52 protein-coding genes, 3 tRNA genes and 2 pseudogenes are annotated in these 50,206 nt (G+C 51.1%); 28 read left to right on the forward strand and 29 right to left on the reverse strand.

Annotated features, from left to right (window positions below):
* The 4 genes and pseudogenes from PPL9_RS34240 to PPL9_RS15260 all read right to left on the reverse strand — a co-directional run.
* Positions 1–163 (reverse strand): annotated as a pseudogene (locus PPL9_RS34240) (HlyD family secretion protein); the annotation flags it as partial.
* Positions 156–584 (reverse strand): hypothetical protein, encoded by a 429-nt coding sequence (locus tag PPL9_RS15250; protein ID WP_208980968.1) that lies wholly within the window; start codon positions 582–584, stop codon positions 156–158. The pseudogene PPL9_RS34240 and the gene PPL9_RS15250, both read right to left, overlap by 8 nt.
* 117 nt (positions 585–701) lie before the next feature.
* Entirely contained in the window at positions 702–1,196 is a 495-nt protein-coding gene (locus PPL9_RS15255) for a GAF domain-containing protein (protein ID WP_208986350.1), read from the reverse strand.
* A gap of 91 nt (positions 1,197–1,287) precedes the next feature.
* Entirely contained in the window at positions 1,288–1,620 is a 333-nt protein-coding gene (locus PPL9_RS15260; RefSeq protein WP_057463494.1) for a metalloregulator ArsR/SmtB family transcription factor, read from the reverse strand.
* Positions 1,621–1,733: 113 nt separating this feature from the next.
* Between PPL9_RS15260 and PPL9_RS15265 the strand changes: the two genes are divergently transcribed.
* Positions 1,734–2,648, forward strand: coding sequence for a permease (locus tag PPL9_RS15265; RefSeq protein WP_057463495.1), 915 nt, complete (start codon positions 1,734–1,736; stop codon positions 2,646–2,648).
* A 77-nt stretch (positions 2,649–2,725) separates the two neighbouring features.
* Here the strand turns inward: PPL9_RS15265 and recQ are convergent, their stop codons facing one another.
* Positions 2,726–4,552 (reverse strand): DNA helicase RecQ, encoded by a 1,827-nt coding sequence (recQ, locus tag PPL9_RS15270; protein ID WP_208989393.1) that lies wholly within the window; start codon positions 4,550–4,552, stop codon positions 2,726–2,728.
* 113 nt (positions 4,553–4,665) lie between these two features.
* Positions 4,666–5,136 (reverse strand): DM13 domain-containing protein, encoded by a 471-nt coding sequence (locus tag PPL9_RS15275; protein ID WP_057463497.1) that lies wholly within the window; start codon positions 5,134–5,136, stop codon positions 4,666–4,668.
* Between the two features lie 370 nt (positions 5,137–5,506).
* On the opposite strand from PPL9_RS15275, the gene PPL9_RS15280 reads away from it, so the two are divergent.
* The 4 genes from PPL9_RS15280 (at position 5,507) to PPL9_RS15295 (ending at position 9,651) form a co-directional block, all read left to right on the forward strand.
* Positions 5,507–5,875: a group 1 truncated hemoglobin gene (locus PPL9_RS15280; protein WP_057463498.1), complete on the forward strand. Its 369-nt coding sequence runs from the start codon at positions 5,507–5,509 to the stop codon at positions 5,873–5,875.
* Between the two features lie 183 nt (positions 5,876–6,058).
* Positions 6,059–6,916 (forward strand): CPBP family intramembrane glutamic endopeptidase, encoded by an 858-nt coding sequence (locus tag PPL9_RS15285; RefSeq protein WP_057463499.1) that lies wholly within the window; start codon positions 6,059–6,061, stop codon positions 6,914–6,916.
* 109 nt (positions 6,917–7,025) lie between these two features.
* On the forward strand, positions 7,026–8,306 hold the full coding sequence (locus tag PPL9_RS15290; protein ID WP_057463500.1) for an MFS transporter: 1,281 nt from the start codon (positions 7,026–7,028) through the stop codon (positions 8,304–8,306).
* Between the two features lie 232 nt (positions 8,307–8,538).
* Complete coding sequence (locus PPL9_RS15295; protein WP_057463501.1) at positions 8,539–9,651, forward strand: cystathionine gamma-lyase; 1,113 nt, start codon at positions 8,539–8,541, stop codon at positions 9,649–9,651.
* Between the two features lie 127 nt (positions 9,652–9,778).
* Here the strand turns inward: PPL9_RS15295 and PPL9_RS15300 are convergent, their stop codons facing one another.
* From PPL9_RS15300 to PPL9_RS15310, 3 genes are all read right to left on the reverse strand, one after another.
* Positions 9,779–11,077: an ImmA/IrrE family metallo-endopeptidase gene (locus PPL9_RS15300; RefSeq protein WP_057463502.1), complete on the reverse strand. Its 1,299-nt coding sequence runs from the start codon at positions 11,075–11,077 to the stop codon at positions 9,779–9,781.
* Between the two features lie 87 nt (positions 11,078–11,164).
* Entirely contained in the window at positions 11,165–11,569 is a 405-nt protein-coding gene (locus PPL9_RS15305) for a DUF2794 domain-containing protein (protein ID WP_057463503.1), read from the reverse strand.
* A gap of 470 nt (positions 11,570–12,039) precedes the next feature.
* Complete coding sequence (locus tag PPL9_RS15310) at positions 12,040–12,636, reverse strand: hypothetical protein (protein WP_057463504.1); 597 nt, start codon at positions 12,634–12,636, stop codon at positions 12,040–12,042.
* Between the two features lie 135 nt (positions 12,637–12,771).
* On the opposite strand from PPL9_RS15310, the gene ppa reads away from it, so the two are divergent.
* Positions 12,772–13,308, forward strand: coding sequence for an inorganic diphosphatase (gene ppa / locus PPL9_RS15315; RefSeq protein ID WP_057463505.1), 537 nt, complete (start codon positions 12,772–12,774; stop codon positions 13,306–13,308).
* Positions 13,309–13,394: 86 nt separating this feature from the next.
* Here the strand turns inward: ppa and PPL9_RS15320 are convergent, their stop codons facing one another.
* Positions 13,395–13,922, reverse strand: a complete 528-nt coding sequence (locus PPL9_RS15320; RefSeq protein ID WP_057463506.1) for a disulfide bond formation protein B — start codon at positions 13,920–13,922, stop codon at positions 13,395–13,397.
* Positions 13,923–14,035: 113 nt separating this feature from the next.
* Positions 14,036–14,614, reverse strand: a complete 579-nt coding sequence (locus PPL9_RS15325) for a VTT domain-containing protein (RefSeq protein WP_057463507.1) — start codon at positions 14,612–14,614, stop codon at positions 14,036–14,038.
* A gap of 263 nt (positions 14,615–14,877) precedes the next feature.
* Here PPL9_RS15325 and PPL9_RS15330 point away from each other — a divergent pair.
* Positions 14,878–14,962: transfer RNA gene (locus PPL9_RS15330), tRNA-Leu, on the forward strand.
* A 70-nt stretch (positions 14,963–15,032) separates the two neighbouring features.
* Here the strand turns inward: PPL9_RS15330 and PPL9_RS15335 are convergent.
* Positions 15,033–15,956, reverse strand: coding sequence for a site-specific tyrosine recombinase XerD (locus tag PPL9_RS15335; protein WP_057463508.1), 924 nt, complete (start codon positions 15,954–15,956; stop codon positions 15,033–15,035).
* Positions 15,957–15,963: 7 nt separating this feature from the next.
* Positions 15,964–16,104 (reverse strand): hypothetical protein, encoded by a 141-nt coding sequence (locus PPL9_RS32805; RefSeq protein WP_167550253.1) that lies wholly within the window; start codon positions 16,102–16,104, stop codon positions 15,964–15,966.
* Between the two features lie 299 nt (positions 16,105–16,403).
* Between PPL9_RS32805 and PPL9_RS15340 the strand changes: the two genes are divergently transcribed.
* From PPL9_RS15340 to PPL9_RS15350, 3 genes are read left to right on the forward strand one after another with little or no spacing between them, the layout of a single operon-like run.
* Positions 16,404–17,027, forward strand: coding sequence for a shikimate kinase (locus PPL9_RS15340; RefSeq protein WP_057463564.1), 624 nt, complete (start codon positions 16,404–16,406; stop codon positions 17,025–17,027).
* Positions 17,024–18,148 (forward strand): 3-dehydroquinate synthase, encoded by a 1,125-nt coding sequence (gene aroB / locus PPL9_RS15345; protein WP_057463509.1) that lies wholly within the window; start codon positions 17,024–17,026, stop codon positions 18,146–18,148. The genes PPL9_RS15340 and aroB overlap by 4 nt, the downstream gene beginning before the upstream one ends.
* Positions 18,145–19,443, forward strand: a complete 1,299-nt coding sequence (locus tag PPL9_RS15350; RefSeq protein WP_057463510.1) for an HlyC/CorC family transporter — start codon at positions 18,145–18,147, stop codon at positions 19,441–19,443. The genes aroB and PPL9_RS15350 overlap by 4 nt, the downstream gene beginning before the upstream one ends.
* Positions 19,444–19,625: 182 nt before the next feature.
* On the opposite strand, the gene PPL9_RS15355 is transcribed toward PPL9_RS15350, so the two are convergent.
* Entirely contained in the window at positions 19,626–19,889 is a 264-nt protein-coding gene (locus tag PPL9_RS15355; RefSeq protein WP_057463511.1) for a BolA family protein, read from the reverse strand.
* A 131-nt stretch (positions 19,890–20,020) separates the two neighbouring features.
* Here PPL9_RS15355 and PPL9_RS15360 point away from each other — a divergent pair, with 131 nt between their 5' ends.
* The 4 genes from PPL9_RS15360 to PPL9_RS15375 all read left to right on the forward strand — a co-directional run bounded on the left by PPL9_RS15360 (position 20,021) and on the right by PPL9_RS15375 (position 24,731).
* Positions 20,021–20,641, forward strand: a complete 621-nt coding sequence (locus PPL9_RS15360; RefSeq protein ID WP_057463512.1) for a DnaJ domain-containing protein — start codon at positions 20,021–20,023, stop codon at positions 20,639–20,641.
* 85 nt (positions 20,642–20,726) lie between these two features.
* On the forward strand, positions 20,727–21,713 hold the full coding sequence (cobS, locus tag PPL9_RS15365; RefSeq protein WP_057463513.1) for a cobaltochelatase subunit CobS: 987 nt from the start codon (positions 20,727–20,729) through the stop codon (positions 21,711–21,713).
* 10 nt (positions 21,714–21,723) lie between these two features.
* Complete coding sequence (gene cobT / locus PPL9_RS15370; RefSeq protein WP_057463514.1) at positions 21,724–23,613, forward strand: cobaltochelatase subunit CobT; 1,890 nt, start codon at positions 21,724–21,726, stop codon at positions 23,611–23,613.
* Entirely contained in the window at positions 23,610–24,731 is a 1,122-nt protein-coding gene (locus PPL9_RS15375; protein WP_057463515.1) for an esterase-like activity of phytase family protein, read from the forward strand. Before cobT ends, PPL9_RS15375 begins: the two co-directional genes overlap by 4 nt.
* 104 nt (positions 24,732–24,835) lie before the next feature.
* Here PPL9_RS15375 and PPL9_RS15380 read toward each other — a convergent pair whose 3' ends face one another.
* On the reverse strand, positions 24,836–25,438 hold the full coding sequence (locus PPL9_RS15380) for a VUT family protein (protein WP_057463516.1): 603 nt from the start codon (positions 25,436–25,438) through the stop codon (positions 24,836–24,838).
* A gap of 69 nt (positions 25,439–25,507) precedes the next feature.
* Positions 25,508–25,795, reverse strand: a complete 288-nt coding sequence (rpmB, locus tag PPL9_RS15385) for a 50S ribosomal protein L28 (protein WP_057463517.1) — start codon at positions 25,793–25,795, stop codon at positions 25,508–25,510.
* A 340-nt stretch (positions 25,796–26,135) separates the two neighbouring features.
* Between rpmB and PPL9_RS15390 the strand changes: the two genes are divergently transcribed.
* From PPL9_RS15390 to PPL9_RS15405, 4 genes are all read left to right on the forward strand, one after another.
* Positions 26,136–26,999, forward strand: coding sequence for a DUF3108 domain-containing protein (locus tag PPL9_RS15390; protein WP_082596891.1), 864 nt, complete (start codon positions 26,136–26,138; stop codon positions 26,997–26,999).
* Between the two features lie 177 nt (positions 27,000–27,176).
* Entirely contained in the window at positions 27,177–28,133 is a 957-nt protein-coding gene (locus PPL9_RS15395; RefSeq protein ID WP_057463518.1) for an acetyl-CoA carboxylase carboxyltransferase subunit alpha, read from the forward strand.
* A gap of 242 nt (positions 28,134–28,375) precedes the next feature.
* On the forward strand, positions 28,376–29,545 hold the full coding sequence (locus PPL9_RS15400; RefSeq protein WP_057463519.1) for a murein L,D-transpeptidase family protein: 1,170 nt from the start codon (positions 28,376–28,378) through the stop codon (positions 29,543–29,545).
* A 74-nt stretch (positions 29,546–29,619) separates the two neighbouring features.
* On the forward strand, positions 29,620–30,444 hold the full coding sequence (locus PPL9_RS15405) for an FkbM family methyltransferase (protein ID WP_057463520.1): 825 nt from the start codon (positions 29,620–29,622) through the stop codon (positions 30,442–30,444).
* Here PPL9_RS15405 and PPL9_RS15410 read toward each other — a convergent pair.
* Genes PPL9_RS15410 through ispG form a run of 3 tightly spaced genes read right to left on the reverse strand, consistent with a single transcriptional unit; the run spans position 30,441 to position 33,369 of the window.
* Positions 30,441–31,187, reverse strand: a complete 747-nt coding sequence (locus PPL9_RS15410; RefSeq protein WP_082596892.1) for a DUF429 domain-containing protein — start codon at positions 31,185–31,187, stop codon at positions 30,441–30,443. The two genes, PPL9_RS15405 and PPL9_RS15410, sit on opposite strands and share 4 nt — an antisense overlap.
* Positions 31,180–32,097 carry a pyridoxal kinase gene (gene pdxY / locus PPL9_RS15415; protein WP_082596893.1) on the reverse strand — a complete coding sequence of 306 codons (918 nt, stop codon included), beginning with the start codon at positions 32,095–32,097 and terminating at the stop codon, positions 31,180–31,182. Before pdxY ends, PPL9_RS15410 begins: the two co-directional genes overlap by 8 nt.
* Positions 32,098–33,369 (reverse strand): flavodoxin-dependent (E)-4-hydroxy-3-methylbut-2-enyl-diphosphate synthase, encoded by a 1,272-nt coding sequence (gene ispG / locus PPL9_RS15420; RefSeq protein WP_208989394.1) that lies wholly within the window; start codon positions 33,367–33,369, stop codon positions 32,098–32,100.
* Between the two features lie 377 nt (positions 33,370–33,746).
* On the opposite strand from ispG, the gene PPL9_RS15425 reads away from it, so the two are divergent.
* Positions 33,747–34,529: a 3-hydroxybutyrate dehydrogenase gene (locus PPL9_RS15425; protein WP_057463524.1), complete on the forward strand. Its 783-nt coding sequence runs from the start codon at positions 33,747–33,749 to the stop codon at positions 34,527–34,529.
* A 53-nt stretch (positions 34,530–34,582) separates the two neighbouring features.
* Positions 34,583–35,623 (forward strand): patatin-like phospholipase family protein, encoded by a 1,041-nt coding sequence (locus tag PPL9_RS15430; RefSeq protein WP_057463525.1) that lies wholly within the window; start codon positions 34,583–34,585, stop codon positions 35,621–35,623.
* 571 nt (positions 35,624–36,194) lie between these two features.
* On the opposite strand, the gene PPL9_RS15435 is transcribed toward PPL9_RS15430, so the two are convergent.
* A complete protein-coding gene (locus PPL9_RS15435) occupies positions 36,195–36,629 on the reverse strand; it encodes a L,D-transpeptidase (protein WP_057463526.1) in 435 nt (144 codons plus the stop codon).
* A 312-nt stretch (positions 36,630–36,941) separates the two neighbouring features.
* Complete coding sequence (locus PPL9_RS15440; RefSeq protein ID WP_057463527.1) at positions 36,942–37,724, reverse strand: MipA/OmpV family protein; 783 nt, start codon at positions 37,722–37,724, stop codon at positions 36,942–36,944.
* 444 nt (positions 37,725–38,168) lie between these two features.
* On the opposite strand from PPL9_RS15440, the gene PPL9_RS15445 reads away from it, so the two are divergent.
* The gene (locus tag PPL9_RS15445) at positions 38,169–39,584 is read left to right on the forward strand and encodes an L-serine ammonia-lyase (RefSeq protein ID WP_057463528.1); all 1,416 of its coding nucleotides are present in this window, start codon (positions 38,169–38,171) and stop codon (positions 39,582–39,584) included.
* Positions 39,585–39,588: 4 nt separating this feature from the next.
* On the opposite strand, the gene mnmD is transcribed toward PPL9_RS15445, so the two are convergent.
* Positions 39,589–40,290: a tRNA (5-methylaminomethyl-2-thiouridine)(34)-methyltransferase MnmD gene (mnmD, locus tag PPL9_RS15450; RefSeq protein WP_057463529.1), complete on the reverse strand. Its 702-nt coding sequence runs from the start codon at positions 40,288–40,290 to the stop codon at positions 39,589–39,591.
* A 69-nt stretch (positions 40,291–40,359) separates the two neighbouring features.
* Here mnmD and PPL9_RS15455 point away from each other — a divergent pair, with 69 nt between their 5' ends.
* From PPL9_RS15455 to PPL9_RS15465, 3 genes are all read left to right on the forward strand, one after another.
* Positions 40,360–41,478: an FAD-dependent oxidoreductase gene (locus PPL9_RS15455; protein WP_057463530.1), complete on the forward strand. Its 1,119-nt coding sequence runs from the start codon at positions 40,360–40,362 to the stop codon at positions 41,476–41,478.
* Positions 41,479–41,723: 245 nt separating this feature from the next.
* Positions 41,724–42,014, forward strand: a complete 291-nt coding sequence (locus PPL9_RS15460) for a YggT family protein (RefSeq protein ID WP_057463531.1) — start codon at positions 41,724–41,726, stop codon at positions 42,012–42,014.
* 3 nt (positions 42,015–42,017) lie between these two features.
* Positions 42,018–42,338, forward strand: a complete 321-nt coding sequence (locus tag PPL9_RS15465; protein ID WP_057463532.1) for a DUF167 family protein — start codon at positions 42,018–42,020, stop codon at positions 42,336–42,338.
* Between the two features lie 66 nt (positions 42,339–42,404).
* On the opposite strand, the gene PPL9_RS15470 is transcribed toward PPL9_RS15465, so the two are convergent.
* The 5 genes from PPL9_RS15470 to PPL9_RS15490 form a co-directional block, all read right to left on the reverse strand.
* Positions 42,405–42,596, reverse strand: coding sequence for a Trm112 family protein (locus tag PPL9_RS15470; RefSeq protein WP_057463533.1), 192 nt, complete (start codon positions 42,594–42,596; stop codon positions 42,405–42,407).
* A 32-nt stretch (positions 42,597–42,628) separates the two neighbouring features.
* A complete protein-coding gene (locus PPL9_RS15475; RefSeq protein ID WP_057463534.1) occupies positions 42,629–43,309 on the reverse strand; it encodes an LON peptidase substrate-binding domain-containing protein in 681 nt (226 codons plus the stop codon).
* Positions 43,310–43,352: 43 nt separating this feature from the next.
* A complete protein-coding gene (trxA, locus tag PPL9_RS15480) occupies positions 43,353–44,351 on the reverse strand; it encodes a thioredoxin (protein WP_057463535.1) in 999 nt (332 codons plus the stop codon).
* 120 nt (positions 44,352–44,471) lie between these two features.
* The gene (locus tag PPL9_RS15485; protein ID WP_057463536.1) at positions 44,472–44,999 is read right to left on the reverse strand and encodes a prolyl-tRNA synthetase associated domain-containing protein; all 528 of its coding nucleotides are present in this window, start codon (positions 44,997–44,999) and stop codon (positions 44,472–44,474) included.
* Between the two features lie 141 nt (positions 45,000–45,140).
* The gene (locus tag PPL9_RS15490; protein ID WP_244273399.1) at positions 45,141–46,160 is read right to left on the reverse strand and encodes a cytochrome-c peroxidase; all 1,020 of its coding nucleotides are present in this window, start codon (positions 46,158–46,160) and stop codon (positions 45,141–45,143) included.
* An 820-nt stretch (positions 46,161–46,980) separates the two neighbouring features.
* Here PPL9_RS15490 and PPL9_RS15500 point away from each other — a divergent pair.
* Together PPL9_RS15500 and PPL9_RS15505 are read left to right on the forward strand one after the other, a co-directional pair.
* Positions 46,981–47,055, forward strand: a tRNA-Gly gene (locus PPL9_RS15500).
* 49 nt (positions 47,056–47,104) lie between these two features.
* A tRNA-Gly gene (locus PPL9_RS15505) sits at positions 47,105–47,179 on the forward strand.
* A gap of 75 nt (positions 47,180–47,254) precedes the next feature.
* Here PPL9_RS15505 and PPL9_RS15510 read toward each other — a convergent pair.
* Entirely contained in the window at positions 47,255–48,367 is a 1,113-nt protein-coding gene (locus PPL9_RS15510) for an NAD(P)/FAD-dependent oxidoreductase (RefSeq protein WP_057463567.1), read from the reverse strand.
* A gap of 102 nt (positions 48,368–48,469) precedes the next feature.
* On the opposite strand from PPL9_RS15510, the gene PPL9_RS15515 reads away from it, so the two are divergent.
* Positions 48,470–48,949, forward strand: coding sequence for a YchJ family metal-binding protein (locus tag PPL9_RS15515; protein WP_208989395.1), 480 nt, complete (start codon positions 48,470–48,472; stop codon positions 48,947–48,949).
* Positions 48,950–49,510: 561 nt separating this feature from the next.
* The gene (locus PPL9_RS15520) at positions 49,511–49,939 is read left to right on the forward strand and encodes a hypothetical protein (RefSeq protein ID WP_057463540.1); all 429 of its coding nucleotides are present in this window, start codon (positions 49,511–49,513) and stop codon (positions 49,937–49,939) included.
* Positions 49,940–50,016: 77 nt separating this feature from the next.
* Here PPL9_RS15520 and PPL9_RS33355 read toward each other — a convergent pair.
* A pseudogene (locus PPL9_RS33355) lies at positions 50,017–50,206 on the reverse strand (RNA methyltransferase); the annotation flags it as partial.

Here is a 50,206-nt window from a genome sequence, read left to right on the forward strand (position 1 = left end):
TCAGCGCAATGGTCAGCATCAGCGCCCCGGTAATCCCCCAGCGCAGTTCATACCACACCGTAAAAAACGTAATCTCGTGCCCGATCCGCTTACCCTGCTTATAGCGACGAAACAGATAGTCCGGCAGGATCGTCACAAGCGAGCAAAGAAGAAACTCAATCATTCTGTTTCTTCCCCTTTATCGTCTTGCGCAAAGAGTTGGCGATGGTGTTAAGCGGTGTCTCATAATCCGGCAGGTTAATCGCAGCCAGCAACAGCGCTGCAATCCAGAAGTAGTTGTTGTGCGTAAACAACGCCAACACCGCCAGTAAGGCCACGATCTGCATATGCGACCGCCCATACTTGTGTGCCATCTTCTCTGGCAGGGCATGCAGGGAAAAGTAAAAGACACCCGCCAGCAACACCGCACCAATGGCGATGAAGATGGTGACCACCATCAAAACATCTGTACTGCCCGGTGCAGTGATGAAGATAGGAAGATGCCCAGCGAATTGCTCATGTTCGCCACCAGAAGCCATAGCCTGTACCGCTCGTCTCTCAGGGGTTGCATGGTGCCAGCGCAGAACGCGGACGGAATGGAGCATCTTTCATGCCCCATTCATGGTTACCCTGAGAGAAACAAATCGGGAGAAACTCGGCGAAAATGGAAGGTTTCGAGCCTTAAGGTAAAGGCCCACTAAGCGAAAACAGATGAATTGAAATCAAACCGCAGCCAGCTCTTCCCGCGCCTTCAAAAAGAGTGGCGCCAGCGCCTGCGACAACGCAAAGCTCTTCTCCGCATCTGCTTCCGTGTAGGCATGGTCCGCATCCAGCAGATTCACCGTGCCAATCACCTCGCCTGACACCACAACGGGCAAGTTCAACGTTGCGCCAAGCCCCATGGCCGCGATCTTCTCATGGTCGGGAAAGTAGTCCTTCACATCTTCAATGGTGTACCCAAGAAACGGCTTCTGCTGCACAAGCACGCGCTCATACCAGCCACCTTCTTTTTCAATCGGCTTGGTGCCAGAGGTGCCATAAGAGCCTTCCGCGCTGGAAAACAACCGCACCACATGGCTCCCGTCAGGATGCGTCACCGTAAGCGTAAACAGCTTGTATCCGGGAAACTTGGAGAACAACACGCCCGCTTTCTGCGCCGCTTCCTGCAAGCTGGAACTCTCCGTTACAGCCTGCACAAACTCAATCTGATCAACCACTTCAAATACCTGCAAATGTGAAATGCAGATACTGTAACTCCTCCGTGCTGACCATCAAGTCAGAGAAACTCAACTAAGCCTCCTTCAAAGATCAGCCACGCTTCAGCTCTTTGAGATCATTGTCGTCCGTATAGAACTTGTCGTCGATACAGCACTCGGCTCGCAAAAACTGCAAAACTTCATCCAACTGCTCAAACTGAGCAACACAGTAAAGCACCCGCCCCTCGCGCCGCTGTTTGATCAAGCCTGCAGAGGCCAAACCAGACAGATGATGCGACAGTGTTGAGCCTGGAATCTCCAGTTCTTCCTGCAATGTACCCACCGCCAGGCCTTTATAGCCAGCTTTCACAAGCCGCTTATAAATTGCAAGACGCGTTACATGTCCAAGTTCTTTCAAGGCCTTAGCAGTTTTTTCGATATCCATTTCATTCACCAGAATTTTCTATATTTCGACATTACTAGAAATATCTTGACATGAAAACCTATTATTCTATTATTTTGACAAATCCGGAAATATCGTAATAAGGATCATACCCAATGTCACTGTCCTCTGAAATGCTCATAAGCAGCCTGGAAATGTTCGCAGTGCTTGCTGTGGAACTGACGATCCTCTTTCTGGCGATCAGTTACTTCGTCGGCATCTTGCAGGAATACATTCCGCCAAGCCGCGTGCAGAAGATCCTCAGCAGTCAAAACGGCAAAGGCTATGTCACAGCAGCAGCGCTTGGCGTCATCACCCCATTCTGCTCCTGCTCCACCATCCCGTTCCTGAAAGGCCTGCTCCGTGCCCGTGCTGGCTTTGGCACCATGATGGTGTTCCTGTTTGCCAGCCCACTGCTTAACCCGATTATCATCGGCTTGTTCGCGGTGACTTTCGGTCTGGGTGTCACAGTGTTCTACTTCACCATCGCATTGGCGGTCTCCATCATCGCAGGTTACACGCTTGAAAAGCTTGGCTTCGAGAGGTTTGTGAAGCCAGAAGCCTACGCGGCCCCATCCACCTCTTCATGCAGCAGCAGCTGCGGCGGAAGCGCGCCAGTTCAAAACAAGTGGGCAAGGGTATGGAACTCAACATGGGCAGACTTCAAAAAAGTCCTGCCATACCTGATCGGCGGCATCGCCATCGGCTCAATGATTTATGGCTTCATACCAACAGATCTGGTGTCCTCATGGGCAGGTGAAAACAATCCACTCGCAATCCCTGTGGCCGCCATTATCGGCATCCCGCTCTACATCAGAGCAGAAGCCGTGATCCCGCTCACCGCAGCACTTGCAGGCAAAGGCATGGGACTGGGTGCAATCATGGCCCTCATCATCGGCAGCGCAGGTGCCAGCCTGACAGAGGTAATCTTGCTGAAATCCCTCTTCAAAAACCAGATGATCGCCGCCTTCCTCGTCGTCATCCTCGGAATGGCCGTCAGCGCAGGCGTACTCTATTCGCTGATCTTTTGACCCTAGAAACCTCAAAAACCCTGCAACTCACGCAGATCAGACCCTACTAACAATTAGGTTAGTGGGGTTTGTTTTTTCTAATCGCGGATGATCTCCAGGAAGTCAGGGCCAAACCGTTCCAGTTTGGACTCACCAACACCAGAAATCTCCAGCATCTCTTCAAGCCGCTGAGGACGTTCAACGGCCATTTCAATCAGGGTCTTATCGTTGAAGATCACATATGGCGGCACGTTTCGCTCTCGCGCCAGTTCCATCCGCCGCGCTCGAAGTTTCTCAAACAGCTCTTGGTCCGCGATATCTTCAATCTGAGCCCTAGCTGGCGTCTTAGTCCGGCGCTCCATCTTCGCAGAGTTGGCAAGCTGATCCACCTTCAGCTCAATAGTCCGGCGTTCCTTCAAGAACTCCATGCCCAGAGCCGTCATCTTCAAAGCTCCATGAGCATCATGATCAGCGTAGATCAAACCAGCAGCCAGCAGCTGCCGAGCAATCGCGTTCCACTTGATCTTGTCGAACTCACCACCAATGTTGAACGTCGACAACTGGTCATGCCCACGTGAGATGATCCGCTCACTCGCATTACCAAGCAGAACATCAATCACGTAGTTCGCCCCAAAGCTCTGCCCCGTGCGCAAGATGCAAGAGAGCAGCTTCTGCGCGGCAATGGTGCCGTCCATAGTCTTCGGCGGGTTCAAGCAGGTATCGCAGTTGCCACACGGTTCGCACTCATCCCCGAAGTAGCGCAGCAGAACAGAGCGCCGACAGGTCGCTGTCTCACAGTAAGCGAGGAAAGACCGCAGCTTCTGCCGCTCAATCTGTTTCTGGCTCTCTGGCGCTTCACTTCGGTCAATCATCTGGTTCAGGAACACAACATCCTGCATGCCATAGACCAGCCACGCCTCAGACGGCAGGCCATCACGCCCAGCGCGGCCCGTCTCCTGATAATAAGCCTCAATGTTCTTGGGAAGATCCAAATGCGCCACAAACCGCACGTTGGGCTTATCAATGCCCATCCCAAACGCGACAGTGGCCACCATGATCATGCCTTCTTCCTTGATGAAGCGATCCTGATTGGCCTCACGTACGGAACTATCGAAACCCGCATGATAAGGCAGCGCATCAAAGCCCTCATCAACCAGCCAAGCAGCCGTCTCCTCCACCTTCTTGCGCGACAGGCAGTAGATGATGCCACTTTCGCCAGCTGGCCGATCTTTCAGGAAACGCCGCAACTGCTGCTTCGGATTACTCTTGATGCCCACGGTGTAGGTGATGTTAGGCCGGTCAAACCCGGAGGAAATCAGGCGCGGTAGATCGAGACGCTCTTGAATGTCCTTCCGCGTCGGTTCATCCGCCGTTGCGGTCACTGCCAAACAAGGCACACCCTCAAGCTTCGCCCGTACATTGGTCAGCTCTCGGTACTCAGGGCGGAAGTCATGGCCCCATTGGCTGATACAGTGCGCTTCATCAATCGCCAGCAGCGCGATCAGCCCACGCTGGTTCAGCTCTTCCAGCAAACCAACAAACTCAGGCCGCACCAACCGTTCCGGCGCCACATACAGCAGATCTAGCTCCCCAGCCCGTAAATCCCGATAAGCAGCCTGAATGTCCTCACGAGAAAGCGCGGAGTTGATAGACGTCGCCCGCACGCCAAGCTCTCGCAATGTCGCAATCTGATCCTGCATCAATGCAATCAGCGGAGAAACAACAATGCCCACCCCACGACGACACAAGGCAGGCACCTGATAACACAGCGACTTACCCGCCCCCGTCGGCATCACCACACAGCAGCTCTCACCAGCCATTACGCTATCAATCACAACCTGCTGATTGCCACGAAACGCGTCATAGCCAAATACTTTTTTCAGAACATCATGTGGCGAGGCAACAATATCTTGCGTGAGTGTCATGAGCAGCAGCACTTACCTAAAGGGATTTGAAGGGCGTTTCCTAACGTCTACCCGTCTGCCCCAAGTGCGCAAGGTTTATCTGCCACTCGGGCACATAAACTTCGAGCAGCCGATCACCGATACTGCGCAGCAGAAATAAACTCGCCAAAGGTTTCACACCACACCAGCACGGTGTTGTAGGTCTCAATATCAACGCCCTCAGGCACATTCAGCAGGAAACCGTCGAAGGTTTTGACGTCGCCGATCAGGACCGAGTTGTCTTTAATCGGCAGGAACTCATCTTCGTGTTCAACGAACTCGGTGGTGAGGTAAACCTTATAATCCGGCCCCGGTGCAAGACGACCCTGATGAACGATCATCTCTGGAGAGATACTCACCTTGCCCTCACCCCAATGCAGGAAGTCACTGCCACGCTGGTCGCGGCTGAACTCCGCAGTGTACTGCGCGTTTTGAGCTTTCTGCTCCAGTACGGCCGTCTCAGGAGAATCCGGTGCAGTCAGGATAGGCAGGAAGTAGATCCCAAGCGCAAAGCCAACAACAAGCACTATGGTGTGCGAAACGAGCAATGCAACAAAACGGATCATAGGAGTTCTCTCGGTTTACAAGGTCAAAATCATTATGATCATAAAAGCGATCACATCAAAGTGTCTAGCAACCACGTATGAGGATGGCAACAAAGCTACCTCATTGTAATCAATCCCAAAATCTCAAAACACTGTGAAATACCGTGAAGAGCCCACTGTTTCCTAATCGGTGCTCATATCACCTCAAAACACCCTTCTTTCACACACAAAACATCTTTATTTTCAATAGGTTAACACTATCTACTCTAACCAAATGAGTGACCTTAGCCTGTTTATCCATGAAATATGCAGACTTAACATTCATCAAGTAGATTTACCTAAATGCTGTTTAGCCTCAGCCCTTTAACCCCCAGGACAAAAGGTCTGAATTATGAGCGAAAAAACTTTATACGAACGCCTCGGCGGCTATGACGCGATTTCTGCAGTCGTCAACAACCTCCTCCCACGCCTACAGAGCGATGAGCTGCTCGGACGCTTCTGGCAGAACCGCGGTGATGATGGGATCGCCAGAGAAAAGCAGCTCCTGATTGATTATCTGGCAAACAGCGCCGGCGGACCTTTGTATTACACAGGCCGCGACATGGTGATCACACACACTGGCATGGGCATCACCGAAGCAGATTGGGACGTATTTTTAGCCCACCTGAAAGCCACTCTGGAAGCTTTCAGCCTGCCAGAAACTGAGTTCAACGACACCGTTGGTTTCGTCAGCAGCCTGAAAGAGGAAATTCTGGTTTAACTCCCTGATTATTTTCCAGAGCATTTAAACGCGCATCCCCCGGTATCTGGCCGCTTAGTTCAGGCCGGGTGATGCTTCCTTCCGCGCAACCCAACCATTGCACATTTGACTTAGCGGCAGCTTTACCTCACAGTTTCAGAGAGTTCATTTTTCTGCCCATTGCGACACCCACAAAGTTTCATCATGCCGCTTTCATTGAGTGCCTATCTTAGTCTCGGGTTAGCTATTGCAAGCGTCCCGCTCATCACACAGCGATGGGTGCCGCTCACCTTATTCGCTCTCTCGCTGGTCCTTGCAGTCACCGCAGGCGTATTGAATGCAACCGGACTCCTGCTCGTTCTCAGCTGGGCTGTGGTCTGTGCGGTCCTCTTCCAGCAAAAGCACCCTGTCTGGCTTTATTACGTGATGGTTGGTCTGCTGTTACTGGCAGGGCATCTGGTGATGACGCATGAAGCTCCCGGCTTTCACAATCTTCAGGTCCTGTCTGGTGCAAAAACCAGCCCGGATGCTGTGCCATACTCGCTTTACCTCAATTTCGATAAGGCAGCTCTGGGCTTCCTGCTGTTTCTTTTCGCGGCACCCCGCATCCGCACAGCCAAAGACTGGCTCCGCAGCCTGCGTATAACACTGCTGTTCTTCATTCCGGCAGCGGCAGTCTTGATCGGCGCAACCTACGCCGCAGGGCTGGTGGTGTTCGACCCAAAACTGGTGCCCTTCTTACCAATCTGGATCTTTGCGAACCTGCTGTTCACCTGCGTGGCAGAAGAGGTCTTCTTTCGCCAGTTCATCATGGGCCAGCTGATGGAAAAGCTCGGTCGCAGTTTTTGGGCAGGCACCGCGGCACTCGTGATCTCCTCACTCCACTTCGCCTACTACCATCTGGATGGAGGCCTGCCTTATGCAGCCTTTGCCTTCGTCGCCGGGCTGTTCTACGGCGCCACCTTCTGGAAATCAGGTCGTGTAGAAGCCGCCATAGGCGTTCACTTCCTCGTTAACCTCACCCATATCCTCTTCTTCACCTACCCCATGTTGGCGAAGTAAGGCAGGCAACCATCCACGATACCTTTTCCGTAAGAGAATGCTGCTAATCATTGCTCTGTAACGTGCTCGCACTTCAAGGCCTCGAGCTCTCGGAACAAAGGGTGGCTGAATGTCCAGATCGCAAACGAGGCTAACACCACGTTCAATCATCGCTGCAACGAGTGGAAACGTTCTGGAATGGTACGACTTCACCGTTTACAGCTTCCTCACAGCGACAATTGCCACCCAGTTTTTCCCGCTAGAAAACAGAGTAGCTTCACTGCTTTCCGCATTCGCTGTGCTGGCTGTCGGATATGCAGCGCGCCCTATCGGCAGTGTAATCTTTGGCCATATTGGAGACCGTGTGGGCCGAAAGACGGCCATGATGATCTCCGTCCTGCTGATGGGCGGAGGCTCTCTCGCGATTGCCGTGCTACCCACATATGATCAAATTGAGATCGCCGCAGCCATACTTCTGGTCTTGGTGAGGATTGTTCAGGGCATTGCCGTGGCCGGAGAATACACAGCCTCTGGCGTCCTCCTGGTGGAACAAGCAGAGCCGGAACGCCGGGCATTAACAGGAGCATGGATTGCATGCGCCATGATATCCGGCTGCCTCGTCGGCTCGGCTGTTCCAGCCGGCATCAGCCTCCTTCTTTCTGCCGAACAGATGGCGGATTGGGGATGGCGTCTGGCTTTTGGTTTCGGCACGCTGGTCGCAATTTTCAGCGCAGTCATCAGGCGAAACATCACCGATACAGTGCTGGACGAAGACCCAGCAGATAACTCATCACCTGTCTGGCAAAGCCTGCGGGATCATTCTGGTTTGATCGGGCAAATGATTTTGCTGCTCATTCCAACCGCTGTGATTTACTTTGTAATTTACGTCTATGCAGTCTCGTATTTAAGCGCGGAGCCAGGCTTTGGCGCATCCACGGCTCTCAATGTCACAACACTCAACCTGATTGTCATGGCTCTGTTTATTCCGGTTTGCGGACTAGCTGCGGACCGGTTTGGGTTACGGCCAGCTTTTCTCGCTGGGGCATTGGCAACCTTCATCCTCGCAGGCCCCTGCTGGTGGCTTATGCTCCAGGAGGACATCACATCCGTTTTTCTTGGGCAGTTCGGTCTCACCTTAACAAGCACAGTCGGGTGGGCGCTCTCCATCACAGCCCTCACCCTAATGGCACCGGACCACCTGCGCTGCAGCGTTGTCGCGCTCGGATACAATCTAAGCATGGCCCTCTTCGGCGGCACCACCCCAATCGTCGCCACATATCTGGTAACCCAGACCGGCAAGGACTACGCCCCCGTCTACTACATCCTCATTGCAGTCCTCATCTCCCTCCCAATCATCTGGCGTCTGCCCAAACTGATCGCCACAACACGGCTGCAAAACGCTTTGGCATAACGTTCAGCACCTCGTGTTTAAGCGAGCCCTCTAATGCAAAAAGTAATGTGTTAAGCTGAAAATACGCTGCTCATCAAAAGGATACTTTCTCCTATTTGATAGGAAGATAGACATCTCCGTTACGCGTACATTACCATCACTGTAATGACCGTTGAGCCCCCCTCATAAAGGCCAGCATAAACAACATCTCAGTGCGGAGCGCGCGCTGATACGATCCAATGGGAGATTCCGCATGACACAACGCACTTCACCAAACATGGGCGAGTTCCTGCATCTACGTGGTCAGAACCTGTCTAAGGGTGAACCGATTGCGTTACCTCTGGTACAAAGCTCAATGTACCATCTTCCAGGGTTACCGGAGGATTTCCCAAACTATGGTCGTGTCAGCAACCCGACATGGACCCAGCTTGAACATGCGCTCGCTCATCTCGAAGCAGCGCCTTGCCTTTGCTTTCCGTCCGGAATGGCTGCAATTTCTGCGGCTCTTTTCGCAACGCTCAAAGCGGGAGATCGGCTACTGGTCCCGGCAGATGGGTATTATGTAACCCGCATCCTCTCCAGCCAGTTTCTGGCTAAGTTCGGCGTTGAAGTCGTTGAGCGCGACACCGCTGAGTTTACCACGGGCGGCTTTGATGGCTTTAACGTTGTGTTTCTGGAAACACCCTCAAATCCGGGCCTCGACCTGCTGGATCTAACAGCAATTGCGTCTGCTGTACGCGCCGCAGGTGGTATCACAATTTGCGACAACACAACCCTGACACCACTTGGTCAGCGTCCATTAGATTTTGGTGTAGACCTTGTCGTCTCCTCAGACACTAAATCCATGGCAGGCCATTCCGACGCCCTGATGGGTCATGTCGCCAGCCGAAACGCTGAGATCCTAAAGGCTGTTGAAGAGTGGCGAAAGTTTTCCGGCTGCATCCCCGGCCCGCAAGAAGCATGGCTGTTGCATCGAGGCCTCGAGACGCTGGATGTGCGCTATGATCGGATGTGTACGTCTGCAGCTCTGCTCGCAGAGCGTTTTGCAAATCATCCAGCCATAAAGTCTATTCGTTTTCCGGGTTTGGAAACGGACCCAGCCCACGCATTGGCCAAAGCACAGCAAACACGGTTTGGGTTCCTGATCTCCCTCACGCTTGAAACAGAAGCCCAGGCTGAACAGTTCATCAATTCATGCACCCTCTTGCGCCCTGCCACCTCATTTGGCGGCGTTCACAGCTCAGCAGAACGCCGCGCCCGCTGGGGAGACGCAGTAGATCCCGCCTTCATCCGCTTATCCGTGGGATGTGAGCCGGTGGAAGAGCTTTGGCAGGCCTTTTCAGAAGCCCTGGAGCAGGTCTCTTAAGAGACAACTGAAATGAGGCTGGTACCCATCACGGATAAGCCTTTTGCTGTCCAAATGTCATCTATCCTTCGCTGTCAAACGAGTAGCCGAAAACGGCAGCGAAGGAACCTCCAAAAGGTCTCTTGCTCTAGGCATCGCATCCGTTAGAAGTCAGGTAACTCGAAATCCTAGTGCTCTCCGGATTTGTCCTTCTATCCGCCAGCATACCTAGCTTCTTAAATCGAATTTCGATGGCACTTTTTGAAACCTCAAAATACGCTTCTAAACCCGATAAGAGCAGCAAATAATCCCGCAGATTTGTTGGCTGATCGTCTACATAAATGTAGCCGTGCCCCCTGTCTCTTATATCGATATGTCGTCGTAGTTCTTCAGTTTTAGTTTTAAATTCACTCTCTGGAAGAAGTAGTTCTGCTGCAAACTTGTTTGCCTGAAATTCAAGTCGTTCGTAGCGAAAACTATCATCTGACACTTTATCTAGTAGTAGATCGTTAGCGATGATGCTTTCTGAGCGGAGAAAACGACCATGGTCCAAACAGAAATGTCCTAGCTCATGGCCGATAGTAAATCGTTTCTGTCTTTCATTCTCATGAAAGTTGATCTCAATTGTTTTTCGGTCGAAGTTCGCAGAGCCTAAGATCGGACTGCCGGTCTCATCTCTTATATTTCGTTCAGTAAGTGAAAGATCGATGGATAACCTTTCGCAAATTTTGGCGAGGTCAACCGCTCCTCCCACATGCTCACACCGCTCCAAAACAGCCTTGGTAGAAGCCTTAATTGCTTCATCAGAGAGGTAAGGAACCGATATCCCCGAATTAGCAATTACGTGATCACCATCAACTTCTTGATCGGAGTCTAAGAAACTCAGAAGTTGGCTGAATGAACTAAAATACTTTCCGTCGTGATATGCTGAAAATTTCAAAGACTTAGTGTGACGTGCATCTTTGAAGATTTGTGACTTTAAATAACTTTTGTCGGTCCAAGAACGTCCTTTACGATCAGCAACAATTTCAATCCCATGCTTATCGTACTTTGCGATCCCCATTTTCCGTTTTCTGGCGATCTTTTCTGCTCCCGATTGCAAGCGAGACGATGAAACGAGAATTCCTTTAGCTGAATGCCCAAACACAGTTGATAACTTATCTGAGAAGTCTCTAACATAAAGCTCTGGGACAGAGCTTTTATAGTTTTTGCATTCAAAAACTATATACATGTGCGGCTCAACTCTTCCCTCTCCACGAAGCTCTATAACAACGTCAAACTCGACATCTTCTCCGCGATCACTACACGGATAAGACTTCTTTTTGAAAATCTCACAAAGCTCGGGATGGTTTAAACCATAAACCAACTCCCTCTTATCTTTCTGGTCAAGAAGATACCGATAGAAATCGTCTTCGAGTTTGTCGCCTTTTTCTACAGAACTCGTCATCTGCCACCTACTCTAAGCAATTTATGTGAGCAATATTTCAATTGCGGATGGTTCGAGCAAGTTCAGTTTTTCAAAACTTTGCGATCCTCACTCCACCACGCGCAGGTGCTTCTTCTTCTCAAGCACCTTCAGCACGTTGGCTAGGTCGTGGCCGCGTTTGAGGATCATGCCGCCGGTGCCAACGACGCAGTAGGCGCCTTGTTTACGGGCAAGCTTGGGGTCTTTTTCAATACGGTAGAGCGGCATTTCGCTGGCACGGCGGAAAATGGCAAAAATCGCCTTGTCTGTTCCGTGGCCGATGGCGTAATCACGCCACTCGCCGCTGGCAACCATGCGTCCGTACAGCCTGAGGATCTGATCGAGTTCCGTTCGATGAAAAGCAACTATCGGTTTCGGGAGGTTCGGTTTTTGTTGAACGGCTGCGCTGTTGGCGCCACCATCAAGAGAGCGAACGCTCCCGGACACTATTGCAATATCATCCCCTTCACTCATGAAGGCCTCCTGCGTTCAGATCCTGTGGTTGGGCATCCCGGAGAAAGCAGAATATCGGCTCTCGCATCGTGGATGCGCCGAGGCAATCTGGTTGAGCACGCAGCGTGAATTTGAAAATCCGCAACGCACGCTAAACCATCGGCAACCCCATTTTACCACATAATCCGTCCATCCTGCGGCAAAGCCTGAAAGAACGCAAGAGAACCTCCTTTTGCTGCCCGGCAAAGGACCCTTGAGAATTCAGAGTACACGCTAAAATTGTCACAGTAGTTTCTCTATTTCGCCCCAATTGGGTCATTGAGGAGCCACGAATGCCAGCCAAATTATCGTTGTTGCCCAAGCAGGTTCGGTTCTGTGGAGCTGTGGTGAAGACTCTCACCCCTACCCCCCGTTGACCCACTCGTCACAGTGCTGAAGGAGAACCGAACCGCTTCCCCCTACAACTTATCGCTGCGATAAACCGTTGGCTCTTAATCAGTGAGACCAAGGGACAGGCCACCACCCCCAAGTAGTTTCGGTTGGCTGGTACAATCCCATATTCCGGCCAAAAGCCCCGCAGCATCCCGCGCCAGCTTATTGGCATTCTTGGTCGCACGCGCATCCACGTAGCCGATGTGACAGGTCTTACCCTGTCCCAGCTGAGTGATCACCAGCACCTGCCCGCGATAATACCCATCAGCATCCGCTTTCACATCCCCAGCAACATCAGCAGGCATACCTATAGCCCATCGCAAGATGGTCGCTATTGGCTCACCATCCTTCAGTACCCACTCAATCGTCGTGTCAAGTGAACTCCAAGAGCCCAAACTTTGACTAACGGCTGGCTCCTCCTCCGCCATGTCGCCAAAACTAACGAAGTATTTCAGATCATGTACAGCCACATATACCGGTATATCCTTGTACCCTCGACATTTCCATGCAAGAGAGCCGAAGCTAGATTCCCCAATGCGCGCAATTACGCAGGTCTCCTTTAAGTCCAGCTTGGAATAAACACTCTCAGCCGAAGCCTGACTGCACATAAAAATTCCGGTCATGGCAACAATGAGGAACTGAAGATTCTTCAACATTAAGCACCCACTTATCCCAGAGTTATTCGTCAGGAATTACTTGAACGAATTACGCAAGCTCGACTGCGAAATATATCTTGCAACAGGCCGATGCCCCTGTAATACAGGCAGCAAATGAAATTGGAGTATACATAAATGCGTATCGATCGTATTCCTGTCGGTAAGAACCCACCTGAGGACGTCAATGTCATTATTGAAGTTCCAGTTGGCGGTGAGCCGATCAAATACGAGATGGAAAAAGAATCCGGCGCAATGTACGTCGATCGCTTCCTCTACACCCCTATGCGTTACCCAGGCAACTACGGCTTCGTTCCACACACCCTCTGCGGTGATGGCGATCCAATCGACGTAGTTGTTGTGAACCAGCGCCCAATCGTTCCAGGCGCCGTCATGAGCTGCCGTCCGATCGGCGTTCTGGTCATGGAAGACGAGTCCGGTCAGGATGAGAAAATCATTGCCGTCCCAAGCAGCAAGCTGACCCGTCGTTACGAATCCGTACACAACATCGAAGACCTGCCTGAAATCACCATCAAGCAGATTGAGCACTTCTTCGAGCACTACAAAGATCTTGAGCCAAACAAATGGGTGAAGATCACCGGCATTCACGGTGCGGACGAAGCAAAGCGTCTCATCGTAGAAAGCATCGAACGTTACAACAAAGAAGAAGGCTAACCCCTTCTCTTTGTGACTGACACAAAAAAGCCCGGAGCTGCGTAGAGCCCCGGGCTTTTTTCATATCAAAACAAAGCGCTGAAACCTCAGCTCTTGCGAGGAAGCACCAGACCGCACAGCGTAATGAAGACCATCACTGTGGCATAAATCGCATTCAATCCGGCAAACGAAAGACCAAAGATGCGGAACTGTGCAACGGAGCAGCTCACAACCTTGGTTGTCGCAAGGCTCTGCAGCATGTTGGAAGCAGATCCCAGCTCCATGCTGCCACCAGCGGCACAATCATTCGGCCCAAGCCAGAGTTCCCACTCTGCGCCAGCCTGATAGATGCCAACACCGCCGCCATACAGAAAACCACCAGCCGCACCCAGCAGTGCCAGCACAGAAACCCAGCGCAGCTTCTCGGTCCGGGTAAAGATCAGCGCCAGAATACCCAGCACCAGACCAGCGTAGTACGGATTACGCTGAATGAGACACAGCGGGCATGGCTTGAAACCACCAATAAGCTCAAAACCCCAAGCGGTTGCCAACGCTGTGGCACTACCCAGTGTCACCAGCGCAGCACCAGAGGTGAGCGGATCTTTCAGAAGCAGCGCAAAAAAGCGTCCTAGCATTTCCAGTTAACCTCTCCTGCGCATTCCCGAGGCTCCAAACCAGCACTCCAAAGAACACGCGCCACAAAACAGATTAAAGCAACTGTCCCATTCTCAAAGAAACGACAGCCGCTTTAAAGAAACTTGATCAGAGCGAAACCACCAACCAGCAGCACCACAAACACAGTGAACACCAGCCCCAGCCGCTTTTCGATGAAATCCCGAATTGCTGGTCCAAACAGGTACAAAAGCCCTGCGACCGCAAAAAACCGAATTCCACGAGAGACGATGCTCGCCGCAATGAATACTGGGAGATTCAGAGCAAAAACACCACTCGCAATAGTTATTACTTTGTACGGAAATGGCGTCAAACCAGCGATAAACACAAACCACCAGCCCCAGTCCTCAAAGATTTGCTTAAACTGGTCAAACTTATCCATGTAACCGTAAAACGCGAGGATCGGTTTCGCCACTTCCTCAAACAAGACGGCACCAATGAGATACCCCAGCAAACCACCCAGAACAGAAGCCACAGTACACAGCGCGGCATAAAACCAGGATCGCTGACGTTTGCTCACACACATCGGGATGAGAAGCAGGTCAGGCGGAAGCGGAAAGACAGAGCTTTCCACAAAGGCGACAGCGCTCAGCGCATGGGGTGCACGTGGTCCCGCAGCAAGGGAAAGTGTCCAGTCATAAAGGCGACGCAACATAAGTCAGCGATGCTCCAAACAATCATTCATTCAAGCAAAGAATATGGTTCATTTCGCAATGCGGTAACATTCAATAACAGCCCCACGCTGGAGTCCTACCTCAATCATCAGCAGCAATCACAGGATTATGGCCGGAAATATGACCTCACCACCCTTATCCCCCGTAAATATATATAAGTATAGGCTGACAAATGCTGTGGTTAGCTGAATCAAAATATTGACGTCGCACCCCATCTCGATATATTCCGCCCTTACCAACCGTTGCCCCCGTGGCGGAACTGGTAGACGCGCCGGATTCAAAATCCGGTTTCTTCGGAAGTGCCAGTTCGAGTCTGGCCGGGGGCACCACTCTTCTCTTCCCCAAAATTTAAGCGCTTTTATCCAACGCCACACATGCGTCTTGAGCTCTCTGCGAAGCTCACGCCAGCGGGTGATGGTCTTCTACCAGCTTCTGCAGGCGCTCTTCCAACACGTGGGTATAAATCTGCGTTGTTGAGATGTCCGCATGCCCAAGCAGTTGTTGCACCACGCGCAGGTCAGCGCCGTTCTGCAACAGGTGCGAGGCGAAGGCATGGCGGAGCACGTGCGGAGAAACCTTGTTGCGGTCAATATCCGCTTCCAACGCAAGCGCTTTCAAGTCCCGCCCAAATGCCTGACGCGTAAAGTGCCCGCTCTCACCGTGAGAGGGAAACAGCCAAACACTGTCCGCATAAGCCCCTAAAGATGCACGCAGCCGCACATACTCAACCATGGCCTTCTGTGAGCGGGGAGACAGCGGAACAGCCCGTTCCTTACCGCCCTTTCCTTTCACGGTGATAAGACGGCTGTCACGAATAGCCGCTGACACTGGTAGGGAAACAAGTTCGGAAACACGCAGACCCGTCGCATAAAGCACTTCCAGCAATGTATAGACACGCGCAGCTCTGATCTGCTTTGCATCACTATCATGCGTGATAGTAGCCAACTGCTCTGCTTTGCCGATCAACCGATCCACCTCTTCCTCACTCAACACACCGGGAAGAGTTGAGGCTTTACGCGGAGAAGCAACGGTTCGGGTTGGATCATCATCACGAATATCCTCGGCATAACAGAACTGGTAGAACTGCCGAAGAGCCGAAAGACGCCGCGCCTGAGAGGAGGCCGCAAACCCGCGGTCAGTAAGGTCAGAGAGGTAGGCACGGACATCCGTGACCTGCACAGCAAGCAGATCCACACCTTGCGTACTCAGGAAACTATCAAAATCTTCCAGGTCAGTTCGGTAGCTTTCCAACGTATTGAACGCACTGACGCGCTCAACGCTTAACATTTCAAAAAAGCGTTCAGTCTCAAGAGTTCGACGCATAAAAAGCCTATTCGAAGCCTTCCTTTTGGATTTCGACGATAATTTCACGTGGCTCCGGCTCAACGTAGCTGACAAGCAGATACATGCTCAGCACAGCGCCAGTAACGATCAAACCTATGATAGACAGCAATCGCATCAATGTTGGCATGGCAGAACCGGATGCTCCCGTATAAATCTGGATACCCCTAAATCACCCGCAGATGGTGGGGTGTAGCAGTATACTTCACAATCAAAAATAGACCGTTTCACTGTGAAGGTTCAACCCGAAGGCACCCAGTGTACCGCGTATTTTGCGATATCCTCCAGGCCTGTGAAGGGGCACCTACGGTTTCTGTAGAAAATTAGCAGTTAAATGCTGGCAAACACTCTTGGTCTAGAACCTTGACAGGACAAGGTGTGATAATGTCAAAGCGTAAGTAAGAGTAGATGAATCGGCGAGGGCGTGGCGTGACTGCAAACGACACAAAGTCAGACAAAAAACGTCAACGACAGCAAGATATTTTGAAGCGCCTCGGCACTAAGCCAATTGTACTTGTTGGCATTATGGGCTGTGGCAAATCCACAGTAGGTCGCCGTTTGGCTCAATATCTCGCTCTCAATTTTATTGATGCAGACTCAGAGATTGAAAAAGCAGCAGATCGTTCTATCTCAGAGATATTCGCTGAACACGGTGAAAGCTATTTCCGGCAAGGTGAAAAGCGTGTCATTGCACGCCTGTTAGACGAAGGACCACAAGTCCTCGCAACAGGTGGCGGTGCCTTCATCAATGAAGAGACACGCTCCCGCATCAAGGAAAAGGGCATCTCCATCTGGATGAAGGCTGAGCTGTCTGTCATCATGACCCGCGTGCGCAAGCGCCCTACCCGGCCATTGCTGCAAACTGCGGATCCTGAGGCAACCATGCAAAAGCTGATGGATGAGCGCTATCCGATCTATGAAGAAGCGGACATGGCAATCTGGTCGCGTGATGTGACCCATGAAGCAGTTATGGAAGAAATCCTGATCGCTCTGGAAAAAGGACTACCGCCTCTCTCTGATGAGGCATCTGAAAATAACGAGGTTGGAAAGTGACAGAAGAAAATAACGCCACGCTCGTCAATGTTGACCTGGGCGACCGTAGCTATCCAATCCTCATTGGCCGCAACCTGATCAAACGCGCTGGAGAAGAAGTCTCCACCCGCCTCCCAGGTGCCAAAACAGTCATCATCACAGATGAGACCGTCAAGAAACTCCACTTGAAGGCACTGGAAGAAAGTTTCCAGTCCGCAGGTGTTGAGTTCAGCACACTTGTCGTGCCTGCAGGCGAAAAAACCAAACGGTTCGAAATCTTCGAGCGCCTCTGCGATGATATTCTCGCCCTGCGCCTCGAGCGCGGCGATGCTGTTGTCGCCTTAGGTGGCGGCGTTGTTGGCGATCTTTCCGGTTTCGTCTCCGGTGTCGTTCGCCGTGGCATGAAGTTCGTTCAGATCCCGACCACCCTGCTCGCTCAGGTCGACAGCTCTGTCGGCGGCAAAACCGGCATCAACTCCCGCCATGGCAAAAACCTGCTCGGTGTGTTTCATCAGCCTGCTTTGGTACTGGCAGATACATCCGTTCTGGATACGCTCAGCCCGCGTGATTTCCGCGCTGGCTATGCAGAAGTTGCCAAATACGGCCTGATCAATGATCCGGACTTCTTCGAATGGCTGGAAGCCAATTGGGAAGGTATCTTCGCTGGCGGGCCTGAACGAGAACACGCAGTCGCCCATTCCTGTCGCGCCAAAGCAGCTGTTGTTGCTGCAGACGAGCTGGAATCAGGCAACCGCGCACTGCTCAATCTCGGTCACACCTTCGGCCATTCGCTGGAAGGTGCTGTTGCCTATGAGACTGAACGACTGGTGCACGGAGAAGGCGTTTCCATCGGCATGGTATTAGCCCATGAGTTTTCTGAGCAACTTGGCCTGTGCCCGGCGGAAGACACCAAACGTGTCATCACGCATTTGGAAGCCGTCGGCCTGCCAACGCGTATTGATCAGATCCCCGGTCAGCTGCCACCAATCGACACTTTTATGGACTTGATTGCACAGGACAAAAAAGTAAGTCGTGGTCAGCTCACTTTTATCCTTACAAAAGGCATCGGCACTTCCTATGTCGATAAAACTGTAAGCGCGGAACCCCTCCGCGCGTTTCTTGAGGAGAAACTCGGCAAATGACGGACTACGCTTTCTGGGCTTCCGTTGTCGCTATTGTAATTTTGCTCGTTCTTTCGGGCTTTTTTTCCGGGTCGGAGACTGCCCTGACAGCAGCATCACGCGCCCGTATGCATGCGCTGGTCAAATCCGGTAATAAAAGAGCGCTTATTGTTGCAAGACTGATCGAGTTCAGAGAGCGCCTCATCGGCGCACTGCTGCTCGGCAACAACCTTGTCAACATTCTGGCCTCTGCACTCGCAACATCCTTGTTCCTGAAGCTCTTCGGAGACGCAGGCGTCGCCTACGCAACGCTGGTCATGACTCTTCTGGTCCTGATCTTCTCTGAAGTGCTGCCAAAAACATGGGCGATCGCAAACGCAGAAAAATTCGCACTCAGCGTTGCACCTGTTGTTCGCGTGCTGGTGATTGTCTTTGGACCGATCGTTGCCGCCATCGAGGTAATTGTACGCCTCGTCCTGCGCATCTTCGGCATTCGCATTGATGATTCCACAGCCGTCCTGTCAGCACACGAAGAGCTGCGCGGCACACTGGACCTTCAGCATAAAGAAGGCGGTCTGATCAAAGCGGATAAAGACCGTATTGGCGGCCTGCTGGATCTGGTTGAGCTTGAAGTGTCTGACGTGATGGTTCATCGCACCAAGCTGTTCGCACTCAATGCCGACCTGCCACCGGAAGAGCTGGTGGAAGAAGTGCTGGCCAGCCCGTTCACCCGTATTCCGCTATGGCGTGATGATCCCGACAATATGGTCGGCCTGCTCCACGCCAAGGATGTTCTGCGCGCAATCGCAAACCTCAAAGGCGATATGGAGAAGTTCGAGCTGGATAAGGTTATGAGCCCGCTTTGGTTCGTACCGGACACCACCAGCCTTCAGAACCAGCTCAACGCCTTCCTGAAGCGCAAAACCCACTTTGCTCTCGTGGTAGACGAGTACGGCGAAGTGATGGGCCTCGTCACGCTGGAAGACATTCTGGAAGAGATCGTCGGTGAGATCGCAGACGAACACGACATCGAACTGCCCGGCCTCAAACCACAGGCAGACGGTTCCGTGATCGTCGAAGGCTCAGTTCCGATTCGCGACCTCAACAGAGCGACCGATTGGAACCTGCCAGACGACGAAGCGACAACCATCGCCGGTCTCGTTATTCACGAAGCAAAAATGATCCCCGAGGAACGTCAGATCTTCACCTTCCACGGATTCCGCTTCACAGTCCTGAGCCGGGAAAAGAACCGCATCACGCGCTTGCGCATGATGGCGCTCAGCCCGCTTCAGGATGCGAAAAAAGCCAGCAAATAAAAATGGGCCCAGCCGGGCCCATTTCCTTTTCTGCAGTCCCTTAAAGAACGCAAAATTATCGGAAAACGCTCAAATCAACGCACATAACAACGCAAACGGGTAAAACACGAGCGCCTGCAACGTACTAGCCATTTGCCGCATTGATTTAGCTGTGCCAATGTACCAATTACTGTAAGAACCAATTACGTGTGAGATTTGGCTTCAATGGCAAGCGCGTGAATGCCTCCGGCGATCTCTTCAGCCACGCATTCGTTTACTGCACGATGCATAGCGACGCGGGACATACCCTCAAAGGCTGTGGATATGATCTTGATCCGGAAGTGGGTTTGCCCACCCTCGCGCCAGCCGCCGTGACCGCGGTGACTCTCGGATTCGTCGGTGACTTCAAGAAGCTGCGGCTTAAACGCGGCTTCCAGTTTAGTGATCATGATGTCTCTTGTGCTCATGTTTTCTATATCTCTCACGTAGGAAACCGTCGTCAAGGCCTTGCCTAACAGGGTCACTTTTTTCTATTTATGTCGGCTACCTGCTTTATGGCAGGTGCTAACCCAATCGCAAGGCAACTGAAAACCGAAAAATGAAGCAAGCATCCTCCATTTTCGACAGCATTCGCGTAAAACCCGGCAAAGAACGCACCACAAGCTCAAAAGGCCCAAAGTGCGAATGGGACGGTTGCGACCAGCCCGGCACCCATAAAGCACCGAAAGGTCGCGATCGGGAAGGCCAGTACTTTCATTTTTGCGTAGACCACGTAAAGGCCTACAACAAATCGTATAATTATTTTTCCGGCATGGACGATGACAGTGTTCGCAGCTACCAGCGCGATAGCATGACAGGACATCGCCCCACCTGGAAAATGGGCGTAAACTCGCAGGCAGACGCCGCGAATGCCCGCGATGGAAGCCGTACAAACATCGGTGGCGAAGACGTCAACGACCCGCACAACATCTTCGCTGGCGCCACCGGAGCACGCAGCCAACCTCAGGAACCGCAACGTAAGGTGCTGGCACTTGAGAAAAGGTCATTTGAAACATTGAACCTTCGGGTAACCGCCCGTGGCGCCGAGATAAAAACTCGCTATAAAGAGCTGGTAAAGATTCATCACCCTGATGCCAATGGTGGCGACCGCTCTTCGGAAGACCGCTTGCGCGAGATTATTCAGGCCTACAACGTGCTCAAGAAATCCGGTTATTGCTAGGTCATACGTTTGACCAGTTCCTGGATCTCTTAGAATTTTTTAGATTTTCATTACCCCGATTTCGACGTGGGGCCGCGGAGGAAAAATGATAGATACGATGCAAACCGCTCAAACCCTACCGACCGAAACAATTTCTGTACGTGAAGTATTTGGCATCGACAGCGACATGGAAGTGCAAGCCTTCGCTGAAGCAAACGAACATGTTCCTGATATCGATCCAGACTATCTGTTTGATCGCGCAACAACTCTCGCAATCCTGGCAGGTTTCGCAAAGAACCGCCGTGTGATGGTCTCCGGCTACCACGGGACAGGTAAATCAACTCACATCGAGCAAGTCGCAGCCCGCCTGAACTGGCCTTGTGTGCGCGTAAACCTCGACAGCCACATCTCTCGTATCGACCTTGTTGGTAAAGATGCAATTGTTGTGAAAGACGGCCACACCGTCACCGAGTTCAAGGACGGCATCCTTCCTTGGGCCCTTCAAAACAATGTCGCGCTTGTCTTCGATGAGTACGACGCAGGCCGTCCAGACGTGATGTTCGTGATCCAGCGTGTTCTTGAGGTTTCCGGGCGCTTGACCCTCCTCGATCAGAACCGCGTGATCAATCCACACCCGGCATTCCGCCTGTTCGCAACCGCGAACACCGTCGGTCTTGGCGATACATCCGGCCTCTACCATGGTACGCAGCAGATCAACCAGGGCCAGATGGACCGCTGGTCTATCGTCACCACGCTGAACTATCTGCCTCATGACAATGAGGTCGAGATCGTTCTGGCGAAGTCTCCACACTACAGTGGCGCAGAAGGTCGCTCTATCGTCTCCAAGATGGTTCGTGTCGCAGACATGACCCGTAGCGCTTTCATGAACGGCGAGCTCTCCACTGTGATGAGCCCACGTACGGTGATCACATGGTCAGAAAACGCTGAAATCTTTGGCGATATCGGTTTCTCATTCCGCCTGACCTTCCTGAACAAGTGTGACGATACCGAGCAAGCGCTGGTCTCTGAGTTCTACCAGCGTTGTTTCGGGGAAGACCTTCCTGAATCAGCGGCAAACATCGTCATGAGTTAAGGGCAGTTACATGGCAGGTACTAGCAACTCCTCAGCCAAGAACAAACCTGCCAGCCAGCCATTCAAGCAAGCGATGGGCTCTACAGTCAGAGCCATCGCCGGCGAGCCTGAGCTGGAGGTTGTTTTTTCACCGGATAAACCGGGAATGACCAGCGGACGCATCCGTCTGCCGGAACCTTCCCGCACGATGACAAAGGAAGAAGTCGCCGTTACTCGCGGTTTGGGTGACTCCATGGCTCTGCGCCTTGCTTGTCATGATCCAGCTGTTCACACCAAGCACATTCCTCAAGGCGAAAACGCACGCGCTATCTTCAACTCGGTCGAACAAGCCCGCGTTGAAGCTCTCGGTGCCGTCCGTATGCCAGGCGCTGGCGACAACATCGACGCCATGCTTGAGGATCGTTACTTCAAAGCCAACTTCGCAGAAGTCACCACCAAAGACGAAGCTCCGATGCAGGATGCCATCGCTTTGTTAGTACGCGAACGTCTGACGGGCCGCGAGATCCCCAAAAGTGCACAGCGCATGGTGGACCTCTGGAGACCCTTCGTTGAAGAAAAAGCTGATCATGATCTGAACAAACTCGTCACCCGTATGGATGACCAGATCGCGTTCGCCAAGCAGATGCGTGATCTTCTCACCTCACTCGATATGGCTGATGAGCTGGGAGAAGAACCAGAGGACGACGACGAGAACAACGACGAAAGCCAGCAGGACCAGGATGATCGCTCTGATAACTCTGGTGACATGCAGGAAGATCAGGGTGAGCAAGAAGGCGCTCCTGAAGAGATGGAACTTTCCGGCGAAGAGCAGGAAAGCGGCGAAACCGAAGGCGTCGACAGCGAGATGCAGGATATGTCCGAAGAGGATATGTCCGATCAGGCTGAAGAGCCGGGCGAACAGGAACGCCGGGATCATCCCTTCAGCAATCAGCCGTCTGCTGATGCCTATCACATCTTCACACAAGCTTTCGACGAGATCATTGCAGCAGAAGACCTCTGCGATCAGGAAGAGCTGGATCGTCTCCGCGGCTTCCTCGATAAGCAGCTGGCCTCTCTGTCTGGTGCGGTGTCCCGACTAGCCAACCGCCTGCAGCGAAAGCTGATGGCGCAGCAAAGCCGGTCATGGGACTTCGATCTGGAAGAAGGCATCATCGATAGTGCCCGCCTCCATCGCGTGGTCATAGATCCACTGCAGCCGCTTGCGTTCAAATGGGAAAACGACACCGAATTCCGCGATACCGTAGTCACTCTGGTGATCGACAATTCCGGCTCCATGCGCGGTCGTCCGATCACCGTGGCAGCCACATGTGCCGACATTCTGGCACGTACACTTGAGCGTTGCGGCGTGAAGGTGGAGATCCTCGGATTTACCACCAAAGCGTGGAAAGGCGGCCAATCTCGTGAAGCTTGGCTCAAGGATGGCAAACCGTCTAATCCGGGACGTTTGAACGATCTACGCCACATCATCTACAAATCCGCAGATGCCCCTTGGCGCCGCGCCAAACGCAATCTCGGCCTGATGATGCGCGAAGGCTTGCTTAAGGAAAACATCGACGGAGAGGCTTTAGACTGGGCACACAAGCGTTTGCTTGCACGTCCGGAACGCCGCCGCATCCTGATGATGATCTCCGATGGTGCGCCGGTAGATGACTGCACACTTTCAGTGAACCCAGGCAATTATCTGGAGAAACATCTGCGCAGCGTGATTGCTGAGATCGAAAACAGATCGCCGGTCGAGCTGATCGCAATTGGTATCGGCCACGACGTGACCCGCTACTATAAACGTGCAGTGACAATCGTGGATGCAGAAGAACTGGCTGGCGCGATGACTGATCAGCTTGCTGATTTGTTTGATGAAAACAGCGGTCAGGATCGCGGTAGACGTCACGGACGCCGATGAAATTAACACGACGCATTTTGCTAACAGGAGCAGCGGCAGCGGTAACAACCGCAGTCGCTGCTTCTTTGCCTTTCAGCGAGAGCACCGCACAGCAGAGCGGCTTTCAGCCAATGAAAGTCCGCTCCAAGGAAATCAACCGCTTCAAGTTCTCTGGTACCCGAGCAGAGCAATACGGCCCCCTCATGTTTCTTGGCGGCCTGGAACTAAGCAGCTCAAACGGTCGCTTCGGCGGCTATTCCGGCTTGCTGACGCTCAACAGTGGCTCAGACATCATTGCTGTCTCAGATCGCGGCCACTGGCTGCGCGGCGAACTATCCCAGACCAGCCGAGGAAAGCCTCTCAAGCTGCTGGGCGCGGAAACCGCAACCCTGCTGGATAGCAAGGGCAGAAATCTCAAACGCACCTACAGGGCCGACACAGAAGGTCTGAGCATTGGCGGCTCAGCCAACACACCTCGCATTTTCGTCAGCCATGAAGGAAAAGGCGGGATCATGACATACCCGCTTAACCTGAAAACAGGCGAAGAACGCGCCAAGCACCTGTTGATTCCCAAAGAGATCAGAGGCTTGGCAAAGAACAAGAGCCTTGAATCTGTTGCCGTTGCCCCTCCCAATTCTCCACTCTCCGGCGCGATCATAACGATCGCCGAACGCGGGAAGTCTCTGAAGCACAACAGGCCAGCGTGGATCATCGGCGGCCCGCGCCCGGGGAAATTCTGGATAGGAAAACAAGGCAACTACGATGTTACGGATGCTGCCTTCCTTCCCAATGGCGATCTCTTGATCCTGGAGCGTTTGTTCAACCTCTCAGAAGGCCTTGGGATGCGCATCAGGCAGTTGGATGGCTCCAACCTGCGGCCAGACCATCTCCATACAGGCAAAACGCTCCTGACCGCTGATTTCAGTTATCAGATTGATAATATGGAAGCTCTGAGCGTTCACATGAACGCTTTTGGAGAGACAGTCCTGTCCCTCATGTCAGATGATAACCGCTCATTCCTACAGCGCACCTTGCTGCTGCGCTTTATCCTGACGGACAACGAACCTTTCAGAGAGCCATTCGTTCGCGCACCCAAAGAGGCAAAGATCGTCCCAGCGCCAAAACCGAAGCCTCGGTAAACGACAACTGTCTTTGTGAGCTGCACCCACATTCAGTCTCAAAAACAAAAAAAGGCACCGGAACCAAATCCGATGCCTTTTAAAATTCTTTTCAAACGAACAGATTATCCGCGCTGCGAAGCAGGTACCGCGCCGATTACTCCCAATGCGATGCGGTATGGAACAAGCATGCTCATCGCAACGATGATCTTTACGCTGAAGTCACCAATCGCCCAGGAAACCCAACGAGGAACTTCCAGAGCAAACACACCAAACAATGGTGCAACTTCTACCGCAAACGCATCGTGATAACCCAAGAACGCAAACTGTGTAGCAAAAGCAAGGCTAAAGAACAGCGCGGTATCGAGCATGGTGCCGAGTGTAGAAGAGACGACAGGCGCCTTCCACCAACGACCATCACGAAGACGATGGAACACAGTCACGTCCAACAACTGAGCAATCAGGAATGCACTTCCTGACGCAATTGCGATGCGTGGTGTTGCCAAAACAATAGAAAGAGCAACTGCAACAGCAAAGCCAGCGTACACGACTTTGCGTGCAGCAGCAGGACCAAACTGTCGGTTAATCAAATCAGTTACAAGGAATGCCACTGGATAAGTGAATGCACCCCAAGTAAGCAGGTCTGCCAGATTAACAGCCCCGAACATTCCCTGAACAGGGAATTGAACAAGGTAATTCGAAGCAACGACCACTGTGGTCATTGCCATAATAGCAAGAGCCAGTGGTCGAGCGGTATTCGACTTAGTCACGTTCAATCCCTTTCAAGAATGATGTGATTAAGCAGCTGCCTGACGACGCTTGATTTCGGTCTTCAGCAAACGCGCTTTAGGAGAAAGCTCAGCTTCAACTGCTTTCGCCAAGAATGCGTCCAAACCACCGCGGTGCTCAACAGAACGCAGAGCGTGTGCAGAGATACGCAGTTTGTAAGTTTCGCCGAGAGTCTCACTCATCAGGGAAACATTGCAAAGGTTTGGCAAGAACCGACGACGGCTCCTGTTTTTTGCGTGAGACACGTTGTTGCCGGTCATCACGTCTTTACCGGTAAGTTCGCAGCGGCGTGCCATGAGGGTCACCCTTTATAATTTGTAGGCGCCCTCATTTTTGGGCGCATTCTGTTAAAACCGGCAGGTCGCGGACACCACGGTCACGCGGAACCACCTCCGGCCCTGTACGGAAAAGTTGGCTTGCTATAATTAGTACAGCAGAATTCGTCAAGGCTTTGCTGCCTATTTGCCTGTTCGAAGCCCATTTTTCAATCAAAACTCGAACAAACTCACATCTCTTAACCACCGTGTTACCATGTTTAGGTAGTTTCATATTTCAATGAGTTTGAATTTTTTGTTCAGTTTCCTGAGTTCTCAGGCTGTCAGGCGCGAATGTCTGCGGCTGCGGAGGTACAGTATCGTGCGAGTAACAGTTTCTAAGGTTTGCAATTTTCTTGGCAAATCGAGCGTAATAGCCGTCGCAGCACTTTCATTTAGCACGCTATCCACAGCTGCTCTGGGGAAAACAGAGCGCCTAGGCGGTGTCTACAATATTTCTTATGCAGGCTTCACTGTGGCAAAAGGCTCCTTATCGCTTATCCTCAGAGAGAACGCCTATTCCGCAAAAGTGGGTATGGAGCCAGCTGGCATTGGAACCCTCTTCTCCACAGGCAAAGGCGGCGCACACGCGACCGGGTGGATGAAAGGCGCAAAAGTCCTTCCAAGCACCTACACCATGGCCTCGCGTGCATCCAACCGAGACTTCTATGTCAATCTAGGTCAGGGGTCTGGCCATGTCCGCACAACCCAGGTCACTCCAAAATACAAACCGTCCAAGACCCGCGTTAAGGTCACTGGCAAGCACAAGCTCAATGCGATGGACCCGTTAAGTGCAGCGATTGTACGCGCACCGTCCCGCTCAAAAGTGCTTGATCCATCAGTATGTAATCGCAAACTTCCAATCTACGATGGCTGGGCGCGCTTCAATATCAATATGAAGTTCAAAGAAGTGCGTGAAGTCTCAGGCAAAGGCTACAACGGTCCGGTTGTCGTCTGTTCCGCACGCTGGGAGCCTGTTGCTGGACATCGTCCAGAGAAAAAGGCTGTTCAGTATCTGGCCAAAAACGCAAACATTGAAACATGGCTCGCACCGATCGGAAACACCCGTATTCTTATTCCTTACAAGGTCTCCATTCCGACATCGACAGGTACACTTGTCCTGGAAGCAGCAGAACTCAATATGCCGCAAACGTCAGGACTTCGCAAAAAAACAGCTTCCAGATAGGATTTGCACTTTAATCCCAAACCTTCTTGTCTGAAGGGGTTCAAACACCCACATTTGTGATGCAAAGCCTTGACAGATGACCCAGCTGTCGCCAGTGTCGCGCCAAAATTATAGCGCGGTCCAACGCCTTTTAGTCGGCGGGTCAAGCCCGCTGATTGTTACGAGTGAATATCCAATATGCGCAGTTACCTCGAATTCGAAAAACCAGTTGCTGACCTTGAAGGTAAAGTACAGGAATTGAAAATCCTGGCTGAAGGTGGGGAAGCGGTTGATGTGGAAGACGAGATTGCCCGTCTTCAGGAAAAAGCAGATCAAGCACTCAGCGACATTTATTCTCGCTTGACGCCTTGGCAGAAAACTCTGGTGGCTCGCCATCCAGACCGTCCGCATTCACTGGACTACATCAATACCCTGATCTCAGATTTCACGCCTCTTGCCGGTGATCGCAAATTCTCCGAGGATTGTGCCATTATCGCAGGCTTTGGTCGTTTTCGTGGACAATCAGTCGCTATTCTTGGTCAGGAAAAAGGTAACAACACCGAAAGCCGCCTGAAGCATAACTTCGGCATGGCACGTCCGGAAGGTTATCGTAAAGCCGTCCGCATCATGGAACTGGCAAACCGTTTCAACATCCCTGTTGTCTCTTTCGTGGACACAGCAGGTGCGTACCCGGGGATCGGCGCTGAGGAGCGCGGTCAGGCAGAAGCGATCGCACGCTCAACTGACATGTGCCTCGGCCTTGGCGTTCCAAACATCTCCATCGTCATTGGTGAAGGTGGCTCAGGCGGTGCGATTGCAATTGCAACCACCAACCACGTAGCAATGATGGAACACTCCATCTATTCCGTGATCTCACCGGAAGCAGGCGCATCCATTTTGTGGCGCGACAGCACCCGCGCGCAAGACGCGGCAACCAACATGAAGATCACTGCAGAAGACCTTTCCAGCTTCCGCGTCATTGATGAGATCATCAAAGAGCCAATCGGTGGTGCTCACCGCGGAAAAGAGATCGTAATTGATCGCGCTGGCAACTCGATTGAAACCGCTCTGAGTAAGATGGCTGGTCTGTCTGCAGACGAGCTCAAGAAGCAGCGTCGCGAGAAATTCTTACGCATAGGTCGTGAACTCGGCTGATTCGAACCTAGGATTTATTGTGGGTATCCACTAAATTTTTTATAAAAGGCATCAGAAGTATATCTGATGCCTTTTTTGTTTGATCCAATCAAACTCGGGGGAAAGTGCATCTTGGGGAATACCCCACAATCTCAGAGAGAATGATCTGTGGTAAGATTCGATCAACCTTAACCCAGATAGTCTTAGTATCGAGTCGAGATTGGGGTTCGGGCAAACTAGCCCCAGCATGGTGGGTCAAGCACATGATTAGAGTGTTTCAGGGAGAGACTGGCAAGAACGTAAAGCGTGCTGCTGCGCTTGCGCTGGCTTTAACGCTAGCCGCTTGTCAGGGAACAGAGTTTGGCGCTGAGAAGCATCAGCAACCTGTAAGCAAAAGCCTTTCCAACAGAATGAAATCCAAGGACATGGAGCTCAAGTCTCCAATCATGGTTCGTCTGTTCAAGCAAGAGTCTGAATTGGAGATCTGGAAACAGACCAAATCAGGCCAGTATGCTTTGCTGGAAACCTATGAGATATGCAAATGGTCTGGCAAACTCGGCCCGAAGTTTAAGGAAGGCGACCGGCAGGCACCAGAAGGCTTCTACGAAGTCACACCGGGCCTGATGAACCCGTTCTCCTCTTACTATCTCGCATTCAACCTTGGTTTCCCGAACAAGTTTGACCGCGCGCATGACCGCACAGGCTCAAACTTGATGGTCCATGGTGCCTGCTCTTCTCGCGGGTGTTATGCCATGACGGACGAGCAGATCGCAGATATCTACTCTCTTGGTCGCGATAGCTTCCTTGGCGGACAGAGAAAGTTTCAGGTTCAGGCCTTCCCATTCCGCATGACACCGGACAACATGGCCAAGAACGCAAGTTCCGAGCATTATGAGTTCTGGCGCATGCTGAAGCGTGGCTATGACCACTTTGAAGTCACCAAACGCCCACCATCCATTGAAGTCTGTGAAAAAGAATATGTCTTCAATGCGAAGGCAGGCACACGCGGAACCAAATTCAATGCACGCGGCGCTTGCCCTGCCTACACAGTGCCTGAGCACATCGCGGTGGCAGTAGCAGAAAAGCAAACCCGGGATGCACGAGAGACCGCTGAGATCCAGATCGCTATGGAAAGCAGTAAACGCCGCAAAGAAAAGATTGCAGCGTTCTTTGGTGGCACCTCAACAACTGACGTCGCAAAAGCAGAAGCACCAAACGCAACGCCTGTGAATGTAGAAGCTGCAAAAGTTTTGGCGCTGGCATCTGAGGAACCATCCCCAGCACCGCAAAAAGCCTCTGAATCAGAACGTGCTTTCAGCTACTTCACATCCCTGTTCTCTAACAGTCGTGTTGGTGAAGAGAAGAAGGTCGTTGCAGAGGTCGTAAATCCATACCCAGCCGCCCCTGCACCACGCATCAAACCGCAATTGTGACGTTGTGTTAATCGAAACCTAGCCTGACTTATGTACGCTGGTCTCAATGAAGATCAACAAGTCAGGTTAGGCAAATGCCAGGCTCAAAAACCTTCTTTGGAAAGTACCACAGCAAAGAGTACATCAACGAACGCCGCCACTTACGTGGGCTCCTTGGCTATTACATAAAGTACATTCCAATGTCCTGGGGTGTGCGACTAGGCCTCTCCTCCGGCATTCTGACGAGGTATGGTGTTGAACTCACACCCAATGTCTTCGACGCCACATTCCGCATGTGCTGCGAAGGTGGTTACGGGACATTCCTCACCAGCTATCTTGTCGACTATGAAAAACCTTTCATCATGCTGGATATCGGCGCAAATCAAGGCCTCTTCAGCCTGCTTGCAGCTCAAAACACAAACTGCCAGCAAGTCATAGCTTTCGAGCCTGTTGCCAGTACATTCCAATTACTGAAACAAAACATTGAGCTAAACCTTGCTACCTCTCGCATAAAGGCAGTGCAGGCAGCAGTCTCCGACCACACTGGCCAAGCTAAGATATTCCTCAGCAAAACCCATAGCGGCGGCGCATCCCTCAGCCAGAACACCGTGCATTCTGACGAAAAAACCGAAGAAATTCAAACCATCTCTGCCCAGCAGTTAGACGAGATGATCACCGATGAAATCGACATCGTGGTCAAACTCAATGCTGAAGGGCATGAAGAAACCGTGATTAAAGAGCTCATCAAGACAAGCTTCTTTCCTCGGGTTCAATCAATTTTCTATGAGAGAGATGTCAGATGGTCTGATCCAAACATGCTCAAAAACCTTCTGGAGGAGCAAGGCTTCAAAAGCTTCAGGAGAGTTGGTCATGAACCACGTTTGGACGTACTGGCAAGCCGTGAACCTGACGACATCTAAGCCCAGATTGCCATGCGCAGACCGCGTTCATCTCGCCCGAAGTCAGCTGGAAATGGCTCTGCATGGCCATACAGCAACCGCTCAGCAATAACTGCATTCACAGCAGCATCCATCAGATCATCCCGAGCAGCACCTTTAAGCGGTTTTTGGTCCAGAAAGTTCGCTACATAGCCAAACTGCACAAGCAAATCTCTCCGCGCATCCAAGCCCGCAGGATAGCTGCTTCCCTTGACCTTCTTAGGAATAGCAATGGGCTCCTGCCCGTTTAAGCGCCAGAATGCCACCTGAGGATGAACTTCATACACCCGTGCTTCCAACTCAGGAGTCATGAGCTGATCAATCTCTCGAATTTTTGGGAAGATATGGAACGCTTGCTTGGATACTTTTTTGGGTGGTGTTGAATGCGCCAGTGCAGCAGAGCAAGCCTCGCGATAATCCTCACAATAGATCGCAGCCCGCGCGGGAATGGAAAACACCGTTGATTGCCTCATACCTAAAAGAGGACGAACCGCTTTCTCAGGCCCACGACCATTGCTGCCAATCTTCTCCGGCAGCCCGATCGGCATATCGACCGCAATCTTATGCGGCTCATGCTCAGAGGCCAGCAAATCTGCAAAATGAGGAAAGATCTGCACTTCAGGTGCACGAGTTGAGCCAACCCAGCGGAAAACAGCAACCCAACCTGTCTTGCAACCGTCAACCCCAGCCACACAGACGGGATCAACTGCCACCGCTTCAGGCACGCTCAGGCGCCTCTACCACGCGGCGAGTGTTCACAAGCGCCATCGGTTGGATAAGCGGATCTTGGTGCTCAGCATAAAGCAAATCATCAGAACCAACTTTGACAGAGCGCGCGACCAACTCAAACGTTGAAGCTGTCGCTTTCTTCAATGCCTCTTCATCACTCTGCCCACTCAGACTGCGAGCCAGATAAAGCGCTGCCAACAAGTCACCAGTGCCATGCGGTGCGCCCTGCACTTCCGCATGTTCAATCGCAAGGCTACCACGCGGCCCAACCAGCAAATTGGAAATGGAATTACGCCGGATTGCTGGCGACGATGTAATGATCGTCCGCTCCACTTGCAGCGTCCGCGCTGCCGCAACAGCTTCATTTTCCATTTCAGTACCAAACCCGCTGAGCCAAGCGAGCTCAAAACGGTTTGGCGTAATCACGTCAGCAAGCGGTAACAGTTGGTCACGAATAGCTTCAGCAATCGGCTCAGCAACATAAAGGCCACCTTTGTCACCAATTACCGGATCGCACAGATAGACCGCATCATCATTGCGAGCCTTCACTTCCTGCACAATCTTCGCAACATCAGAAACCTGAGCCGCATTTGCCATGTAGCCAGAGATAACCCCCTTCACAGTGCTCAAACGATCACTAGCGCAAATCTGTTCAACGATATGCTCGAAAGCTTCCTCACTGGCCGAAATACGTTCACCAGCACCTTGTCCCGGATGCCATGGCAGAACAATCGTAGGCAGCATCCAGACATTAAAGCCCATGCGCTCCAGTGCAAAAACAGCACTGCGCATGCCAACACATCCGCTGACAACCTGTGAAGAGATCACCAGAACCGAAGGCTTTTCCTTCGGAGCGCTTTCTCTGATTTTGTGTTCTACTTTTTTGACAAACCGCTCAAGCGACATCTAGGAAATCTCGTGTTCAGATGAAACGCCAGTACCAAAACGTTTCTCGATATAATCCAGAACCATCGCCTTAAACTCATCAGCAATGTTCGGCCCACGCAGAGTAACAGTTTTAGCACCATCAACAAACACAGGTGCAGCAGGTGTTTCACCAGTACCAGGCAGAGATATACCGATGTCAGCATGCTTGGATTCACCAGGACCGTTCACGATGCAGCCCATGACAGCAACGTTGAGTTCTTCAACACCCGGATATTGCTCACGCCACTTCGGCATACTCTCGCGGATATGCGCCTGAATGTCCTGAGCCAGTTCCTGAAAGACTGTGGAGGTCGTACGTCCACACCCCGGACACGCAGCAACAATCGGCACAAAACTGCGAAAACCCATTGTCTGCAACAGTTCCTGAGAAACCTGCACTTCACGCGTACGGTCCCCACCCGGTTCAGGAGTCAGCGAAATACGAATGGTATCGCCGATGCCCTGCTGAAGCAGAATGCCCATGGAAGCAGAGGACGCCACGATGCCCTTTGTGCCCATACCAGCTTCAGTCAAACCAAGGTGAAGGGCATAATCGCAACGCTGTGCCAGATCCGTATAAACGGCAATCAAATCCTGAACCTGTGAGACTTTCGCAGACAAAATGATTTTGTCGCGACCAAGCCCCAATTCCTCAGCACGCTGAGCAGACAACAAACCAGACTGGCAAATCGCTTCGCGCATCACTTGTTGCGCGGTCAGCAGAGAGCCTTCCTCCTGATTTTTATCCATCAGGTGTGTCAGCAGTTCCTGATCAAGCGATCCCCAGTTCACACCGATGCGCACGGGTTTCTCGTGCTTCATCGCCATTTCGATGATCTGGCCAAACTGCTTGTCTTTTTTGGTCTTAAACCCAACATTGCCCGGATTAATCCGGTACTTATCAAGCGCTTCAGCACAATCAGGATGATCTGCCAGCAGCTTGTGTCCGATGTAGTGAAAATCTCCGACCAGCGGAACATTGACCCCAATCCGGTCCAGACGCTCTTTGATACGCGGAACTGCTGCAGCAGCTTCATCACGATCAACGGTAATACGAACCAGCTCGGACCCGGCACGCGCCAGAGCAGAAACCTGCGCAACGGTGGCATCTACATCGGCGGTATCGGTATTTGTCATAGACTGAACAACAACAGGCGCATCACCGCCAACAATAACCCCACCAACATCTACAGCCACAGAACGACGGCGCGGAAACGGGGAAGAAATATAGGTTTGGTTCTTGTCAGTCATGATCATTCCATTGGGATAAATCTTTATGCAAGCAAGTGCAGCATGCAGCCCACGCTGTCAACTTTTTAGCGCACGCTCAATTCAGTTTGATGTCATCTCAAGATGCCATCACGCACCCCAAGATTTCACAGTAAACCTCTCCTCAGATTGATGCTAGGTCCACTCCATCATCAGCCTACTGAAAATAGCCAGCGACTTTTGACGCAATGCACTCATCTCTAACCTTCCATTAAGGACAAAAGACAGATCGGTGGTCAGTTTTGACCTTTTTGCACTGCACGCTAAACAACTATGCTTTTTGCTAATGCAACCAGATTAAAAAGTGGCGCAAGCTCACACCAACTCTTTTTTCAATACATTTGGGCAGGAGACTCGAAATGCTCTCAGGAAAAACCGCTGTAATCACTGGATCCACATCAGGCATCGGCCTTGCTTACGCTCGCGCAATGGCAGAGCAAGGCGCCAACATCATGATCAATGGGTTTGGCGATACTGATGCCATTGAGAAAGAGCGCGCTGCAATCGAAGCCGACTTCGGTGTAAAGTGCGTGTACTCATCAGCCGACATGACCAAGCCTGATGAAATTCACGCAATGATCCACGATGCGGTTAAATCCCTCGGTTCTGTAGATGTCCTCGTCAACAATGCAGGCATTCAGCATGTTGAAGCCATTGAGCATTTCCCGGTCGACAAATGGGATGCCATCATCGCGATCAACCTGTCCTCCGCATTCCACACAATCCGTACCGCCGTGCCTTACATGCGCAAAGCAGGCTGGGGTCGCATCATCAACACCGCGTCCGCTCACGCATTGGTAGCATCTCCATTCAAGTCGGCATACGTTTCTGCAAAGCACGGCATCGCTGGCTTAACCAAAACCGTCGCACTGGAAGTCGCAGAAAACAACATCACAGTGAACGCCATTTGCCCCGGCTACGTCTGGACACCGCTCGTCGAAAGGCAAATCCCGGATACCATGAAAGCCCGCAATATGACTGAAGAGCAGGTGAAAAAAGAAGTCCTGCTCGCTGCTCAGCCAACCAAAGAGTTCGTGACAGTCGATCAGGTTGCCGGCCTAGCCGTGTTCTTGTGCTCTGATACAGCCGCTTCAATCACCGGCACTCTCTTGCCAATGGACGGCGGCTGGACAGCACAATAACGCTCAGATGATTTCCCGGAGTTTTCTTTTCCAAGCGGCCCATGGAGGTCCATATGGCGACTACTCGGAAGACAGCGAAAAAAGAACGAAAGAAAATCAATCTGGCCTTACAAGGTGGAGGCGCACACGGCGCCTTTACCTGGGGCGTTCTGGATTGGCTCCTTGAAAACGAAGATTGGGAGATCACTGGCATCTCAGGCACAAGCGCAGGTGCCATGAATGCAGCCGTCATGGCCGATGGCCTCGTTGAAGGCGGGCAGCAAGGCGCAAGAGATGCCCTCGCCCGCTTTTGGAAGTCCGTCAGCGCAGCTGCGGAGACCAGTCCATTCCAACGCAGCCCAATGGATGTTTATTGTGGCAATTGGAGCATGGACAACTCTCCGACATATCTGGCATGGGACCTGCTTTCTCGCGTCATGTCTCCCTATCAACTAAACCCAATCAACTATAATCCACTCCGCGACCTCGTTGCTGAGCAAATCAACTTCGAACGTGTGCGAAGTTGCGACCAGATGCAGGTCTATGTCGCTGCAACCAATGTTCGAACCGGGAAAATCAAAGTTTTTGCAAAGGAAGAACTCACCCTTGATTCACTCATGGCGTCTGGCTGCTTGCCGCATATGTACCAAGCAGTAGAAATTGGTGACGAGGCCTATTGGGATGGTGGTTTTATGGGCAACCCGCCTTTGTTTCCACTATTCCAACACGGTGGCTCTACCGACGTACTTCTTATTCAGGTCAATCCGGTTGAAAGAGTTGAACTTCCGCACACCGCTCAGGAAATCTCAGAGCGCATGAATGAGATCACCTTCAACTCAACTCTGCTGCGAGAGCTTCGCGCAATTGAGTTTGTGACACGACTGATTGATGAAGGCCGCCTTGATTCGAACGAATACACCCGCGTTTACATGCACAGAATAGAAGCAACAAAAGATCTCGCCCCTTTCGGAGCTTCATCCAAGGTAAACGCCCAGTGGGAATTTGTAGAACTTTTGCACGACATTGGGCGCCAGGCTGCAAAGAAGTGGGCGCACGACAATTACGACAGCATTGGCAAACGAAGCACGCTGAACCTGGATCACGAATTTAACTAGATCTAAACGAGAAGGTTAACACTCCCAAACCGCATTGCAAATTGCGACGCAGCATAGGTAAGCAACCTGTTAAATTAACCCGCATGTTGGAGAGTAGAAGCGCAGCCACCCCAGATATTGTGCCAAAAATTTATCACAAAACTGGCACAGCTTTTGCTTTTAAATAAGCAGCTGATATCAAGGTACTGCGTAATCAGCTTTAGAGAATATAAAGAGGGTTTTTGAGCGTGTATTCAAAGCCCTCTTTTTCTTTGGGCAATGCATCCTCCCGACACACAGCTCTCAGAAAAAATCGTTTTATCCCTAAAAAAGTCTTTCAAAAAAATCAGCGTGCCAACCTTTTGGCAAGATTTTAGCGTTAGGAAAGACACGCTGATTGTTGAGTTATGCGTATTCAGCGCTACAGCGGAAGGAGCAGGCGTTTGCGACCCGACTTGCTTCTTCCGCTCACAAGCCTTCAAGCACATCTCTTAGCCCCTGATTTAGTAAGGAACCCACGCGCTCGCAAGGGTAAAGGGCCTTATTTGACCGATATCACATCATGTTCAGAGCTGCACGTAAAGCGTGTTCACTATTTCACAATTACAATCTTTGCGTTTGATCGGCCATTTGCCTGAATCAAACTGAACAATCTCTTGGCGTTTTTCGGATGCAACCGCACGCAACCGTGTGAGGCAGGCGCACCCAAGCGCTTAACCACATCCGTTCCATGAATGGCATACCCCTTATAGAAAAACACAGAGTAAGGCATCGGTGCCCCGTTATACTTACGGGAGAAATACCGTTTGTGCATTCGCGTTGGCTTAAAGGTGCCCACTGGCGTTCTGTATCCCCGCCGGGCCGTCGAAACAGGCCACGAATGCTGAACCTTCCCATCCACGAAGATCCGCATCCTTTGCTCGGAAATATCAATCTTCGCCAACACTTTAGTGGAGGATGCCTTGGCCGGAACCATAAGCAATAAACAGATAAACAGAAGTCCTGATATAGTAATAATTGTACGCATACTGAAGCCCCCTCACTCAACGCAATACTTAAGGTGAATTAGCATGCGCAACAGCAGGAGTCTGTCATCGACTTATTCTAAGGGTATTATTAACGATCTCTCAGAGGGGATACTTCAATACTGAGGTAATATAACTCTCAATACCAATACATCATACATACCTTGTTATTCATGAATATACACAAAGCTTCACTTCAAACGCCGCTTTATTCACGGCACAGTCAGTGAGAACTCACAGTGCATGCAGAAAATAAAAAAGCCCGGAGATCCTTCCGGGCTTCATTCATCAAGTCTATTCGATGCTCTGGTTACCTAGAACATATCCCAAGCAAACCGATAGGTCGCACCAAACCCGACAGACCACATATTGTCGTTCTGCGTAATCGGGCTATCTGCAGCTTCGCCAATCAAACGGTCATAGCCACCTTGTAGGTGCAGCCCAATACTGTCAGTCAGCGCATAACTCGCACGCACAACACCACCAACGCTCTTGAAACCACCTTCTGCGGTGTATGGGCCGAATGGAGTACCTGCTGCAACGCTGAAATAGGTGTTCATGTATGAACCGTCAGCAGCATCAACGCGCGGGCCGAATACAAACGTCAAACGATCCGTAACTTCGGTGATCACGTCAATTCCAGCGCGCCCAACAAAGCCGCGGTGACCGTTAAAACCGTGGCGCACTTCGATGAATGCACGGAACCAATCATGACGGAAGCCACCACCAAGGCCAACTTCTCCAGCCCAAGGCACACGAGTTGTCCCTGTCAGAGAGGAGGAATCTGAAGGATTACGCTCTCCAACAAACCCAAAAGACGGATAGATAAAGAGGCCTTGTGTTTCACCCTCTTTCACCTGACCGAAGCCCGGCAGGTAAAACCGCGAAAACGCAATCAGTGGCAGCGGATAGATGATGTATTCATCCGCACCGTCATACTTGGGATTCACAAAACCAGCCACGCCAATATCAACGACGTATCTCTTGCTGGCTTGCTCCTCAGTCAAATCACCAGGCGTAAAACTATCTTCTGCCAGTGCATGACTGGAAACGGAAGCAAGCGCTAAGCCTGCGAGAATACGAAGAGAGGCGGTCATAGGTGCAGCCTTGATCGGGAAAAAGCAATTACCACCTATGATATACGTTTTAAGTCACTTTGGAGACCTGCAGTTTCAGGAGTTTTCTACAGACTGTTGCCCATTGGCATCATAAAACTCAACAACTAGTAGTTTTTTCATCTCAATTCACATTGACTGAGTAAAACAAGTCCATCAATTCCCCGTGAAACCAAAGCGTTTTCTTCAATCCTTTCAGTAAATCGGTGCCAAAAAAATCTTTTTGAATCAATAAGCCTCCGAGCAGAACAGATAAATTCTGCAGTATCTGGACAAACGCGACGTCAATTTGAAATATCCGGAAAAATAATCCTCTTGGTTTCAGAGGCTATGACGATTATTCCTAGAAAATTCAGTGATAGTGGCTGTTCTCTATCCTAATGAAACAAAAACAACGCCCCCAGCCATCTGAAAGGTGCCAAACACATGTTTCTCAGCGTCTTTGAAATTTTCAAGATCGGTATAGGTCCGTCTTCGTCCCACACAATGGGACCGATGACCGCTGCCGCACGTTTTCTGGATGAGTTGAGAGACGGTCGCCGCATATGGCCCGGCGCAGGCGCACCAAAGAGATTGCGCTGCACGCTTCACGGCTCACTCGCCTGGACCGGCAAAGGCCACGCGACTGACAGAGCCGTTGTTCTGGGTCTGGCTGGCTGCACGCCTGAAACTCTGGATCCAGATGAAGCAGAGGCACTTGAGAAAAAGATCACGACAGAAAAGAAAGTCCACCTTCCTGACCTTCCAGAGTTGGACTTCGATCCCGATAAAGACGTGATCTTCGACTTTGAGAAAAACTTGCCAGGCCACGCAAATGGCATGGTGATCGAAGCATACGACGCCCAAGACCGCCTGCACCTCCAGGAAACATTCTATTCCATCGGTGGCGGGTTCGTTTTGACCGAAGAAGAACTGGACCGCCTGAAAGCAGCAGAAGCGTCAGGTGATCAGGCTCCCGACGAAATTAAAGGCATGCCTTATCCATTTGCTACAGCACAAGAAATGTTGGAGATGGGACAAAAATCTGGCAAGACCATTGCTGAGATGAAGCGCGCCAACGAAATCACCTCTCTGGATCCGCAAGAACTGGACAGCAAGCTCTGGCAGATCTGGGATGTGATGAACGCATGCATGGAGCGCGGCCTGAATACTGAAGGCGAGCTACCGGGTGGCCTTACAGTCAAGCGTCGCGCAGCTGCAATCAAACAACAGCTGGAAGACGAACGCGGCAACAACATGAGCATGCCGCACGTCGCCAACGACTGGCTCTCAGTCTATGCAATGGCCGTAAACGAAGAAAACGCAGCGGGCGGCAAAGTTGTCACTGCACCAACAAACGGTGCAGCAGGCGTTATCCCGGCAACCGTCAAGTATTACCGCGAGCATTGCCCAGGCAGCAACGATGAAGGCATAAAAACCTTCCTCCTCACATCAGCAGCTGTCGGTGGCATCATCAAGCACAATGCTTCTATTTCCGGTGCTGAAGTTGGTTGTCAGGGCGAGGTTGGCTCCGCCGCTGCAATGGCAGCCGCAGGCCTTTGCGCAGCTCTTGGCGGCACGAACGAGCAGATTGAGAACGCAGCTGAAATCGCTCTGGAGCATCACCTTGGCATGACCTGTGATCCGGTCGGTGGCCTTGTTCAGGTGCCATGCATCGAGCGTAACGGCCTCGGCGCCATCAAGGCAGTCTCAGCAGCTTCACTCGCTCTGCGTGGAGATGGCTCCCACTACATGCCACTGGACAACTGCGTTGAAGCCATGCGTCAGACTGGCGTGGAGATGAACGACAAATACAAAGAAACCAGCAAAGGCGGTCTGGCAGTCAACCTGCCAGAATGCTGATTACTCAGGTTGCGGTGGTGGCAGTTTTCTGCCCCACCATCATCTGGCGCTTTGTGCCATAGCCTTTGATACGCTCAACCTCAAAACCCGCTGTCTGCAAGTTTCGGCGCACCCAACCTGCCGCGGTGTATGTCCCGAAAGTCCCGCCAATAGCGGTTTTCTCTCCAACAGCAAGCATAAGATCTCGCCCCCAAAGCTCTGGGTTCCGTGCCGGATTAAAGCCATCAAGGAACCAGGCATCAACGGGTATAGACAGGGTTGGCAACATCTCACGAGCATCCCCAACACCCAGCAGCAGTCGCACACCATCAATGGTGATTGGATTCCAACCCGGCTGAGGCTTCCATGCAGCCAACAGCTTGTCTTTAAGCTCTTTGAGCTCAGGCCATTGCGACAGCGCTTTCTCAATCTCCACAGCTTCCATCGGATACAGCTCAAACGAAACGTAAGTCAGCTTGGTCCGCTCTGCTTCTGGTAAACTCAGAAGCAACTCCAGCGTGGCGAGAAAATTAAGCCCGGTTCCAAATCCCAGTTCAGCAATAGTAAAAGACTGTGCACCCACCCAGCGTTCAGGGAGTTGATTACCCTGCAGAAATACGTAGCGCGTTTCGCCTAATCCACCGGCTTTGGAGTAATAAGTATCTCCAAACTGCGACGCATAAGGCACATTCGCATCATCCCATTCCAATTTTGGGCGCTCTGTCATATGTCTAAGCCAAATCTCTAACGTAAAAATCGGTCTGGGCTTATACCCCAACCTGGGAAATAAAAAAACATGACCTACGATATAGTTGTTGTTGGAGGGGGAATTTTCGGACTTAGCGTCGCCAAAGCCGCACTCGGAAAAGGCTTGAAAGTCGCTCTTCTGGAAAAAAACACCATCGCATCAGGCGCCAGCGCTGGCCTTGTTGGTGCGTTGATGCCCCATGTACCGAGTAAATGGAACGACAAGAAGCAGTTCCAGCTGGACGCACTGATCGAACTCTCCGATATCGTGGAGGAGCTGGAAGAAGCCACTGGCCTTTCTGTCGGCTACAGCCGTGCAGGTCGCCTGATCCCGCTTTACACAGAACCCAAGCTCGAACATGCCCTCTCCCGCGTTGAAGAAAGCAAGCAGCGCTGGAGAAGCGATGAAACTGGCTTCACCTTCAATGTGGTGAAAGAAACACCGTTCAATGACTGGCTCACACCAGAAGCCGCTCCACTTGGCATCATTTGGGACACCTTGGCAGCACGGGCCAATCCGCGTCTTGTCTCTGCAGGTCTCAAAACCCTGCTGGAAACACGCATCGACATCATGGAACACACCGAGTATCTCGGCTTTGATGAGACTACAGGCACCGTTTCACTGGGCAATGGTGAAAGCCTGAGTGCTGATCGCGTGGTATTGTCAGCAGGTTATGAAGGTTTCGAACCACTCAGTAAGATCGCAGGTAAACCCATCGGCATGGGTGTGAAAGGTCAATCCCTTTTGCTCGAATATAAGGCCGACAAACCTCTCCCGGTTATCTATGACAACGGAATTTATGTTGTCTCACATGCCAATGGCACTGTTGCTATCGGCTCCACCTCCGAGCAGGAGTGGACCAGTAAAGAACCAGTAGAGGCAGACATTCAGACCATGCTCTCCAAGGCAGTCGGCTTTTGCCCTTCATTGAAAGACGCGCCGATCCTCACCCGTTGGGCAGGTATCCGTCCAAAATGTAAAAAACGGGACCCTTTGGTCGGCCTCATTCCAGGCAAAGACAAAACATGGGTGGCAACTGGTGGCTTCAAAATTTCCTATGCCATTTCTCACCGCATAGCCGCCTGCCTCATGCAGGAAATGTTCCCTGAACAAGACCAGACGATCCACTTGCCAGAGAGCTTTAAGCCAGCCTTCCATTTTGGCTAAAGCATGCGAGATAAGAACAAAAATCGTTTGCCCTATCAGTTTCAGGGCAAACGCCCCCTGCTAATTGGTACTTTTTCAGGTACCGCTTCTTGAAATTAGCTCAAAATATAGAAAAATGAGGCATGCTGGACCTTGCAGGTGCCTCAGTTCAAAGTTACATGAGGAGCAACTCTGTTTCCCAAGCTCTGTCTTCAGGGAAGCAATTCAGCTAGTTCATCTTCGCAAACTTGGAGTTTAACCAGTCCATGCGCGCTATTCTTGATGTCGTTTTCATCATCCTAAATCTTTACACGTGGGTCATTATTGCGAATGTGATCTTCTCCTGGCTCTATGCGTTCAACGTGGTGAACTCAAACAATCAGTTCATCGCGATGATCGGGCAGACACTTTACAATCTAACCGAACCGCTCCTGCGCCCTATCCGCCGGTTCCTTCCGGCAATGGGTGGATTGGATCTTTCTCCGATTGTGCTGCTGCTCGGCATTTTCCTTATTGAGCGCATCATCGGCCTCTACGTTTATCCCTACGTATTTTAAGTAGTGGCTGAACAAGAACGCCCTTGGAAACTGCAGGCTGACGGAATTCTCATTACCGTCCGCCTCACCCCCAGATCCTCCAAAGATCAAATTGAAAAGATAGGCGAGCAGTCCGATGGCAGATCGCTCGTGATGGCGCGCGTTCGCGCAGTGCCAGAAAAAGACGCTGCAAACAAAGCCGTTGCGGCCCTTTTTGCGAAAGCACTCTCTGTTCCCAAATCATCGGCAGAAGTGATTGCAGGTTCCACCGCCCGCATAAAAACACTACGCGTTTACGGCGAACCACAAGAGCTGCAAAAAAGGCTAGAAGATCATCTCTCCTAGCCTTCAAAGATAAGTTCTGCACGTAACCGCGATCAGAGAACCCACATCAGTTCTCATGGATACGTTTTAGTCTTCAAGCTTGCGCGCTTCTTCTTCCAACATAATCGGAATTCCATTCCGAATTGGGTAGGCCAGCTTTGCAGCGCGGGAGACCAGCTCCTGATTCTCAGGATTGTACTCAAGCGTTGTCTTCGTCACAGGACAAACCAACAGCTCCAAAAGCCGACGGTCCAGCTGTGGCGCTTCAAATTCGCTCATAGAGCCCTCATTCATTTTTGTCTTTACCTGCATCACTGAAGCGTGCTGCCAGTACCACCATTGCCACGTGCCAGCTCAACTTCAGCCAGCGCAATGAGCGTATCCGCGCGCACTTTCAGATTCTCTGTTTCCAACAGAGCCTGCTTCTCTTTCGGTCCATAAGGACTCATCATGCACAATGCATTGACCAATACCTCGGTCGAGGCAGAATTGACGCTATCCCAGTCCGCTTCAAGGTCATTCACACTCAAGTATTCTTTGAGCGTTGAAAGCAGCAGATCTCGATCGACATCATCTTCTCCGATACCGGTCGTCAAATCACCAGCAAAGCGGGTCGCATCAACGTGACCACGACGGAACGGGGCACGCTCTTCCAGCTCACCACGAAGCACAAAGCGAGAAACGCCAGACAACGTAATCAGATAGCGGCCATCGCCACTTTCCTGAAACCCTGTAATGCGCCCCATACAGCCAACAGTGCAAAGTTTTGGTCTACCGGCCAATTCTTCATCACTGGTTTCAAACTGCGGCTGAATTACCCCAATCATGCGATCAGTACGCAAAGCACTGTCGATCATCGACGTATAGCGCGGCTCAAAAACATTGAGAGGCATGTGGGAGCGCGGAAGCAAGATAGCTCCCGGCAAAACAAACAACGGCACAACCTGCGGCAGATCATCCAGACCTGCGTAGGTCGCATTTCCAACAGTCATCGAGGCCACTTAAGTGCTCTCCGCTCTTATCATTAGGCCTAGATTACGAGAATAAAATTGAGGAGAGTTTACGGCGACCATAAGCAGAACCTGCATCTTTAAAGCCCCAGGCTTCAAAAAACTGCAGCAACTGCTTGCGCGCGCCATCTTCATTCCACTCACGGTCACGGCGAATAATCTCAATCAGCTCATCAACAGCACCAGTTTTATCCCCTTTGCCGCCCAAAGCGAGCGCAAGGTCAAAACGAGCCTGATGATCATCTGCATTGGCTTCTACACGCTCACGCAACTCTGCAAGGTCATCAAGCCCTTCAGATTGCTCAGCGAGTTCAAGCGCAGCCTTCGCTGCTGCAAAATGCTGGGAGTTCTGCTCATCTTCCGGAATCATTTCGAGCATCTGTTGTGCATGGTCTTTCTCACCAAGCGCCAGATAGCACATAGCAAGCCCACACAACGCCTGCACGTTGCCAGCGTCGATAGAAAGCGCGCTACCATAAAGCTGTGCAGCTTCTGGATACCCTTCAGCATCACGAAGCTCATCAGCCTTCTCAAGCATCACTTCCAGATCACTTGGACCAATGTTTACGCCAATACGATCGAGAAACTTTTTGATTTCACCTTCGGTCTGCGCACCCATAAACCCGTCAACAGGCTGGCCACCTTTAAATGCAAACACTGCCGGGATCGACTGAACACCCATCTGACCGGCAACTTCCGGATAATCTTCGATGTTCATTTTCACCAGCTTGAGAGCACCATTCGCCTCCTTGACGACTTTCTCAAGCGTCGGCGTAAGCTGCTTACAAGGACCACACCAAGGCGCCCAGAAATCAACGAGGACCACCTGATTACGGGAGCCCTCGATTACGTCCTGCACAAAGGTTTGAGTGGTCGTATCAAAAATCAAGTCAGCAGCATTGGCTGCCGGAGCTGCGGATGGAGATGCCGCGCCAGCCTGTGTGTTGGTCTGGTAACCGCCGCCATATCCACCGCCAAGGGAGCCACCAAAGCTGCCACCTACGGAATAACCGGATCCACTCATTATTTTGACCCTTTACTGAACCGGGAGCTGCTCATATCAGCGCTCCTCATATCAAAATCTCTAACTGCTGCCTAAAATGGTCTTAGATGAGACCAATTACAATTGGCGATCACCCAGTTTTTATAGATCTTCAGTGACTTTCTGCGCCTCTGCGGAAACCGCAAGCACATTGGCATCATGCCCACATGCCTTGGCAAACACCATCAGACCTTCCGCTGAAATCGCCGTTGAAGCATTATTTAGCAACGGATGGAAGTTCAGAACCTCCTGCTCCATCATATCTGCATCAAACACCACGGACACGCGTTGTGCTTCCCGATCATTGATCAGAGAGAACGGCGTGACGGATCCTGGAGTAACACCCAGCACCTCTTCAAGCAGATCAGCTTTGCCGAAGGAAACACGACCAGATGCACCAATGATGCTCGAAATCTTCTTGAGATCTATCGTAGCATCATGAAGGGCCACGACCAAAAAGAGATTACCCTTTTTGTCTTTAAGGAAGAGATTCTTGGTGTGCCCACCTGGAATACGCTCATGCAGATCAGCAGATTCAGCAACCGTAAAAACCGGCTCATGATCAATTGTAGAAACCGGAATGTTCAAGTCTTCCAAGAAAGATATCAGTTGCGAACGGCTTGCTGGCATGTAGAACGACCTCTCCCAAGTCTCTGAGGCAAACCAAGTGTTTGCCACATAAATGCTGCACCGTTTTAAGCCACCTATAGAAAAAGGCAAGCGGTCCATAAGAACCGCCTGCCTCTAGTAAACCGAGGGCGAATAGTTTGCTTAGTGAGCCGTCATGACTGACGGATCAGGGAGTGGTGTGGTGTTGGTCCGAACTGGCAGAATTGGGTACTCAACGCTTGGCTGTTCTCCGGTAAGGGTCTTCAGGAAAACAGTAATTGCATCAATATCTTCTTCACTCAGCTCAGCACCAAGCTGAGAGCTGGCCATAATAGAAACCGCCTGCTTCAAATCCCAAACCTTGCCGGAATGGAAGTAAGGAGCAGTCAGATCGATATTGCGGAGCGGTGAAGCACGGAAAACGTATTCTTCCTCGGCAGTTTGAGTAACAGCAAACCGGCCTTTGTCATTGACTGGAAGAATATCTGCACCCGGCTTTTCAACCACGCCGAATGGATAGTACCCCTCACCACCAATATTCACACCGCCATGACAAGCGGCACACCCGGTATCCATAAACACCTGTAGTCCCAGCTTTTCCTGCGCATTGAGAGCATTTTCATTGCCCTCAAGGAACAGATCAAACTTGGAAGCAGGCGTAATCAAAGTTGCCTCATACGCTTCAATTGCCTTCGCCATATTGTCGAAGTTCGCTGGTAACTCCTCACCTGGGAATGCTCTTGAAAACTGCTCAGTGTATCCCGGCATACTGTTCAGAACAGCTTCAACCCGCTCTGGCGTGCTGGCCATTTCAACACCAGCTTGCACCGGGCCTTTGGCTTGCTCTTTCAGGTCTTCTGCACGACCATCCCAAAACTGGGCAAGGTTGAACACAGCATTCAACACGGTGGGTGCGTTACGAGGCCCCTTTTGCCATCCATGGCCGATGGATGTTTCCAGATTATCATCCCCACCCATGCCGAGATTGTGACAACTGTTGCACGACAGCAATCCCGAAAGCGACAGTCGCGGATCAAAGAAGAGCTGTCGCCCAAGATCAATTTTTTCGCGGGTAATCGTGTTGTCTTTAACACTGGGTACAGCGTGCGGGATCGGCTTGAAGTAAGAACGCGCCTCTTCCAGCAACTCAGATTGAGCAAAAGCTCCTCCCTGAACAGCCATGCTGAAAACAGATGCGCCAATCAATGTCTTAATTATTGCTCGCATGAAATCCTCCATCATCACGAGATAATGGAGTTTAGAATCACTACAAACAAAAGCACATTGATGCAACCGCTTGACATTTACTATGGTAACATCAAAATTTTCATCAGCTTAAAACGCAAAACCATCATCGAATATATTGAGATATACAAAAAATACTTGAAATACGAATTCCACCAATACTTACTAATACTACAAATATCGAGAATTATAATCACAAGACATACACGAAGCGTCCCTCCATACACTTAGAATAACTCTAATATAGACAAAAAATTGAGAGCTTTGACCGCGTGCAACTTACGTTTCTCAAGGGCATGTACTTCACCCTCAAAACGTTCTCTTAGAATATACTAATACACGGCTGCGACATACTGCCCCCAATTACAAATTGTGATCCTAACGACGTCTGAATGTTGTTCTTAGCCACGCTCGCTAATGCTCATTCTGAATGTGACTAAAAAAATTCCTGATCTTATTGAGATATATGAGGGAACCTGTTTCTTTTTCACGCAGCCCATCCACGACCTCGGACAAAATCACATAGGTTATTTTACTCGAGTGCAATTATTTCCACAACGATCAAACAACTCTATAAAACTATCTATCTTATTGTTATATAATATTTTTTATGAGGCATTTCACGACCTCCACATCCACAAGCTCTGAGAAACCCCACAATGAATTTCAAATTCCTTGTTGCATTCACCCCAAGCTTTTGTCATATAGCTCCCACCTCACCGACGGGGCCGCAACAAACGGCTCTAGCGAAACAGATGCGGGCGTAGCTCAGGGGTAGAGCATAACCTTGCCAAGGTTAGGGTCGTGAGTTCGAATCTCATCGCCCGCTCCAGTTTCTCTAAGAAACTGAGTTTTCGCGAAGTTGGAATTTTTTTGGATATGCGGGCGTAGCTCAGGGGTAGAGCATAACCTTGCCAAGGTTAGGGTCGGGCGTTCGAATCGCCTCGCCCGCTCCAAAAAAACAAAACAACCGCCGCAAGGCGGTTTTTTGTTATCTGCACTTCTCCATCCCTTTCAAAGCCTTAAGCAAATTATTCCTCTTCAAGCCAAGGAGGAAATGGTGTGTTCTCAGCAGACATAATGTTCATGAACCGGGTCTGGAAATAATCTGTGCGTCCCAACACCGGTAGAAACTTTTGCCTGAACAGACGGATCGCTGTGTTGTTTGACGCTAAAAACCGTGTGCCAGTATCGACCGTCTTCAAAACCTCCGCGGCAACAGGTCGTCGATCCAACATATATTGATGCGTATGCCCGGTAGAGACTTGCCACGCCAGCCACGCAGCATCCTCAATCCCTAAGTTCATCCCCCTGCCTCCAAAGGGAGAATGCACATGCGCAGCATCTCCCACCAGAAAGACCCGCCCTTTCTGATAGAGATTGGCCAATCGGTGGGAGATCCGGAAAGACGACTTCCAATTGACTTTGATGACTTTCAAAATCGGCGGCATAGTCTCAAGTGGATCAGAGTGATCGGCAACAATGCGCGCCCGTGTCGCAGAAAAGGGAATGACCCCGAAGATATTTGGTGACCTGTCAAACATCGTCGGCCCATCCATCGTCAGCGTCGGTTCCAACTCCACATCTGCCAGCCCCCAATCTTGCGGATACGAACTGCCTGAAAAGGTGAACCCCATTTGCGAACGAACAATTGAGTGTGCACCATCTGCCCCAATCACCATGGGTGGGTGAAGTACCTCTTCGTCACCGCTACTGGTTTGTATAACTGCAGTGACGACCTCATCCTCCTGCTCCAGCTTGACGAGTTCACACTCCCGCTCGACCGGTATTCCCAGCTCTGTCAGATGTCGTTCAAGAACAGTTTCAGTCTCATATTGCGGCAGGGCCAGCATAAAATTAAAAGGCCCATCTAAATCTGATAGATCAACCTCTAAAAGCTCATCACTTGGCCCACGAAAGTGGACATGGTTCATCCGCCATCCCTTTTGCAGCAGTTTGTCTGCCACACCAGATGGCTGCAGGATTTGGAGGGTGCGGGGATTAATGGCAAGGGCACGAGATTGAGCGTGAGGGCGCGAATTCTTATCAATGATACGAGGCGTAAAGCCGCGCCGCTTCAGCTCAATTGCAGCAGTCAACCCACTGGGCCCTGCCCCAACAATCAGAATGCGTCCTCTTTGCATTACCATCCTACCGTACACAGGGCTTGTTGTTGCAAGCTTATGCAAAAGACGCTGTTGGAGCGTTGAACCAGTAAGGCGAACTTTAATCACTCTCGGAGGAGCTTGTTTGCCCTTCTTGACCTGGCTTCAAAATTGTCGTTTAGCTGCCCTCCAAGCTCTAAAGGATGGTATTCGATGACAACACCTTGCCCTTGCAAATCAGGAAAAGACTTTGAAATCTGCTGCCAGCCTTTTCTGGAAGGCAAGGCCCTGCCCGAAACAGCAGAGCAGCTCATGCGCTCACGTTACAGCGCTTATGCCACAAAAAACATTGATTACCTGAAAGACACATTGTGGCCCCGCTACCAAAAAACCTTCAGTTCAATTGAGGTCGCACAATATGCTGCCCAAACTCAATGGATAGGGCTTGAGATTCTGGGCGCCGATAAGGGGCAACTAGATGATGCAAAAGGTAGCGTCCTCTTCTGCGCCAAATACCTTGCCCATGGCCAAGTCGGAGAACAGAGAGAACTGAGCCTCTTCAAAAAGCGCAAGGGCCGCTGGTATTATGTTGAACCGATGGAAGAAGGCAGCCGCCTCTAAACCTCACAGCCTGATCCAAAATCGACTGAGCGTAAAAACAGTCTTGCTGCGAGAGCAACAGTCAACTTCTCTGCGCCTTCCATCAGTAACGACCATATCACAATGCAAATAAGGCTTTACCTCCCCCTACAAGCAAGTTCCGATCCTCACCCAGGTCAGCAAACTTCTCCGTGAAAGTCTAAAAGCAGAGATCTCAGACTTATCATTTACCGACTACATACAAGCCCTTTTCAGCTCATCATACCAATGACTGAACCTAAACTGAGGCTTACCAAGATATTTTGCATCAGCTAGCAGCATAAGATGCCAACACTAGAAAACATCGTTTCCATATATTTTTGGTATGTCAGCACGAGTTTCCCACACCTTTAGGTTGCTTCATTAACAACCACATTCCGCAGGGAAAAGGCGCCTTTGCGTAACGGGTTAGCGGAACGCCGACAAGGTTCAGACAAGCCTCGTTACATCCAAACTTATTAAAATTAGAAAAAAAACTATTTCAAACTATCGGTACATATGTGTATGTCACACAAATATGAGTATCGATCAGGAAATTTCTAAATGAACGTAGTTCACGCAAACAGAATGGAGTTTATGAAGTGGAGATCACTAATACAAAACACGCCTAATACTGTAGGATCCGGATGTGAAATTTATGAATCTACTAAGGAGCTACACTTAAACGATGGATCTTTAGTCCTAATTAGCAAGCCCAATCAAGATTGCACAACACTATTACAAAGTTTTTCTAAAAAAAACCTATCAGAAATCCAGTACTTACAGTTCCGCGCCTACAAACTCGTTGAACCTGGCTTTGCAGGACGGCGATATTGGGCTGTTAAAGTCATCGCAGGAAAGCACCCTAAGAACCCTGGGTTACGGTTGTTGGTCGTTGGCTGGATCAAGGGCACAACCATGAAACGAGCCTTCAACGAAATCAAAAAAGTACTAAAAGGTGATGCCCAAATTTGCGAAGACCAGCGTCTATAAGAACAGCAACCGACAAAGCTGTGACGCTCATATGAAGGCGCTGACATTGAAGGCGATCAGATTATGATCAACCTGCGTCAACCTTTTCCTTTCAACTGTTTGGCTGGCAGTCCAGCGACAAAACTCATACTGAGCGAAATCCATTCTCTAAGCGCCGCCTGATCACACACCTCAGCAGCCACAAACACCAATCCTCCCATTCGGCGACCACCAAGCTCAACAACCTCAGCCCCCTCTCGGCCGAGCGCTTCAGCTTCATTATCTTTT

Source organism: Pseudovibrio sp. POLY-S9, from assembly GCF_001431305.1.
Taxonomy (GTDB): domain Bacteria; phylum Pseudomonadota; class Alphaproteobacteria; order Rhizobiales; family Stappiaceae; genus Pseudovibrio.

Coding starts and splice junctions, on each gene's coding strand:
- PPL9_RS15275 (WP_057463497.1), bottom strand. CDS start 5,136: ATGATCCGTTTTGTTGCATTGCTCGTTTCGCACACCATAGTGCTTGTT.
- mnmD (WP_057463529.1), bottom strand. CDS start 40,290: ATGACAGAGCGCCCAAAATTGGAATGGGATGATGCGAATGTGCCTTAT.
- PPL9_RS15430 (WP_057463525.1), top strand. CDS start 34,583: ATGGCGACTACTCGGAAGACAGCGAAAAAAGAACGAAAGAAAATCAAT.
- recQ (WP_208989393.1), bottom strand. CDS start 4,552: ATGACACTCACGCAAGATATTGTTGCCTCGCCACATGATGTTCTGAAA.
- PPL9_RS15325 (WP_057463507.1), bottom strand. CDS start 14,614: ATGTTGCGTCGCCTTTATGACTGGACACTTTCCCTTGCTGCGGGACCA.
- pdxY (WP_082596893.1), bottom strand. CDS start 32,097: ATGTCGCTTGAGCGGTTTGTCAAAAAAGTAGAACACAAAATCAGAGAA.
- PPL9_RS15440 (WP_057463527.1), bottom strand. CDS start 37,724: ATGACCGCCTCTCTTCGTATTCTCGCAGGCTTAGCGCTTGCTTCCGTT.
- trxA (WP_057463535.1), bottom strand. CDS start 44,351: ATGAGTGGATCCGGTTATTCCGTAGGTGGCAGCTTTGGTGGCTCCCTT.
- PPL9_RS15250 (WP_208980968.1), bottom strand. CDS start 584: ATGCTCCATTCCGTCCGCGTTCTGCGCTGGCACCATGCAACCCCTGAG.
- PPL9_RS15305 (WP_057463503.1), bottom strand. CDS start 11,569: ATGAGTGAAGGGGATGATATTGCAATAGTGTCCGGGAGCGTTCGCTCT.
- PPL9_RS15425 (WP_057463524.1), top strand. CDS start 33,747: ATGCTCTCAGGAAAAACCGCTGTAATCACTGGATCCACATCAGGCATC.
- PPL9_RS15335 (WP_057463508.1), bottom strand. CDS start 15,956: ATGCGTCGAACTCTTGAGACTGAACGCTTTTTTGAAATGTTAAGCGTT.
- PPL9_RS15490 (WP_244273399.1), bottom strand. CDS start 46,160: ATGGCTGTTCAGGGAGGAGCTTTTGCTCAATCTGAGTTGCTGGAAGAG.
- PPL9_RS15395 (WP_057463518.1), top strand. CDS start 27,177: ATGCGCAGTTACCTCGAATTCGAAAAACCAGTTGCTGACCTTGAAGGT.
- PPL9_RS15375 (WP_057463515.1), top strand. CDS start 23,610: ATGAAATTAACACGACGCATTTTGCTAACAGGAGCAGCGGCAGCGGTA.
- PPL9_RS32805 (WP_167550253.1), bottom strand. CDS start 16,104: ATGCCAACATTGATGCGATTGCTGTCTATCATAGGTTTGATCGTTACT.
- PPL9_RS15460 (WP_057463531.1), top strand. CDS start 41,724: ATGCGCGCTATTCTTGATGTCGTTTTCATCATCCTAAATCTTTACACG.
- PPL9_RS15300 (WP_057463502.1), bottom strand. CDS start 11,077: ATGACGAGTTCTGTAGAAAAAGGCGACAAACTCGAAGACGATTTCTAT.
- PPL9_RS15455 (WP_057463530.1), top strand. CDS start 40,360: ATGACCTACGATATAGTTGTTGTTGGAGGGGGAATTTTCGGACTTAGC.
- PPL9_RS15360 (WP_057463512.1), top strand. CDS start 20,021: ATGAAGCAAGCATCCTCCATTTTCGACAGCATTCGCGTAAAACCCGGC.
- cobT (WP_057463514.1), top strand. CDS start 21,724: ATGGCAGGTACTAGCAACTCCTCAGCCAAGAACAAACCTGCCAGCCAG.
- PPL9_RS15520 (WP_057463540.1), top strand. CDS start 49,511: ATGAACGTAGTTCACGCAAACAGAATGGAGTTTATGAAGTGGAGATCA.
- PPL9_RS15350 (WP_057463510.1), top strand. CDS start 18,145: ATGACGGACTACGCTTTCTGGGCTTCCGTTGTCGCTATTGTAATTTTG.
- ppa (WP_057463505.1), top strand. CDS start 12,772: ATGCGTATCGATCGTATTCCTGTCGGTAAGAACCCACCTGAGGACGTC.
- PPL9_RS15475 (WP_057463534.1), bottom strand. CDS start 43,309: ATGACTGTTGGAAATGCGACCTACGCAGGTCTGGATGATCTGCCGCAG.
- PPL9_RS15320 (WP_057463506.1), bottom strand. CDS start 13,922: ATGCTAGGACGCTTTTTTGCGCTGCTTCTGAAAGATCCGCTCACCTCT.
- PPL9_RS15510 (WP_057463567.1), bottom strand. CDS start 48,367: ATGCAAAGAGGACGCATTCTGATTGTTGGGGCAGGGCCCAGTGGGTTG.
- PPL9_RS15380 (WP_057463516.1), bottom strand. CDS start 25,438: ATGGCAATGACCACAGTGGTCGTTGCTTCGAATTACCTTGTTCAATTC.
- PPL9_RS15435 (WP_057463526.1), bottom strand. CDS start 36,629: ATGCGTACAATTATTACTATATCAGGACTTCTGTTTATCTGTTTATTG.
- PPL9_RS15405 (WP_057463520.1), top strand. CDS start 29,620: ATGCCAGGCTCAAAAACCTTCTTTGGAAAGTACCACAGCAAAGAGTAC.
- PPL9_RS15295 (WP_057463501.1), top strand. CDS start 8,539: ATGACACAACGCACTTCACCAAACATGGGCGAGTTCCTGCATCTACGT.
- PPL9_RS15310 (WP_057463504.1), bottom strand. CDS start 12,636: ATGTTGAAGAATCTTCAGTTCCTCATTGTTGCCATGACCGGAATTTTT.
- PPL9_RS15280 (WP_057463498.1), top strand. CDS start 5,507: ATGAGCGAAAAAACTTTATACGAACGCCTCGGCGGCTATGACGCGATT.
- PPL9_RS15265 (WP_057463495.1), top strand. CDS start 1,734: ATGTCACTGTCCTCTGAAATGCTCATAAGCAGCCTGGAAATGTTCGCA.
- PPL9_RS15400 (WP_057463519.1), top strand. CDS start 28,376: ATGATTAGAGTGTTTCAGGGAGAGACTGGCAAGAACGTAAAGCGTGCT.
- PPL9_RS15285 (WP_057463499.1), top strand. CDS start 6,059: ATGCCGCTTTCATTGAGTGCCTATCTTAGTCTCGGGTTAGCTATTGCA.
- PPL9_RS15470 (WP_057463533.1), bottom strand. CDS start 42,596: ATGAGCGAATTTGAAGCGCCACAGCTGGACCGTCGGCTTTTGGAGCTG.
- cobS (WP_057463513.1), top strand. CDS start 20,727: ATGATAGATACGATGCAAACCGCTCAAACCCTACCGACCGAAACAATT.
- PPL9_RS15445 (WP_057463528.1), top strand. CDS start 38,169: ATGTTTCTCAGCGTCTTTGAAATTTTCAAGATCGGTATAGGTCCGTCT.
- PPL9_RS15485 (WP_057463536.1), bottom strand. CDS start 44,999: ATGCCAGCAAGCCGTTCGCAACTGATATCTTTCTTGGAAGACTTGAAC.
- ispG (WP_208989394.1), bottom strand. CDS start 33,369: ATGACTGACAAGAACCAAACCTATATTTCTTCCCCGTTTCCGCGCCGT.
- PPL9_RS15290 (WP_057463500.1), top strand. CDS start 7,026: ATGTCCAGATCGCAAACGAGGCTAACACCACGTTCAATCATCGCTGCA.
- PPL9_RS15355 (WP_057463511.1), bottom strand. CDS start 19,889: ATGAGCACAAGAGACATCATGATCACTAAACTGGAAGCCGCGTTTAAG.
- PPL9_RS15260 (WP_057463494.1), bottom strand. CDS start 1,620: ATGGATATCGAAAAAACTGCTAAGGCCTTGAAAGAACTTGGACATGTA.
- rpmB (WP_057463517.1), bottom strand. CDS start 25,795: ATGGCACGCCGCTGCGAACTTACCGGTAAAGACGTGATGACCGGCAAC.